At 60.1% G+C, this 57,458-nt stretch carries 53 protein-coding genes (2 of these 53 running past the window's edge); 22 read left to right on the top strand and 31 right to left on the bottom strand.

The window, feature by feature from the left end; all coding sequences use genetic code 11:
• Positions 1–655, top strand: partial view of a PAS domain-containing sensor histidine kinase gene (locus LOY70_RS14940; RefSeq protein WP_265037836.1) — the end only. It extends 1,277 nt beyond the left edge of the window; the window shows 655 of its 1,932 coding nt (coding positions 1,278–1,932); the start codon falls outside the window, past its left edge; it ends in the stop codon at positions 653–655.
• A 39-nt stretch (positions 656–694) separates the two neighbouring features.
• Here the strand turns inward: LOY70_RS14940 and LOY70_RS14935 are convergent, their stop codons facing one another.
• Positions 695–925, bottom strand: a complete 231-nt coding sequence (locus tag LOY70_RS14935; RefSeq protein WP_025213723.1) for a hypothetical protein — start codon at positions 923–925, stop codon at positions 695–697.
• 155 nt (positions 926–1,080) lie between these two features.
• Between LOY70_RS14935 and LOY70_RS14930 the strand changes: the two genes are divergently transcribed.
• Positions 1,081–1,617, top strand: coding sequence for a hypothetical protein (locus tag LOY70_RS14930; protein WP_265037834.1), 537 nt, complete (start codon positions 1,081–1,083; stop codon positions 1,615–1,617).
• A gap of 17 nt (positions 1,618–1,634) precedes the next feature.
• Here LOY70_RS14930 and LOY70_RS14925 read toward each other — a convergent pair whose 3' ends face one another.
• Positions 1,635–2,972, bottom strand: a complete 1,338-nt coding sequence (locus LOY70_RS14925; RefSeq protein ID WP_265037832.1) for a cation:proton antiporter — start codon at positions 2,970–2,972, stop codon at positions 1,635–1,637.
• Positions 2,973–3,221: 249 nt separating this feature from the next.
• On the opposite strand from LOY70_RS14925, the gene LOY70_RS14920 reads away from it, so the two are divergent.
• From LOY70_RS14920 to ligD, 4 genes are read left to right on the top strand one after another with little or no spacing between them, the layout of a single operon-like run.
• A complete protein-coding gene (locus tag LOY70_RS14920) occupies positions 3,222–4,607 on the top strand; it encodes an iron-containing redox enzyme family protein (RefSeq protein ID WP_265037830.1) in 1,386 nt (461 codons plus the stop codon).
• Between the two features lie 9 nt (positions 4,608–4,616).
• Positions 4,617–5,618, top strand: coding sequence for a class I SAM-dependent methyltransferase (locus LOY70_RS14915; protein ID WP_265037828.1), 1,002 nt, complete (start codon positions 4,617–4,619; stop codon positions 5,616–5,618).
• A complete protein-coding gene (locus tag LOY70_RS14910) occupies positions 5,590–6,753 on the top strand; it encodes a carboxylate-amine ligase (protein ID WP_265037826.1) in 1,164 nt (387 codons plus the stop codon). Before LOY70_RS14915 ends, LOY70_RS14910 begins: the two co-directional genes overlap by 29 nt.
• Positions 6,750–9,380 (top strand): DNA ligase D, encoded by a 2,631-nt coding sequence (gene ligD, locus LOY70_RS14905; RefSeq protein ID WP_265037824.1) that lies wholly within the window; start codon positions 6,750–6,752, stop codon positions 9,378–9,380. Before LOY70_RS14910 ends, ligD begins: the two co-directional genes overlap by 4 nt.
• Before the next feature lie 146 nt (positions 9,381–9,526).
• On the opposite strand, the gene LOY70_RS14900 is transcribed toward ligD, so the two are convergent.
• Entirely contained in the window at positions 9,527–10,138 is a 612-nt protein-coding gene (locus LOY70_RS14900; RefSeq protein WP_265037822.1) for a Yip1 family protein, read from the bottom strand.
• Positions 10,139–10,305: 167 nt separating this feature from the next.
• Between LOY70_RS14900 and LOY70_RS14895 the strand changes: the two genes are divergently transcribed.
• From LOY70_RS14895 to LOY70_RS14885, 3 genes are read left to right on the top strand one after another with little or no spacing between them, the layout of a single operon-like run.
• Positions 10,306–10,806: a CinA family protein gene (locus LOY70_RS14895; RefSeq protein WP_265037820.1), complete on the top strand. Its 501-nt coding sequence runs from the start codon at positions 10,306–10,308 to the stop codon at positions 10,804–10,806.
• Between the two features lie 9 nt (positions 10,807–10,815).
• A complete protein-coding gene (locus tag LOY70_RS14890; RefSeq protein ID WP_265037818.1) occupies positions 10,816–11,334 on the top strand; it encodes a hypothetical protein in 519 nt (172 codons plus the stop codon).
• Between the two features lie 8 nt (positions 11,335–11,342).
• Complete coding sequence (locus tag LOY70_RS14885) at positions 11,343–11,789, top strand: DUF421 domain-containing protein (RefSeq protein WP_265037816.1); 447 nt, start codon at positions 11,343–11,345, stop codon at positions 11,787–11,789.
• 171 nt (positions 11,790–11,960) lie between these two features.
• On the opposite strand, the gene LOY70_RS14880 is transcribed toward LOY70_RS14885, so the two are convergent.
• Positions 11,961–12,818 carry an SDR family oxidoreductase gene (locus LOY70_RS14880; RefSeq protein ID WP_265037815.1) on the bottom strand — a complete coding sequence of 286 codons (858 nt, stop codon included), beginning with the start codon at positions 12,816–12,818 and terminating at the stop codon, positions 11,961–11,963.
• Positions 12,819–13,003: 185 nt separating this feature from the next.
• Here LOY70_RS14880 and LOY70_RS14875 point away from each other — a divergent pair, with 185 nt between their 5' ends.
• Positions 13,004–13,408, top strand: coding sequence for a VOC family protein (locus LOY70_RS14875; protein ID WP_265037813.1), 405 nt, complete (start codon positions 13,004–13,006; stop codon positions 13,406–13,408).
• Positions 13,409–13,490: 82 nt separating this feature from the next.
• Here LOY70_RS14875 and LOY70_RS14870 read toward each other — a convergent pair whose 3' ends face one another.
• Entirely contained in the window at positions 13,491–14,639 is a 1,149-nt protein-coding gene (locus LOY70_RS14870; RefSeq protein ID WP_265037811.1) for a MalY/PatB family protein, read from the bottom strand.
• A gap of 523 nt (positions 14,640–15,162) precedes the next feature.
• Here LOY70_RS14870 and nosR point away from each other — a divergent pair.
• The 6 genes from nosR (at position 15,163) to LOY70_RS14840 (ending at position 22,910) form a co-directional block, all read left to right on the top strand.
• Positions 15,163–17,289, top strand: coding sequence for a transcriptional regulator NosR (gene nosR, locus LOY70_RS14865; RefSeq protein WP_413776635.1), 2,127 nt, complete (start codon positions 15,163–15,165; stop codon positions 17,287–17,289).
• A 78-nt stretch (positions 17,290–17,367) separates the two neighbouring features.
• Entirely contained in the window at positions 17,368–19,287 is a 1,920-nt protein-coding gene (gene nosZ / locus LOY70_RS14860; protein WP_265037808.1) for a TAT-dependent nitrous-oxide reductase, read from the top strand.
• Between the two features lie 85 nt (positions 19,288–19,372).
• Complete coding sequence (locus LOY70_RS14855; protein ID WP_265038073.1) at positions 19,373–20,626, top strand: nitrous oxide reductase family maturation protein NosD; 1,254 nt, start codon at positions 19,373–19,375, stop codon at positions 20,624–20,626.
• A complete protein-coding gene (locus LOY70_RS14850) occupies positions 20,623–21,546 on the top strand; it encodes an ABC transporter ATP-binding protein (protein ID WP_265037806.1) in 924 nt (307 codons plus the stop codon). Before LOY70_RS14855 ends, LOY70_RS14850 begins: the two co-directional genes overlap by 4 nt.
• Positions 21,543–22,373 (top strand): ABC transporter permease, encoded by an 831-nt coding sequence (locus tag LOY70_RS14845; protein ID WP_265037804.1) that lies wholly within the window; start codon positions 21,543–21,545, stop codon positions 22,371–22,373. The genes LOY70_RS14850 and LOY70_RS14845 overlap by 4 nt, the downstream gene beginning before the upstream one ends.
• A 24-nt stretch (positions 22,374–22,397) precedes the next feature.
• Entirely contained in the window at positions 22,398–22,910 is a 513-nt protein-coding gene (locus LOY70_RS14840; protein WP_265037803.1) for a nitrous oxide reductase accessory protein NosL, read from the top strand.
• A gap of 129 nt (positions 22,911–23,039) precedes the next feature.
• On the opposite strand, the gene LOY70_RS14835 is transcribed toward LOY70_RS14840, so the two are convergent.
• Positions 23,040–23,354: a c-type cytochrome gene (locus LOY70_RS14835; protein ID WP_025213703.1), complete on the bottom strand. Its 315-nt coding sequence runs from the start codon at positions 23,352–23,354 to the stop codon at positions 23,040–23,042.
• 674 nt (positions 23,355–24,028) lie between these two features.
• Between LOY70_RS14835 and LOY70_RS14830 the strand changes: the two genes are divergently transcribed.
• The 3 genes from LOY70_RS14830 (at position 24,029) to LOY70_RS14820 (ending at position 27,279) form a co-directional block, all read left to right on the top strand.
• Positions 24,029–25,114 carry an alpha/beta fold hydrolase gene (locus LOY70_RS14830; RefSeq protein WP_265037801.1) on the top strand — a complete coding sequence of 362 codons (1,086 nt, stop codon included), beginning with the start codon at positions 24,029–24,031 and terminating at the stop codon, positions 25,112–25,114.
• 277 nt (positions 25,115–25,391) lie between these two features.
• Complete coding sequence (locus LOY70_RS14825; protein WP_265038071.1) at positions 25,392–26,138, top strand: YkgJ family cysteine cluster protein; 747 nt, start codon at positions 25,392–25,394, stop codon at positions 26,136–26,138.
• Positions 26,139–26,370: 232 nt separating this feature from the next.
• Positions 26,371–27,279, top strand: a complete 909-nt coding sequence (locus LOY70_RS14820; RefSeq protein WP_265037799.1) for an AraC family transcriptional regulator — start codon at positions 26,371–26,373, stop codon at positions 27,277–27,279.
• A 48-nt stretch (positions 27,280–27,327) separates the two neighbouring features.
• Here LOY70_RS14820 and LOY70_RS14815 read toward each other — a convergent pair whose 3' ends face one another.
• Entirely contained in the window at positions 27,328–29,568 is a 2,241-nt protein-coding gene (locus tag LOY70_RS14815; protein WP_265037798.1) for a xanthine dehydrogenase family protein molybdopterin-binding subunit, read from the bottom strand.
• Positions 29,569–29,580: 12 nt separating this feature from the next.
• Complete coding sequence (locus tag LOY70_RS14810; protein ID WP_025213700.1) at positions 29,581–30,054, bottom strand: (2Fe-2S)-binding protein; 474 nt, start codon at positions 30,052–30,054, stop codon at positions 29,581–29,583.
• 250 nt (positions 30,055–30,304) lie between these two features.
• Between LOY70_RS14810 and LOY70_RS14805 the strand changes: the two genes are divergently transcribed.
• Complete coding sequence (locus LOY70_RS14805; protein WP_265037795.1) at positions 30,305–31,045, top strand: hypothetical protein; 741 nt, start codon at positions 30,305–30,307, stop codon at positions 31,043–31,045.
• Between the two features lie 109 nt (positions 31,046–31,154).
• Here the strand turns inward: LOY70_RS14805 and LOY70_RS14800 are convergent, their stop codons facing one another.
• The 9 genes from LOY70_RS14800 to LOY70_RS14760 form a co-directional block, all read right to left on the bottom strand.
• On the bottom strand, positions 31,155–32,474 hold the full coding sequence (locus tag LOY70_RS14800) for an OprD family porin (protein WP_265037793.1): 1,320 nt from the start codon (positions 32,472–32,474) through the stop codon (positions 31,155–31,157).
• A 188-nt stretch (positions 32,475–32,662) separates the two neighbouring features.
• Entirely contained in the window at positions 32,663–33,493 is an 831-nt protein-coding gene (locus tag LOY70_RS14795) for a phosphodiesterase (protein WP_265037791.1), read from the bottom strand.
• A 24-nt stretch (positions 33,494–33,517) separates the two neighbouring features.
• A complete protein-coding gene (locus LOY70_RS14790; protein WP_265037789.1) occupies positions 33,518–34,549 on the bottom strand; it encodes an ABC transporter ATP-binding protein in 1,032 nt (343 codons plus the stop codon).
• Complete coding sequence (locus LOY70_RS14785) at positions 34,546–35,340, bottom strand: ABC transporter permease (protein WP_265037787.1); 795 nt, start codon at positions 35,338–35,340, stop codon at positions 34,546–34,548. The genes LOY70_RS14790 and LOY70_RS14785 overlap by 4 nt, the downstream gene beginning before the upstream one ends.
• Positions 35,337–36,146 (bottom strand): ABC transporter permease, encoded by an 810-nt coding sequence (locus LOY70_RS14780; RefSeq protein ID WP_265038069.1) that lies wholly within the window; start codon positions 36,144–36,146, stop codon positions 35,337–35,339. The genes LOY70_RS14785 and LOY70_RS14780 overlap by 4 nt, the downstream gene beginning before the upstream one ends.
• A 60-nt stretch (positions 36,147–36,206) precedes the next feature.
• Positions 36,207–37,211 carry an ABC transporter substrate-binding protein gene (locus LOY70_RS14775; protein WP_265037785.1) on the bottom strand — a complete coding sequence of 335 codons (1,005 nt, stop codon included), beginning with the start codon at positions 37,209–37,211 and terminating at the stop codon, positions 36,207–36,209.
• Positions 37,195–38,214 (bottom strand): LacI family DNA-binding transcriptional regulator, encoded by a 1,020-nt coding sequence (locus LOY70_RS14770; protein WP_265037783.1) that lies wholly within the window; start codon positions 38,212–38,214, stop codon positions 37,195–37,197. The genes LOY70_RS14775 and LOY70_RS14770 overlap by 17 nt, the downstream gene beginning before the upstream one ends.
• 149 nt (positions 38,215–38,363) lie before the next feature.
• Positions 38,364–38,888, bottom strand: a complete 525-nt coding sequence (locus tag LOY70_RS14765) for a hypothetical protein (protein ID WP_265037782.1) — start codon at positions 38,886–38,888, stop codon at positions 38,364–38,366.
• Between the two features lie 67 nt (positions 38,889–38,955).
• Entirely contained in the window at positions 38,956–40,083 is a 1,128-nt protein-coding gene (locus tag LOY70_RS14760; protein ID WP_265037780.1) for a site-specific integrase, read from the bottom strand.
• A gap of 88 nt (positions 40,084–40,171) precedes the next feature.
• Here LOY70_RS14760 and LOY70_RS14755 point away from each other — a divergent pair, with 88 nt between their 5' ends.
• Positions 40,172–41,152, top strand: coding sequence for a DNA-binding protein (locus tag LOY70_RS14755; RefSeq protein WP_265037778.1), 981 nt, complete (start codon positions 40,172–40,174; stop codon positions 41,150–41,152).
• A gap of 49 nt (positions 41,153–41,201) precedes the next feature.
• Here the strand turns inward: LOY70_RS14755 and LOY70_RS14750 are convergent, their stop codons facing one another.
• The 14 genes from LOY70_RS14750 to argH form a co-directional block, all read right to left on the bottom strand.
• Positions 41,202–42,464: a TIGR02270 family protein gene (locus tag LOY70_RS14750; RefSeq protein WP_265037776.1), complete on the bottom strand. Its 1,263-nt coding sequence runs from the start codon at positions 42,462–42,464 to the stop codon at positions 41,202–41,204.
• Between the two features lie 37 nt (positions 42,465–42,501).
• A complete protein-coding gene (locus LOY70_RS14745) occupies positions 42,502–43,410 on the bottom strand; it encodes a hypothetical protein (protein ID WP_265037775.1) in 909 nt (302 codons plus the stop codon).
• A gap of 10 nt (positions 43,411–43,420) precedes the next feature.
• The gene (locus LOY70_RS14740; protein ID WP_265037773.1) at positions 43,421–44,503 is read right to left on the bottom strand and encodes a PAAR-like domain-containing protein; all 1,083 of its coding nucleotides are present in this window, start codon (positions 44,501–44,503) and stop codon (positions 43,421–43,423) included.
• Positions 44,503–45,543, bottom strand: a complete 1,041-nt coding sequence (locus LOY70_RS14735; RefSeq protein WP_265038067.1) for a hypothetical protein — start codon at positions 45,541–45,543, stop codon at positions 44,503–44,505. The genes LOY70_RS14740 and LOY70_RS14735 overlap by 1 nt, the downstream gene beginning before the upstream one ends.
• On the bottom strand, positions 45,540–46,652 hold the full coding sequence (locus tag LOY70_RS14730; RefSeq protein WP_265037771.1) for a DUF2169 domain-containing protein: 1,113 nt from the start codon (positions 46,650–46,652) through the stop codon (positions 45,540–45,542). The genes LOY70_RS14735 and LOY70_RS14730 overlap by 4 nt, the downstream gene beginning before the upstream one ends.
• Positions 46,653–46,666: 14 nt before the next feature.
• Positions 46,667–47,125 carry a DUF6484 domain-containing protein gene (locus LOY70_RS14725; RefSeq protein ID WP_265037769.1) on the bottom strand — a complete coding sequence of 153 codons (459 nt, stop codon included), beginning with the start codon at positions 47,123–47,125 and terminating at the stop codon, positions 46,667–46,669.
• A 16-nt stretch (positions 47,126–47,141) separates the two neighbouring features.
• Positions 47,142–49,367: a type VI secretion system Vgr family protein gene (locus tag LOY70_RS14720; protein WP_265037768.1), complete on the bottom strand. Its 2,226-nt coding sequence runs from the start codon at positions 49,365–49,367 to the stop codon at positions 47,142–47,144.
• Positions 49,368–49,544: 177 nt separating this feature from the next.
• A complete protein-coding gene (locus LOY70_RS14715; RefSeq protein WP_265037766.1) occupies positions 49,545–50,723 on the bottom strand; it encodes an MFS transporter in 1,179 nt (392 codons plus the stop codon).
• Positions 50,724–50,782: 59 nt separating this feature from the next.
• On the bottom strand, positions 50,783–51,670 hold the full coding sequence (locus LOY70_RS14710) for a polysaccharide deacetylase family protein (protein WP_265037764.1): 888 nt from the start codon (positions 51,668–51,670) through the stop codon (positions 50,783–50,785).
• On the bottom strand, positions 51,663–52,511 hold the full coding sequence (locus tag LOY70_RS14705) for a polysaccharide deacetylase family protein (RefSeq protein WP_265037762.1): 849 nt from the start codon (positions 52,509–52,511) through the stop codon (positions 51,663–51,665). Before LOY70_RS14705 ends, LOY70_RS14710 begins: the two co-directional genes overlap by 8 nt.
• Positions 52,512–52,629: 118 nt before the next feature.
• Positions 52,630–53,454: an ABC transporter substrate-binding protein gene (locus tag LOY70_RS14700; RefSeq protein WP_265037760.1), complete on the bottom strand. Its 825-nt coding sequence runs from the start codon at positions 53,452–53,454 to the stop codon at positions 52,630–52,632.
• Positions 53,455–53,492: 38 nt separating this feature from the next.
• Complete coding sequence (locus LOY70_RS14695; protein ID WP_265037758.1) at positions 53,493–54,257, bottom strand: amino acid ABC transporter ATP-binding protein; 765 nt, start codon at positions 54,255–54,257, stop codon at positions 53,493–53,495.
• A 10-nt stretch (positions 54,258–54,267) separates the two neighbouring features.
• Positions 54,268–55,146 (bottom strand): amino acid ABC transporter permease, encoded by an 879-nt coding sequence (locus LOY70_RS14690; RefSeq protein ID WP_265037756.1) that lies wholly within the window; start codon positions 55,144–55,146, stop codon positions 54,268–54,270.
• A gap of 68 nt (positions 55,147–55,214) precedes the next feature.
• A complete protein-coding gene (argH, locus tag LOY70_RS14685; protein ID WP_265037755.1) occupies positions 55,215–56,642 on the bottom strand; it encodes an argininosuccinate lyase in 1,428 nt (475 codons plus the stop codon).
• 316 nt (positions 56,643–56,958) lie between these two features.
• Here argH and LOY70_RS14680 point away from each other — a divergent pair, with 316 nt between their 5' ends.
• Positions 56,959–57,458: the 5' portion of a LysR family transcriptional regulator gene (locus LOY70_RS14680; protein ID WP_265037753.1), read on the top strand. It continues 466 nt past the right edge of the window; 500 of the gene's 966 nt are visible here — the first part of the coding sequence; the start codon lies at positions 56,959–56,961; its stop codon lies off the right edge, out of view.

Here is a 57,458-nt window from a genome sequence, read left to right as displayed (position 1 = left end):
AGCCGGACCGGATAAACCGATGGCGCCCGGTCGGTACGTTTGCCTGTCGATCACCGATGAAGGCGAGGGCATGGACGAGGAAACGCTGGCCTCGGCCGTGGACCCGTTTTTCACCACCAAGGGCGTCGGCAAGGGCACCGGGCTGGGATTGTCCATGGTGCATGGCTTGGCCGAGCAATTGGGCGGCCGGTTGACGCTCAAGAGCCAGAAAGGCAAGGGCACCACCGCCGAGTTGTGGTTGCCGGTGGCTGAAAATCCGGCGCTGGACAAAACGTCGATCCAGGAGCCGGCAGCGCCGCCGGTTCATGAGTTGCTGGTGCTGGTGGTCGATGATGACAGTCTGGTATTGACCTCCACCCGTTTGTTGATCGAGGACCTGGGGCACCGGGTCCTTTGCGCGCCGTCGGGGCCTCAGGCGCTGGAGCTGTACGAACGCAATCAGGACATCGACCTGGTGATCACTGACATGGCCATGCCGCAGATGGATGGTGCGCAGTTGGCGAAATTGCTGCGAAATCGGCAACCGGCCCTGCCGATCATCCTCGCCACCGGTTACGCCGAACGCCTGGAAGGCTTCGCCAGCCAATTGCCACGGCTGATCAAGCCGTTCAAGCAGGTCGACCTGGTGCAGATCATTGGGCAGACGATGAAGTAAACACCGTGACAGGGAGGTCTGCGCCACACATGGCGGTGCCTACTCGGTATTTTTCTTGAACCCGCGCAGATTCATCGCACACAGACAGAACTGCAGCACGATCAACGCGTATGCATTTGAATGCAGCCCCCAGACGACCCAGAGAATGTTGCTGGCGATGAAACAACTGAACCCCGCCACCCTGCGGCGGGGCTGGCGTGAACCAATCAACCAGGCCGCCAGCACCGTCACCACCATCGCCGGCCATTGCACCCATCCAAGATAATCCACCGGGTCCCTCCTCATGCAGTTGATGATCTACAGACACGGATGAGCGGGGAGCGTTTCGTTGAAGTGTTGTCGTGCCTTCGGTCCACTGGCTTGAACTTGCCTCGTGCCCGGTTCTTCTAATGAGTCCGACCCCTCACCGAGGCACCGCCTGCGCAATGCCCAGAATACTGACTCATCCAACCCCGGAAGAAGAACTGACTGAACACAATGCCAAGCTGTTCGGCTCCCCCAAGGAGCGATTGGATTTTTATCGGCGGGAAATCCAGTACGAAACCAGCATCCTGGCCAATCGAACCGATGCCTACCTGGCGGCCCAATCCTTCCTGGTGATCGCCTTTGCCTCATGCATGGCCAACCTGAACCCGGAGTGGGGCAAGTTGTTCACCTTGATCGTGCCGCCATTCCTGGCCTTGCTGGGTTTCTTGAGTTCGCTCAACGCCTGGCCAGGCATCCGGGCGGCCTACGACATCATTGATCACTGGCATTTCAAGCAAAGCGAACTGCTGCGCGCCGAACCGTTGATGGGCTTGGCGTACGACGATTCCCCGCTGTTCAGCGAGCGGGAATCGACCCACAAGGGCTATCGCAAGTCGCTGCTGTTTTCGCTGCGTACGCCGTGGATCTTTGCCACGTTCTGGGTGTTGCTGGGGGCGTATTCAATTCTGATCCAGGTGACTGACCCCGTAGGCTGAGGCCCCCCAAAAAGCCCTCAGTTCGATCGCTTACGACGCTCATACCAAGCCAACATAGGCTGGGTGCTCAGCCCATGGGCCAGGATGCTCAACGCCACCACCGACAACGTGAGGTTGATGCACAACCTGGCCACGTCTGGCTGCAGGTCATGATTCAAGGCGTAAAACAGATAAAACAGACTCCCGATACCGCGTATGCCAAACCAGCCGATCAACAACCGTTGCGGCCCGTCCAGCAATCGCCCCCAGGGCATCGCCAACACACTCAAGGGGCGGATCACAGCGAACAGCAGGGCGCCGATGGCCAGCGCCCGCCAATCCCAGTGAGTGGCTACCACCACCCCGAGCAGCGTCACCAGGAACACTTCCATGGCACGTTCTACCAAGCTGCCGAACGCGAGCATGTCGCCCATCATCACGCCCGCCGCCACCTGGCCGTCATCCAGGGACTCGGTATCCCCCAACATCGCTTGCTGGGGATCGACGGCTTCGTGACCGACGACGGGTTGCACCAGGTGCTCGGCCGGCGGTGAATTTTCGTCGGTGGACTGCACTTCGGCCTGACGCAGGCCCAGGCCGGCGGCGAACACCGAGAGAAAACCATAGCCTTGGACCGCCTCGGCCGCGACATAGGCCAGGGCGATCAGCGCCAGGGCCAGATAATCATTGGGTGACAAGGTGCTATCGGCATTCTTGATGCGCATCGACAAGGTCAGCCGACCAATGCCGCGCCCCATCCAGTAGCCGATCAGCAAGCCGGCCGGCACGGCCCACAGCAAACTGCGCAGGGCCCACTCACCGAGAAAACCGCTGCCGTCGTTGCGTAGCACCAGCAGCCCCAGGATCACAAAGGGAAACGCGGTGCCGTCGTTCAATCCGGCTTCGCCCGATAAACCGAAACGTACCCGGTCGTCGTCCCGGGCATCGTTGACCTGTACCAACGCCGCCAATACCGGGTCGGTAGGGGCCAGCATCGCGCCGATCAGCAACGACACGCCCCAACCGAGGCCGAACAGGTAATGCAGCGCCAGGCACAGGCCGGCGATGGTCAGGATCATCACCGGCCCGGCCAAACCATAAGCCACACGCCAGGTCCGGTCCTTGAGGGGCAAGCGCAGCTTGAGGCCGCTGACGAACAGCGAAAACACCACCGCGACTTCCGTGAGGTGCTCCATCCACACCGAAGAGTCGCCCAGATCCAGCTTCAGCAGCCCCAGCCCGGCCGGTCCGATGACCGCACCCAGCACCAGACACATCGCCGACGTCGTGACGGGCATCCAGCGCAGGTAGGACGAGGTCAGGGCCAGGGTCAACAACACGGCACCAAGCACCGCTACCCATACAGTGAAAATCATTGTTGCTCCTTGGACACTGGGAGGGGACTGGCTGACATACATCCCCTCGCCACAGGGGGGTCACTTGCCGGCGTTGGCGCGCTTGTCATCCATTCGAGGTTCGGAGCGAACCGAGGGTTCCCGCCGAAACGGCACGGCTCCGTTTATCCGGCGGCTTTTCACCCCGAGGGAATTTTTCATCGCTCACAGCGCTCTGCAAAAGTAGAGACGTGCTGACTCAGCGTCCTGCAAAGCACCCAAGAGGCCCTTATGACTGCGCTGACAACCCTCCGATCCCAGCCTGCCACCGTGCAACCTGTCACTGCCGCAGGGACCGTGCGCCAATGCTATGAACGACTGCTCCAGGGCCCCGACGATGCGGATAAGCAAGCCGCCGCCCAGGCGTTCCTCCAGCATTGCGCTGAACAAGCCGAGGCACTTCCCCAGGAGATGCCCGACGACCCCATGGCCCTGCAAGCCTGGGTCGAGCAACACAGCGCCGGCGTCGCCCGGCAGTACGCCGAGTACCTGGAACGGCGCAGAAGCGGCGGTGCGCGAGAGTTCTTCAGCAGCAAGGCCCATGCCTTGTATTTCCTGCAAGCCGTCGCGCCGACCAAGCTGGTGGACGGAGCCTGGCTCTATGGCGTGCTCAAGCATTGGCACGACCACCGTTTCGAAGGCCTGCTATGCACCTATCTGGAGGAGCTGGGGGACGGCAATCCTTCGCAAAACCATGTGGTGATCTATCGCAAACTGCTCGCCGAGCACGGGTTGCCGGACGCCCCGGACATCGATGACGAGCGTTACCTGCAAGGCGCGGTGCAACTGGCCCTGGGTTATGCGGGCGATGAGTACCTGCCCGAGGTCATCGGCTACAACCTGGGCTACGAACAACTGCCCTTGCACCTGTTGATCAGCGCTTATGAGCTGAGCGAACTGGATATCGACCCGTACTACTTCACTCTCCACGTGACCATCGACAACGCCAGCACCGGTCACGCCCATAAGGCCGTGCAATCGTTGCTGCAACTGATGCCGATGGCAGCCGACCGCGAGTCATTCTGGCGCCGGGTCACCCTGGGCTATCGCCTCAACGATCTGGGGCAGGGCAGCCGGGCAATCATCGAATCGTTCGACCTCTACCGCGAAGTACTGGACATGCTCGAGCGCAAACGCCCGTTCGGCCAGCACATGCATTCCGATTACTGCAAGTTCGAGGGCAAGACGGTCAATCAGTGGCTGTCGGCACCGGGACAGTTGGAAGGGTTTCTCGCGGCAATGCAGAACAAAGGTTGGATCAAACGTGACGAAGATCCGCAGAACAGCCGGTTCTGGACCCTGATCGAAGGCGCGGGGGCGGCCATGTTCGGGGTGTTCAGCCCTTATGAAAAGCAACTGTTGCACGACTGGATCGCAGGGGACTGGCTGGGCCAGGGCACGCGTTCGGGCCCTCGCCGCAGTCACGGGGCTGTTTCTGAGCCACAGACGCCGGTGGAAGACCCTGATGTGCAAAGCCTGCAACAAGCGCTGCAAGGCCAGGCGCCCGATGAGCAAATGCATATTTTAACGCCTTGGCTTTCGGCCCGTTGCCACAGTCACCCGGCCGGACTACTGGCAACGCGTCGGTTCATCGAACTCAAATCCGCACTGCGCTAGGAGCCCTGCATGAATCCAGAAGAACACCTGTCCGAAGCGGACTTGGCCTTGCTGCAATTAGGCCGCCGCTTGCAAGCTGACGGCTATCGTTTCATCACCCCGACGCCCCTGACCCACGAGCGGGTCAATCAACGGCCCGGCAACGAGCGCGCCAAGACACTACGGGATGTGTTTGGCTGGTCACGGCCGTTTGCCCCGGGGTTGATTAGCGCCGATGAGCAGCGGCAATTGCAGGAGGCCGAAGTACTGGAGGCGCGCAACGGCCTGTTGCACAGCCAGGTGCGCTGGTCGAGCCTGGACGGTTTGCTGTTTGCCCATTCGCAATTCCCCACCCAGGCCAATGATGCAGTGTTTTTCGGCCCGGACAGCTACCGCTTCGCCCAACTGATCCATACTCATCTACAACAGAACTTCACAGCGGTGCATCGCGCCGTAGACATCGGCTGTGGCGCCGGTGTCGGGGCCCTGGTGATTGCCCGGGCCCGGCGCGAAGCTCAAGTACATGCCTTGGATATCAACCCGCTGGCCTTGCGCCTGACTGCGGTGAATGCGGCTCTGGCCGAAGTGGCCAATGTCGAAATCGCTCGCAGCGACGTGCTACAGGACGTGGAGGGCAACTTCGACCTGATTGTCGCCAACCCGCCGTACATGGCCGATCCGTCCGAGCGTGCCTATCGCCACGGCGGCGGGGTGCTTGGTGCCGGGCTGTCGTTGCGCATCGTCGAGCAGGCCTTGCCCCGACTCACACCGGGTGGTTCGCTGGTGCTCTATACCGGCGTGGCAATGGTCGATGGCCGTGATCCGTTTCTCGAAGCGCTCGGGCCATGGCGTGACTCGGCGGAGTTTGGCTGGACCTATCGAGAATTGGACCCGGATGTATTCGGTGAGGAGCTGCTCACGCCGGGTTATCAGGACGTGGAAAGGATCGCCGTGGTGGCGTTGGTTGTAACCCGCATCGGCGCGGGTATCGGAGGGACTATCGATGAACAGGCGCATGAAGTTCGGCATTGAAGAGGAGTATTTCATCACCGACTTGCAAACCCGCTGTATGCCCGGTCACCCCCCTGCGGCGGCTGTCGCGGCGTGCCGGACCGAGCTGGGCAAGCATTTCGCACATGAAATGTTCCAGAGCCAGGTGGAGATGGCCTCGCCCATATTCCGCAGCCTGCCGGAGGCCGCCGATTACCTGACCCAGGTGCGCACGGGCCTGAACCAGCGCCTGGCGCCCTTTGGCCTGGGCCTGCTCAGTGCCGGTTCCCACCCGATGGCGACCCAGGTGCTGCAACCCACCGATGAACTGCATTTCCAGCAACTGTTCGATGATTACCAACGGGTCGCCCGGCGCAGTGTGTTGTCGGGCCTGCATGTCCACGTGGAGGTGCCTGCGAACCAGGACCGGGTGCGGGTCATGAACGAGGTCTTGCCTTGGCTGCCGATGTTTTTGGCGCTGAGCGCTTCATCGCCGTTCTGGAACGGCGCCTACAGTGGCTTCAGCAGCTATCGCCAGGTGGCCTGCGATGAATGGCCGCGCATGGGCGTCCCGGAGTTCTTCGAGGACGAGTCGGGCTTTGCCGGCTACGTCGACATGCTCATGCGTACCGGCTCGATTCACCAACCCAGCGATTGCTGGTGGGTGATACGGCCTTCGTCGCGCTACCCCACGCTGGAACTGCGCATTTGCGATGCCTGCCCACGGGTCGAAGACGTCCTGTGCCTCGTCTCGCTGTTTCGCCTGATGGTCGCCCATGCCATTGCTCAACCCCGGCCGGGTGCCAACTACAGCCTGATGTCCCACTGGATGCTCAAGGAAAACCGCTGGCGGGCCAAACGCCACGGGATTCTGGCGGAGTTCATCGCCGAAGGGCAGGAACAGCCCATGCTGATCGGTGAGTGGCTGACGCTGGCCGAGGAAACCTTTGGTGAAGCGGCCGCCGCCCTGGGGGTTCAAGACGTCTTCAAGCAAGCACGCCGTATGGTGCAGGAAGGCACCAGCGCCGATCGGCAGATCGTTGTCTACGAACAAGGTTTGCTGCTGGGGGACTCCACCGAGCAGGCCTTGAGCCGGGTCGTCGATCAATTGCTGGCGGAAACCGCCGGGATGCCGGTGGCCGATCGGGCGTTGCAGCAGGTGGCAGGTGGTCCATGACGAGCAAGACCCTGGATGACTACAACCGCATGCGCGATTTCGCCGCCACCCCGGAACCGGCGGCGAAGCGCTCGCGTAAATCGGCAAAAGCCGCCCATGCCTTGCAGTTCTGCATTCAGAAGCACGACGCCACACGACTGCATTACGACTTCCGCCTGGAGCTCGGCGGCGCGCTCAAGAGCTGGGCGGTGCCCAAGGGCCCGTCACTGGACCCCAAGGTCAAGCGTCTGGCGGTGCATGTCGAAGATCATCCGCTGGATTACGCCACCTTTGAAGGCAGTATCCCCGAAGGCCATTACGGCGCCGGTGATGTCATCGTTTGGGACCGGGGCGTGTGGATTCCCCAGGGCGACCCCTTTGAAGCCTATGAAAAAGGCCGGCTCAAGTTCGAGCTGCAAGGCGAAAAGCTCGGTGGCCTGTGGAACCTGGTGCGCACCCACATGCCCGGCAAGCAAGAGCAGTGGTTCCTGATCAAGCATCAGGACGAAGCAGCTCGCCCCGAAAGCGACTATGACGTGGTGCAGGAAGCCCCGGACAGCGTGCTCAGCGACCGCACCATCGTGCCCAAGCGTCGGGGCAAGGCTGCCACAGCCAAACCGGTAAAGTCGCCGGAAAAAGCCACCAAGGCGAAGTCGACAAAAAAAGCTTCGAAAACCAGCCTCAGCGGCGCGGTGGCCGGGCCGATTCCCGAGACGCTCAAACCGGAACTGGCGACATTGGTGGACAGCGCCCCCGACGGCGAATGGCTCTACGAGATCAAGTTCGACGGCTACCGGGTCATGGCGCGTATTGAAAACGGCGACGTCAGGCTCATCACCCGTAACGGCCATGACTGGACCCATAAACTACCGAGGCAGGCCGAAGCCCTGGCCGCGTTGGGCCTGGAGTCAGCCTGGCTGGACGGTGAGATGGTGGTCGCCAACGAACAGGGCGTGCCGGACTTCCAGGCCCTGCAGAATGCCTTCGATGCCGGCAGCAGTGGCAGGATTGCCTATTACCTGTTCGACCTGCCTTACCTCAACGGCATGGACCTGCGCAAAGTGCCGGTGGAGCAGCGGCGAACCGCACTGGCCGCCGTGTTGGAGGCTAATGAAGATCCGCTGCTGCGCTTCTCCGATGCCTTTGAAGAAACCCCTGAAGCGCTGCTCAACAGTGCTTGCCAGATGCAGATGGAGGGATTGATCGGCAAGCGTATGGGCAGTGCCTATGTGTCCCGGCGCAGCAACGATTGGATCAAGCTCAAATGCAAGAACCGCCAGGAGTTCGTGGTGGTTGGCTTCAGCGACCCCAAGGGTGCCCGCAGTGCCTTTGGCGCCTTGCTGCTGGGACTGCACGACGCCGACAGCGGTGAATTGCGCTACGCCGGCAAGGTCGGCACCGGGTTCAACGAGACCACCCTCAAGGGCATCTATCAGCAGCTGTTGCCCCTGGAAACGAAAAAGCCCGCCGTGGTCAACCCGCCCACCGGCTACGAAGCCAAGGGTGTGCACTGGCTTGAACCGACCTTGCTGGCCGAAGTGGCGTTTGCCGAGATGACCAAGGAAGGCTCGGTGCGCCATGCGGTGTTCCATGGTTTGCGCAGCGACAAACCGGCCAGGGCGATTACCCAGGAGTTGGCGAAACCGGTGAAAAAGGCCACTGAAAAGAACAAAGCCCCAGCCAAGGATGAACCTGAAGTCACGTCGGCCAAGCCCAAGGCGAAAGCCAGGAACAAAGCCAGCCAGGCGCCGGCCATGGACGGCAAGGTGCGCATCACCCATCCGGAACGGGTCATCGACGCCAGCAGCGGCACCACCAAACTGCAATTGGCCGAGTACTACGCCAGCGTTGCCGAGTTCATCCTGCCGGAACTGGCTGATCGCCCGGTGGCCTTGGTCAGGGCGCCGGATGGTATCGCCGGTGAATTGTTCTTCCAGAAAAACCCCGAGCGCCTGGCGATTCCAGGCATCACCAGCCTGGACAAGGCGTTGACGGGGCAGCCGGTGATGATCATCAACAACGCCGAGGCGCTGATCGGCGCGGTGCAGATGAGCACGGTGGAATTGCACACCTGGAACGCGACCTCGGTCGACCTGGACAAGCCGGACCGCTTCGTCCTCGATCTCGACCCGGACCCGGCGTTGCCTTGGAAAAGCATGGTGGAAGCCACACAACTGACGTTATCGGTGCTCGACGAGTTGGGGCTGAAGGCGTTTCTCAAGACCAGCGGCGGCAAGGGCATTCATGTGGTGGTGCCGCTGACGCGCAAACTGGGCTGGGACGAGGTCAAGGGCTTCAGCCACGCCATTGTCAGCCACATGGCCAAGCTGCTGCCGGACCGTTTTTCTGCGGTGTCCGGGCCCAAGAACCGGGTAGGGCGGATTTTCATCGACTACCTGCGTAACGGCCTGGGCGCCACCACCATCTGCGCCTATGCCGCGCGGACCCGGGAAGGGCTGCCGGTGTCGGTGCCGATCTTTCGCGAGGAAGTGGCCGAGCTCAAGGGGGCGAACCTGTGGAATGTGCACAACGTCCATGAGCGCCTGGTGGAAGTGGGGCACGAACCGTGGGCTGACCTGAAGAAAACCCGCCAGAGCATCACGGCGGACATGCGTCGGCGGATTGGTATGAAGAAAACGGCCAAGTAAGCCCTGTGGCTAGGACGCATCGATCGTTCCCACGCTCTGCGTGGAAATGCATCCCGTGACGCTCTGCGTCACCCTCTAGAAGCGGAACGCGGAGCGTCCCCGGCGGCATTCCCACGCAGAGCGTGGGAACGATGAATAGTCGACGTTTAGCTCGCAGGAAACCGCAGATACTCCGGCTGCAAGACGTTAAACCACAGCAGGATCATCTCCACCAGGATGGTCACCAGCACCAACAGCCCTACACCCCAGACGCTGGCCGAGTACAGCAGGCCTTGCTCTTTCTTGACGCCCATGAACTTGGGCAGGCCGACGAACAGCAAGAACGTCGAGTAGACCGAAGCCGCCGCCAACACGGCCACTGCCAGCCAACGGCTGGGATAGAGTCCGGCAATCCCGGCCAGAAAGTACGGCGTAGCGGTATAGGCTGCGAAACCGATGCACTGGTTGACCGTCGGGCGAGCCTCGAAGGTGCGGGACATCCAGCGAATGAACGTGCCCATGAGCACCACGCCGGCCACGATGGTCAGGTACAACAGCACACATAACTGAAGTGCACTGGCACTGCTGAGCCGTACCGTTTCGTTTTCGGCCAGGCTCCAGCCGGTCCAGGTGGTGCCCACGTATAGACACACGGCGGGTATCAGGGCCAACAACAGCAAATGTGCCAAGTAATGACGCGGGTGAGCCTGTTCTTGTTCGCGGATGTCCGCCCAGGCGAACTCGGGGTGGGTGAACAGTTTGACGAAAGGCGCAGACATGACGACCTCCTGATCAAGACAGCCTCTGCGTGAGGCCCTTATGAATTTGAGGTACGAGAACGGACGGGGTTTCATTTATTTGCCACGCCCGGGCAGCGGCGCGATAAAGGGAATGAATCATAACGCCGAGGGTCAACCCATCAGCACCCTGAAAGGACGTTTTTGTCATGAGCGTTGCCCACTCCATTTGCGATTATCTGCGTGACCATGAACTGCGCCTGACCACGGCCGAATCCTGCACGGCCGGCCAGATCGTCACGCTGCTGGCCGAGGTGCCGGGCAGTGGTTCGCTGATCGAAAGCGGCTACGTGGTGTACTCCCCGGAGGCAAAGCAGCGGTTGCTGGGGGTCAGTCCGCGCACCATCGAGATGTTCAACCTCACCAGCCGTGAAGTGGCCGAGGAAATGGCCCTCGGCGCGCTGCACGACGCCAACGCCAACGTGGCCGTCGCCACCACGGGCATTCTCGGCCCTGACGACATGGACGGCATTCCCGCCGGCACGGTGTGCTTTGCCTGGGCGTTCGAGGTGAACGGCCAGCGGGCGTTGTTCAGCCGCCAGGAGCGTTTTTTCGGCAGTCGCGGCCAAGTGCAATTGCGGGCCTCGGAGCATGCGCTTCTTCAATTGCGGCATTTCCATCAGCGCGCCGTCGCCGGTGAATGCCGGTAGGAGAAACACATGACCCGACCAACCGATCCCGAGGATTTTCGCAGTCGTGTGTTTCCGGTACAGGAAGACATGGCCTATCAACTCAAGGTCTGGCGGTTCGAGCGGGTGGGCTGGTACGTGTTGGTCCTGCTGGTGGCCCTGACCTTGCTTGGACTATTTTCCCGCGGCCCGTTGAGTTCCCGTGACGTGCACAGCAGCGACGGCCGGCTCGACGTCGAATATGAGATGTTTCACCGAAACGGCTCCACCAACTCCATGGTCATCCATCTCAAAGGCCAGCCCAACGCGTTGCTGGAGGTGGAGCTGGGTGGCGGGTGGCTGGAGGGCTTTGATGTGCAGACATTGCAACCCCAGCCCTTGCGTTCGGCGAGCGCAGGGCAGGGCATGCGGATTTGGGTCCAGGCCGATGCCCAAGGGCACGCCAGCCTGTATCTGTCGCTGTTGGCCGAGGGGCTGGGACTTTATAGCAGCCGCATCACCACGCCTGGTAGCACCGCGGTGAGTTTCGATCAATTCATTTTCCCATAGGGTGACGTATGGACTCGGTGTTGCGGGCCGCCGCGTTGTATATGGCATTGATGGTGTTGTTCAAGATCGCCGGACGTCGGTCCCTGGCGGAACTCACCACCTTCGACTTCGTACTGCTGATGATCATCGGCGAGGCCACCCAGCAGGCGTTGCTGGGGGATGATTTTTCCATGACCAACGCGCTGATGGTGATCGTCACGCTGATTGCCATCGATGTCGGTTTTTCGTTGCTCAAACAACGTTCCAATTGGGTTTCGCGATTGATTGACGGTGGACCGACGGTTGTTGTGGAAAACGGTCGGATCCTTGAGGCGCGCATGCGCCACGCCCGGCTGGTGGAAGCCGACATCATGGAGGCGGCGCGTTCAAGCCAGGGTATCGGGACCCTGGAGCAGATCAAATTTGCGATTATCGAGCGTAACGGCAAGATTTCGGTGATTGCCAACAATCAGTGATCCCAGCCTCCCCGAGAATGCCTTTGTTGATCGTTCCCACGCGCAGCAAAGGAATGCATCCCCTGACGCTCTGCGTCACCTTGCAGAAGCGGAACGCGGAGCGTCCCTGGCGGCGTTCCCACGCGGGAGCGTGGGAACGATCAAAATCTGCGCCACGGGATAGCGTCAGCGTCAAAGCATCGGTTTGCCCCCCGTGATCCCATACCGGGAGCCAGAAATGTAGCTGGACTCATCCGAAGCCAGCAGCACATAGATCGGCGCGACTTCCACCGGTTGACCGGGACGGCCCAGGGGCGTCTGTGAGCCGAAACTCTGCACTTCTTCCTCCGGCATGGTCGCCACGATCAGCGGTGTCCAGATCGGCCCCGGGGCCACGCTGTTGACCCGAATGCCCTTGGGGCCGAGCATCTGCGCCAGGCCGCCGGTGAAGTTGGCGATGGCGCCCTTGGTGGTGGCGTAGGCCAGCAGCGTCGGCTTGGGCATGTCGGAATTGACCGAGCTGGTGTTGATAATCGAGCCACCCGGCTTCATGTGTGGCACAGCGGCCTGGCAGATCCTGAACATGGCCGTGATGTTGATATCGAACGTGCGCACCCACTCTTCGTCAGGAATTTCTTCCAGGTTTTCGTGGGTCATCTGGAACGCGGCGTTGTTGACCAGGACATCGATACGGCCGAAGCGCGCGACGGTCTCGTCGACGATTTTGCGGCACTGGTTTTTATCGGCGAGATCGCCAGGCAGCAGCAGGCATTGGCGACCGGCCTGTTCGACCCAGCGGGCGGTTTCCTTGGCGTCTTCATGTTCGTCCAGATATGAGATCGCGACGTCGGCGCCTTCACGGGCGAATGCAATGGCGACGGCGCGGCCGATGCCGCTGTCGGCACCGGTGATCAGGGCTATCTTGTTTGCCAGCCGTCCGGAACCGGTGTAGCTCTGCTCGCCGCAGTCGGGATAAGGATCCATTTTCTGCTGCGATCCAGGGACAGGTTGGCTTTGTTTCGGAAAAGGTGGGAAAGGGTAGTCGACCATTATCGTTCTCCATGCAGGTTGCGATGGAGGGTGGACCCTGGGCTTTTGGACTGAGTTCGGTTGGATTTTCCGGCCAGTCGATGAGCGTGGTGCTGGCGTTTCGTCGGTGGATTATCGCCACCCTCGAACGTTGGACGGCGCGGTATTCTCCAATGACTGGATTGGTTTCCATAAGGAGCAGTGCAATGTTCAGCCACATACAGATCGGCGCGCGCGACCTGCCGAAGATGGTCGCTTTTTATGATGCGGTTCTTGGCTGCCTGGGGTTGGTGCGCACGGAGAGCGAAAATGACTCGGGCCCACCCGGGGAAGGCTGGCACCAGCCCGGTAAACATTGGCCACAGGTGTTCGTGCAACTGCCCTTCAACGGCTTGCCCGCCACCTGGGGCAACGGCATGCAGGTGAGCTTCGCCGCCGACTCACCCGAGACCGTGCGTGCAGCCTGGGAACAGGCCATCGCCCTGGGCGGTTTCGACGAAGGTGCGCCGGGCCTCAGGCCTCAGTACTCGGAAGGGTATTTTGGAGCCTATTGCCGTGACCCGGAGGGCAACAAGCTGTGTTTTGTCTATGCGCCGGACATGCATGAATAAACGCCTCGCACCGTGACGAGCGCTCTCTGTGGCGAGGGGATTTATCCCCTCGCCACAGGTATCGACTACTTCACCAGAACAGTCAGCTCCTGGCCTTCAAACTGCGCTCCATCCGCGCAATCCCTTCTTCCAGCAGCGCCCGCGGGCAGCCGAAGTTCAGGCGTACGAACTGCCCGGCATCATCGCCAAAATCCAGCCCGGCGCTGAGGCCGACCTTGGCTTCCTTCAGGAAGAACCCTTGCGGATCGTCCAGCCCAAGGGCGGAGCAATCCAGCCAGGCCAGGTAAGTGCTCTGGGGCACGGTCATGGTGATGCCCGGCAGGCGAGTGTTCACCGCTGCGACCAGATAATCGCGGTTGGCTTGCAGATACGCCTTCAAGGCTTCCAGCCACGGGCCGGCCTCGCTGTAGGCCGCGCGGGTCGCCTCAAGGCCCAGGGCGTTGACGCTGTCGACCATACCGGCACGGGCGTTGTTGACGCACTCGCGCACCTTGGCGTCCTGGATGATGGCAAACGAGGTTTTCAATCCGGCGATGTTGTAGGCCTTGCTGGCGGACATCAGGGTGATGGTGCGCGCGGCGATTTCCGGGCTGAGGGAGGCGGTGGGGATGTGCGTGCGGCCGTCAAAGCACAGTTCGGCATGGATCTCGTCGGAGATGATCCAGGCATCTTGCTCCAGGCAAATGTCCGCCACGGCCTTGAGTTCTTCCCGGTCAAACACCTTGCCCAACGGATTGTGGGGATTGCTCAGCAACAGTGCACCGCCGCCCTGCAAGGCATCGCGCAACGCGGCCAGCGGGGTATGGAATTGACCATCGGCCGGGTTGAAAGGCAATTCCACTTTGTTCAAGTTCCAATGACCGGGTGCGTGACGCAGTGGCGGGTAGTTGGGCACCTGCACGACAACGTTCTGCTGCGGCTCTACCAAGGCATGAAGCGCCATGTTGAAACCCGGCTCGACTCCGGGCAGGAACACGATTTGCAGGGGCTCGACGCGCCAGGCGTATTTGTTCCACAGGTCGGCGACGATGGCCGCACGCAAACTGTCCTGGGCCACGCTGTACCCCAGCATCGGATGTTCGAGGCGCTTGTGCAGCGCGTCGATGACAACGGGCGGGGCAGGGAAGTCCATATCGGCCACCCACATTGGCAATACATCGGCTGGGTAGCGGCTCCATTTGGTGCTGCCGGTACCGTGGCGCTCGAATACAGTGTCGAAATCGAAAGTCATGGTCGCGTTCCATCAGATCAGGGAGTTGAGATGGCGATCATGATAAAGCAAAGATCTTCTGTGTGGTGCGATCAGCCGCCTCGCTTCGCAACTGCCGCGAGTTTCAGGCCGGTAATTCAATAAACGGAATTTTCCCATCGGCTGTCAGGCGTTTTTTTTGAAGACCGTATAAGAAATAGATAAAACCAAGTGTTTCCAGCGCTGGAAGTCCCAAATAAAAAATAAGGTGCTTTAAACACTACGCCCTATAGTTTTACGAGTACAGGCATTTAATCTGGTTAAATGAGTACTGAGCCATGACCGCCTCGCCAGAGTAAACTTCTCGCGCCTGGAAAATGGAATACGATTGCTATGGACGTATTTAAAGAGCACTGTCTGGAGCCTATATTCTAATAAACAGGCCCTCGAGCCCAATTGTCCCGATTATTTATTCAGTGGCGGTTGAACGCTCAATGCATCGATGATTATCTTTTCCCCCTCAAAGCCCAGCAACCGGTATCCCTTTAAATACGGGCTGATGCTGATGCTGATTATGCTGTTTTGTGGGGGCAGTGGATTACAGGCAAAAGAATACGGCGGGCTCGAGCAGCAGCGTATAGAAACCATTTTCCCCAACAGCGATAACCTTTCCGAACCCGTCGGTGAGTTCAAGGTTCGCACCATCAGCACCGGAAAAAATCCGCTCGGCTATGTGTTCCAGAGTCAGGACGTGGTGGATATCCCGGCTTATTCGGGCAAACCGATCAACATGCAGGTCATCCTCGACACCCACGGTGTTATCCAGGATGCCTACGTCCTGGAACACCATGAGCCGATTCTGTTGGTCGGTATCCCCGTGGAAAAACTGCATGCCTTCGATGCCAAATACAAGGGGGTCAAGGCCGATCGGAGGGTGGTGGTAGGGCACTCCAGCGATCCAGCGGCGGTGTCGGTCGATGGGATCGCCGGGGCTACGGTGACGGTCATGGTGGTCAATGAGATCGTCATGCGAGCGGCACACAAGGTGGCCGTATCGCTCAAGTTGATCGAGGACAAAGCAGGCATTGCGCAGAAGCCTGCCACGGTGCGCGAGGACTTTTTCGAGCCTGCCACCTGGGAGCAACTGACGGGTAACGGCGCGATTCGTCGGCTGAACCTGACCCGTGGCCAGGTCGACGCGGCGTTCAAGGGCACTGAAGCCGAGGGGTTTGACAATGCCACCCTCGAGCAGGCGAATGACACGTTTATCGAACTGTACACAGCCGACCTGAACCCGCCGGCCATAGGCCGTAACCTGCTGGGCGACAATCAATACCGTTTCCTGATGCAAGACCTCAAGCCAGGCGAGCAAGCTATCGCAGTGCTGGGCCGCGGTCTCTATTCCTATAAAGGCTCGGGCTATGTGCGCGGGGGGATTTTCGATCGGGTGCAATTGCGTCAGTTTGGCAACATCATCAGCTTTCGCGACATGGACCACCAGCGACTGTCCGACGTCTTTGCCAAGGGCATGCCCGAGTTCAATGAGATGTCTATTTTCATTGTGCGCGAACCTGTCCGGTTCGATCCGGGAGCGCCTTGGTCCCTCGAGCTGCTGGTGCGACGCCAGACCGGCGCGGTAGGTGGCACGTTCAGCAGCTTTGACTTGTCCTACCAGTTGCCCGAGCAGTACCTCTTGCGTCCACCGCCTACTGCTCAAGAGCTGGAGGCCGTCAAAGTTGCCAACAGGCCGACATGGGTCAATATCTGGTATCAGAAAGCTTTTCAGATCGGGATTCTGTGTACAGCCCTTGCTGTACTGATGGTGATTCTGTTCCTGCAGGACACTTTCACCAAGTACCCACGTTTTCTCCATTGGTTGCGGCGGGTTTACCTGGTGTTCACCGTAGTGTTCATCGGCTGGTATGCCCTGGGGCAGATTTCAGTGGTCAATGTCCTGACCTTCGCCCATGCACTGTTTGAGAATTTTCGCTGGGAACTGTTTCTCACCGACCCGATCGTTTTCATTCTCTGGACCTTCACCGCCGCCAGCATTCTGCTGTGGGGCCGAGGGGTGTTCTGCGGTTGGTTGTGTCCCTTCGGCGCATTGCAGGAATTGATCAACGAAGCCTCGCGCAAGTTGAAGATTCCGCAATATGAGTTGCCTTTTGCGTTGCATGAACGCTTGTGGGCCGTGAAGTACATCATCCTGCTGGTACTGTTTGGCATCTCGCTGGAGTCGATGAGCACCGCCGAGCAATTTGCCGAAGTGGAACCGTTCAAGACCGCCATCACCCTGAAATTCGATCGCCAGTGGTGGTTTGTGGCCTACGCCGTGGCGCTGCTGGTCATCAATATTTTTACCCGTAAAGTCTATTGCCGCTACGTCTGCCCGTTGGGTGCCGCGCTGGCCATTCCCAGTAAGCTGCGTCTGTTCGACTGGCTTAAACGACGCAAAGAGTGTGGCGCTCCCTGCCAGCTGTGCGCCAAGGAATGTGAAATCCAGGCGATTCACCCGGATGGCCATATCAACGCCAACGAGTGTCACTACTGCCTCGATTGCCAGATGACTTACCACAACGAAAACAAATGCCCGCCGTTGGTGCTCAAGAACAAGCGCAAAACGCGGGACAAACCGGCGCCCGTGTCAGAGCACGCCGAGTTGATTCCGGTGGTGCAAGTGTTCAAGCCCTGACCCAGCCTCGCCGCAAGTGAGGGAACAAGAACCGATTGACAAGCCTTATTGATATCCGCCCCCAATGGAGCAAGCCCCGTGAGCGATAAAAAATCGAAAAAAGATCATGCATCTGTCAATGACGCGGTCCTCAACCGACGCGGATTCCTCGGTGCCTCAGCCCTGACCGGCGTCGCGCTGGCAGGCAGCACTGCCCTTGGCAGCGTGGTATTCACCCGCGAATCCTGGGCGGCAGCGGCCAAGGATGCACAGTCGAAAATTCACGTGGCGCCGGGCGAGTTGGACCAGTACTACGGATTCTGGAGCGGCGGCCATCAGGGCGAAGTGCGGATCATGGGTATTCCGTCGATGCGCGAGCTATTGCGTATCCCGGTGTTCAACGTCGATTCGGCCACGGGCTGGGGCTTGACCAACGAAAGCAAGCGAATACTGGGCGACAGCGCAAGATTCCAGAATGGCGACTGCCACCATCCGCACTTGTCCATGACCGACGGTAAATACGACGGCAAATACCTGTTTATCAATGACAAGGCCAACTCCCGGATTGCACGGATTCGCCTGGACATCATGAAGTGCGACAAGATGCTCACGGTGCCCAATGTGCAAGCCATCCATGGCCTGCGCCTGCAAAAGATGCCGCACACCAAGTACGTGTTTGCCAATGCCGAGTTCGTGATCCCGCACCCTAACGACGGCCATACCTTCGACCTGCAAGACAAGAACAGCTTCACGATGTTCAACGCCATCGATGCCGAGAAGATGGAAATGGCGTTCCAGGTGATCGTCGACGGCAACCTGGACAACACCGATGCCGACTACACCGGCAAGTATGCCGCGAGCACCTGCTACAACTCCGAGAAGGCCTATGACCTGGGCGGCATGATGCGCAACGAGCGCGACTGGGTGGTGGTGTTCAACATTCCACGCATCGAAGCGGCGATCAAGGCCGGTAAGTTCATCACCCTGGACGGTTCCAAGGTACCGGTGGTGGATGGTCGTAAAACCGAAGGCAAGGATTCCGAATTCACCCGCTACATTCCGGTGCCGAAGAACCCCCATGGGCTCAATACCTCGCCCGATGGCAAGTACTTCATTGCCGCCGGCAAACTCTCGCCCACCTGCACCATTATCGCCACCGCCAAACTGGACGATCTGTTCAACGACAAACTCAAAGACCCGCGCGACGTGGTAGTTGGTGAGCCTGAACTGGGCCTGGGGCCGTTGCACACCACCTATGATGGCCGGGGAAATGCCTATACCACCTTGTTCATCGACAGCCAGGTGGTGAAGTGGAACGTGGAAGAAGCTATCCGCGCCTACAAGGGCGAGAAGGTCAATTACATCAAGCAGAAGCTCGACGTGCAGTACCAACCCGGGCACAACCATGCCTCGCTGACCGAAACCAGTGAGGCCGACGGCCAGTGGCTGGTGGTGCTCAGCAAGTTTTCCAAAGACCGCTTCCTGTCGACCGGTCCGCTGCATCCGGAAAACGACCAGTTGATCGATATTTCCGGCGAAGAGATGAAGCTGGTGCACGACGGCCCGGCATTTGCCGAACCACACGACTGCGTCATGGCCCGTCGAGACCAGATCAGAACCAAGAAAATCTGGGATCGCAACGACCCGTTCTTCGCTGAAACCGTGGCGATCGCCGCCAGAGACGGGATCAAGCTGGAGAGCGACAACAAAGTCATTCATGACGGCAAGAAAGTGCGGGTGTACATGACGTCGATGGCCCCGGTTTATGGGGTCACTGAGTTCACCGTCAAACAAGGTGACGAGGTGACGGTGACCATCACCAACATCGATAAAGTGGAAGATGTCAGCCACGGGTTCGTCATGACCAACCACGGGGTGAGCATGGAGATCAGCCCACAGCAGACCTCGTCCATCACCTTCATTGCCGACAAGCCTGGCTTGCACTGGTATTACTGCAGTTGGTTCTGCCATGCGTTGCACATGGAAATGGTCGGCCGGATGCTGGTCGAGCGAGCTTGAGCGGCGTGGCGCATCCAGGCCGCGAAAAAGGGTAGGCGCCGTGTTCAGAGCCTTGGTTAACAGTCCATTACCCGGCACGGCGCTCTTGCTGTTGGTGTTTGTATCGGCGCTCGCCCAGGCGGCGCCACGTCCCATCACGGAACTGCCCTTGGTACCCGACGGCGACCACCACTGGATTCTGCCAGCGGGTGACTACCAAGGGCAGTTCAGTGTCGATCAGTCAATGCAGATCGATTGCGCAAAAGGCGCGGTGATCCACGCGGGAGGGCAGGGCAACGCGCTGCTCATCAGCGCGCCCGATGTACGCATCGAGGGGTGCACATTGCTCGATTGGGGGCACGACATGACGGCAATGAACTCGGCTGTTTTCATCGGCCCCAAGGCCCAGCGCGCGGTGATACGTCATAACCGCATGATTGGCCCCGGCTTCGGCATCTGGGTGGACAGCACCCACGATGTCAGCCTGATCGACAACGACATCGAAGGTGACCCGAGCATTCGCTCACAGGATCGCGGCAACGGGATTCACCTGTATGCGGTGCGCGGCGCACGGGTGGTGGGTAATCACGTGCGAATGACCCGAGACGGGATTTACATCGACACCTCAAATGGCAACTTGTTGCAGGGCAATACCTTGGAAGACCTTCGCTATGGTGTGCATTACATGTATGCCAACGACAACCAGTTGCTGGGCAATACCACCCGCCGCACGCGTACCGGCTACGCATTGATGCAGAGCCGCAAGCTGACGGTGATCGGCAATCGCTCCGAGCAGGACGAGGGCTACGGCATTCTCATGAACTACATCACCTATTCCGAACTGCGCGACAACTTCATCAGCGACGTGCGCAGCGGGTCCGCCGATGGCGGTATGGTCAGCGGTGCCGAGGGCAAGGCGCTGTTCATCTACAACTCGCTGTTCAATGTCATCGAACACAACCATTTCGAGCGCAGCGCCGTGGGCATCCACCTCACCGCCGGCTCCGAAGACAACCGTATTGCCGACAACGCCTTCGTCGGCAATCAGCAGCAGGTCAAATACGTCGCCAGCCGCACGCAGGAGTGGTCGGCCGATGGTCACGGCAATTACTGGAGTGACTACCTGGGCTGGGATCGCGATAACAATGGGATTGGCGACGTGGTCTATGAACCCAATGACAACGTTGACCGTCTGCTCTGGCTGTACCCGCAGGTTCGCTTGTTGATGAACAGCCCGAGCATCCAATTACTGCGCTGGGTACAGCAAAGCTTCCCGGTGACGAAATCACCGGGGGTCAAGGACAGTTATCCGTTGATAAATCTTCCGACTCTGCCCCAAACACAGCAGCCAGCCCTATGAACGCGGTCGATATTGAAGGAGTCAGCCAGCGTTACGGCAGCATGACCGTGTTGCGTGACTTGACCTTGAGCTTGGGGGAAGGCGAGGTGCTAGGGTTGTTCGGCCACAATGGGGCGGGCAAGACCACGGTGATGAAGCTGATCCTGGGATTGCTCAAGGCCAGTGCCGGTCAAGTGCATGTACTCGGTTGCCGCCCAGCACAAACCGAGGTGCGTCGCCAGCTCGGTTACCTACCGGAAAACGTCACGTTCTATCCGCAACTCAGCGGTCGCGAAACGCTGCGCTATTTTGCTCGCCTCAAGGGGGCGGCGCTGACGCAAGTGGACGATCTGCTCGAACAGGTAGGACTTGCCGGCGCCGCAGACCGGCGTGTGAAAACCTACTCAAAAGGCATGCGCCAGCGTCTGGGGTTGGCTCAGGCAGTGCTAGGTGAACCACGCCTGCTGTTGTTGGACGAGCCCACGGTCGGTCTCGACCCAATCGCCACCCAAGAGCTTTACCTGTTGATCGACCGTCTGCGCCAACAAGGCGCCAGCATCATTCTGTGTTCCCATGTGTTGGCGGGAGTCGAAGTGCATATCAACCGTGCGGCCATCCTGGCCAATGGCTGCTTGCGGGCGATCGGTAGCCTGTCGAGCCTGCGCGAAGAGGCCGACTTGCCGGCGCGCATTCGGGTCAGCGGACTGTCCCAACGCGAGCAGTGGTTGCAGCGTTGGAATGCGGCTGGACACAACGCCACGGCGTTGGGAGGCAACGGGATTGAGGTGATGGCGGTCAATGGCCACAAAGTCGATCTGTTGCGTCAGTTGTTTCACGAGGATCGACCGCAGGATATCGAGATTCAGCAACCCTCCCTTGAAGACCTTTATGGCTACTACATGAGCCATGCGGTCACCGACCCTGAAGGCATTCATTCATGACGCAGATCTGGAATATCGCCGCCAAGGAATTCAGCGACGGTCTACGTAACCGCTGGCTGCTGGCAATCAGTCTGTTGTTCGCCGTTCTGGCAATAGGGATCGCGTGGCTTGGTGCGGCGGCCTCCGGGCAAGTGGGCTTTACCTCGATTCCAGCAACCATCGCCAGCCTCGCCAGCCTGGCGACGTTCCTGATGCCGCTGATTGCCCTGTTGCTGGCCTACGATGCCATTGTCGGGGAGGAGGAGGGTGGCACACTGATGCTATTGCTGACCTACCCCCTGGGTCGCGGACAAATTCTGTTGGGCAAATTTGTCGGTCACGGCCTGATTCTGGCATTGGCCACCTTGATCGGGTTTGGCTGCGCCGCCGTGGCCATAGTCCTGCTGGTCGACGACGTCGAGTTGGGGCTGTTGCTTTGGGCGTTCGGTCGTTTCATGGTGTCTTCCACGCTACTGGGGTGGGTATTTCTCGCACTGGCTTATGTCTTGAGCTGCAAGGCCAGCGAAAAATCCAGCGCTGCCGGGATGGCGCTGGGTGTGTGGTTCCTCTTCGTATTGGTGTTCGATCTGGCGCTCTTGGCGTTGCTGGTGCTCAGCAAAGGCCGGTTCAACCCGGATCTCTTGCCGTGGTTACTGTTGCTTAACCCGACCGACATTTATCGCCTGATCAACCTTTCGGGTTTCGAGGGCAGCGCAAATGCCATCGGCCTCATGGCATTGAGCAGTGATTTACCGGTGTCGGCTTCAATGCTCTGGCTCTGCCTGCTGCTCTGGGTCGGTGTTTCGCTGCTGCTGGCTCATTGGCTGTTTCGCCATCGGCTGACTTGATTCATTCCCCAGGGGACAAATGCGATGAACACTCTGTATCTGACCGGGGCCCGTGCCCTGGTCGTTATCATGATCGGTTGGGGATTGGCGGCTTGTAATGATCGCGCGGAAGACAAACCAACCCTTGCGCCAGTCGCCTTCCATCAGAGTGACGAATGTCATGTCTGCGGCATGGTCATCGCCGACTTTCCGGGGCCAAAAGGCGAGATCGTGGGAAAAGGCACGGTCAAGAAGTTCTGTTCCACCGCAGAAATGCTCGGGTGGTGGCTCCAGCCTGAAAATCACCTCACTGAGGCGAAATTGTATGTGCACGACATGGGTAAAAGTGCCTGGGAGAAACCCGACGACCATCATCTAATGGATGCCCGCACAGCCTACTATGTGGTTGGAACACGGCTCAAAGGTTCCATGGGCGTTGTCCTGGCCTCATTTTCCGAGGAGGCGGCGGCACACAAACTGGCCAGCGAGCAGGGCGGCAGGGTCCTGCGGTTTGAGGACATCGATCTGACGCTTTTACAGCAAACTCCGGCGATGTAATCCAAACCATCGGGTCAAAGTAAGCCAGCCTCTGGAAATGAATGAGCCGTTTCGCAGAAGAGAGCCGGGCTCACTTCTGCGGTTTATTGACTTTCTTGAGGACCTACAGCGCGCGTCTCTGGGGCGAGCTTACTTCAACGTCAGGATCCAGTCGGCCAAAGTCTTTGCTTCTTCGTCGGTCACCTGGTTGGCCGGCATTGCAATGGGCCCCCATTTACCTGTGCTACCTTCCTTGATGCTTTTGGTCAGGGTCGCTGAAGCGTCAGCTTGCCCGGCATATTTAGCCGCTACTTCCTTGTAACCGGGACCCACCATTCGAGCATCGACCATGTGGCAGCCAACGCAGGGTTTGCTCTTGAAGAGTGCTTCGCCATCAACGGCATGCGCCGCTTGTACGGTCAGGGCAGCACCCAGGGCCAGCAGGGGAATAAATATACTTTTCATCAGTGTTTCCTCGGACAAGAACGCAGACTCGAAACGGCCTGCTTTCGGTTTATTCAACAGACATTGTGTTGAATATTATGAATTTCCAACGGACTACCAGACCGACACGTACTGCGTTGGCCGAAGTCATGTTGATAGGCTTGCATTTATGTGAAAGGCCGCATTGTTACTTTTACTAGATATGCAGCGATGGGTGAGCGTTCATTTATTTGATGATCGGATGACTTTACGCCAATGATCAAAATTTAACCCTGGTTTGTTATTTGTTGATTGGGTCGTATTCAGTAATTCATACCCCTCATATTGCACAGTCGATTGAATTGCATGGGTTTAAAGCAGCAGGCGACTGCGTGACGCTCGACAATTTAATTGATTAATTGCAAGTCTGCGTCCAATCCACGGAAGTCAGAGGCTCACCGCTCTAAGTTCGGCTGACTTCTGCCGGGAGCCCACCCGGCATTCGCCGAATGGACCTCACTCCTCGGTTGCTCAGCACGTCAAGCCCTCCAGATACAAGTGTATCTCTCTGTATCCAGGCCTCCTGTCGATACGAACTGCTTCTTTTGAGGCCGGTCGGTGACACATACAAGATACCTGCCCGGCGTCAAATGGCCCCCATCGAGACAGCACAAGCCGTCTCACCAGCTCATCCGCCGTTCGCAAGGAGATCCACCATGGGCACCACACAGTTGAACCACAAACCCGCATCCCGGCATCGGCGTCTGGTCGCACCCTCCATCCTGGCGTTCGCTTTGATGCAGTTGGGGGCGCTGGGGTTTTCCTCGTCCCAGGCCAGCGCTGGCGAGGTGGCTGCGAGTGTGCCGGCCAGCACGGTGGGCGCCATTACTCCCGGCAGTCACACTTCGTTCGGCCCGCTCAAGCACGTCAAGGCTGGCCTGCTGGACGTTGCCTACGCCGAAGTCGGGCCTGCCGACGGGCCGGTAGTGATCCTGTTGCACGGTTGGCCCTACGACATCCATAGCTACGCCGACGTCGCCCCAGCACTGGCTGAGAAAGGCTATCGGGTGTTGATTCCCTACGCCCGCGGTTATGGCGATACACGCTTCCTGTCGGCCAAGACCCTGCGCAACGGCCAGCCTTCGGCGCTGGCCAGCGACCTCATCGACTTCATGGACGCCCTGAACATCAAGCAAGCCGTGCTCGGCGGTTATGACTGGGGCGCACGCACCGCCGACATTGTCGCGGCCCTTTGGCCGGAACGGGTGAAAGCGCTGGTGGCGGTAAGCGGTTACCTGATCGGCAGCCAGGAGGTGGGCAAGGCGCCGTTGCCGCCTGCCGCGGAGTTGCAGTGGTGGTATCAGTTCTACTTCGCCACAGAGCGCGGCCGGCTGGGCTACGAGAAGAACACTCACGACTTCGCCAAGCTGATCTGGAAACTCGCATCGCCGAAGTGGAATTTCGATGACGCGACCTACGACCGAAGCGCCGTCGCCTTGCAGAACCCTGACCACGTCGCCGTTAGCATCTTCAACTATCGCTGGCGCCTGGGGCTGGTCAAGGGCGAGGCCAAATACGCCGCGCTGGAGAAAAAACTGGCGGCGTTCCCGGCCATCGGCGTACCGACCATCACCCTGGAAGGCGATGCCAACGGCGCTCCGCACCCACCGGCAGAAGCCTACGCCAAGCGTTTCACCGGCCGCTACGAGCATCGCCTGATCGACGGCGGTATCGGCCACAATCTGCCGCAAGAGGCACCGCAGGCCTTCGCTCAGGCAGTGATCGACGCCGATCACCTTTGACAGCGGCCCAAAGGGGGGCTTCCCACATGGCGATGGCTTCAAATCCAGAACCAGTTGCCCGGTTGATTGAAACAGCGGCTGCTGCGAAGAGATGCTCAAACCCGTGAACGCTGCGTACGCCTGAAATCAGCTTGGATCGGGCAAGCATATCGGCGAATCCGGCAAACGGATCCGTTCGTCGCTTCACATACTTTCGCGCCCCCGAGGCTCTGCCAACGATGTATTCGCGTGAGGGCACATCGGGGGTCGGTTGAAAAAAAACATGTGTGAGCTTGGTATGGAAAACAGCGCTATCCGATTTGCCTGCAACGGTTGCGGGATTTGCTGCAAGGGCCGTCTGATTCCACTGACACTGGACGAGGTAAGGCAGTGGCTCCAGCGGGGGCATGAAGTGGCGGTCATACTGGAGGCGTTCGATGAAACGACCTGGGCTTCTGCGCCCGGGCAGTTCGCCCATAGCGCGCAACGAGCGGTGGAGGTGACCAGTGGCGATGCGCAGATTCGGATCGTTGCGGTATTGGCCGGCAATGCCCTGACGCAATGTCAGAACCTGGGCGATGACGGCCGTTGCGGCATCTATGAAGAGCGGCCGCTGGTATGTCGAATTTACCCGATGGAAATCAATCCGTTCATCGCCCTGCGCCCAGCCGACAAAATTTGCCCTCCCGAGGTCTGGGAGACGGGTGAGGTGCTCTTCACAGACCGAGTCGTCGATCCGGTCCTGGCCGATCAGATCGAACGCTCACGCCAGGCCGACAGGGATGATGCCCAGGCGAAAATCCAGGTCTGTGAAGCCCTGGGAATGAGTGTCGCGGCGTGGAAGAACGATGCATTGGTGGTATACCTGCCGGATCGAACGCAGCTGTCTGAGGCGATCGATCGTTACGACGAGGGGGCAATGGCTCCGGGCCGGGCGGACTGGAAAGTCCGGGTCGACACGCCAGCTTTGCGCCAGCGGTTGGGTCAAGCAGGTGTTGCGTTGGACAATCAACCGTCCTCCCGCTATATCTTTCATACGCTTTAGGTTCCAGGCGAAATCGTCGCTTTGGGCAGTCTGATTTCATGAAACATCTTGTTATATATGGATATCATGGGCCGCGGCCCTTGATGGCTCGTTGGATCGTGCAAGAAATTGCGCCAATCAGGCAAGCGAGCCGAACCGCTGGCCCAGCATACTCCGCCATGGGAGGACGTGCGATCAGGGCGAACCTTGTTCGCTGTAAGCCGTCCAGGCCTGATGTTTCCAGGAGTCGAATGTGCCAACCGTTTTTACAAGCGCCCACACCATCAGCGACATAGAGCGCCTGGCCCATTCGGTCAGTCAACTGCTGCCCAGCGAGGGCGACCAGATCACCGCCGTACCCGGCCTGAGCCTGCATCGGCGTAAAGCGGTCACCGCGCCCATGCACTGCATCTATGGCCTGGGTATCGGCGTCACCTTGCAAGGTCGTAAGCAAGCCATGGTCGGCGAGGACATACTGACCTATTCACCCGGTCAGTCCATGGTGACCAGCGTCGACCTGCCCGTCATTTCACATATCTGCCAAGCCAGTGTCGCCAAACCTTTCCTGGGCATGATGCTGAGATTCGACAGCAACACGGTGATGCAAGTGGCCGAGCGCATGCAGTTGTCGCAACGCATGAGAGACGAGGTGTTTAAACCCATTACCGTGCAGGCTTTGGATGCTGGTGTACTGGATGCCTTGAAACGCCTGGTCGACCTGTTGAAGGAGCCGCCACTGCTTGAGACTGTGGCCCCGCTGATCAAGGAAGAGATCATCGCTCGTCTATTAAGCGGTGCCCATGCGCCGCAGCTGCTGCATGTCGTGGCTGCCGGCTCGCCGAGCCAACATATCGCCAAGACAGTCGCCTGGCTGAAGCTCAATTTTCGCCAGGCGCTGCGCATGGACGATCTGGCGGCACAAGCGCACATGAGTCCTTCTACCTTTCGTCTGCACTTTCGCGCCGTGACCGGAATGAGTCCGTTGCAATATCAGAAACAGCTGAGGCTACAAGCCGCTCGGCATTTGATGCTGACTCAGAATGTCGACGCGAGCAGTGCAGGGGGGCAGGTTGGCTATGAAAGTGCTTCGCAGTTCAGCCGCGAGTACAGCCGCCTGTTTGGAGAACCGCCACAACGGGATATCAAGCGGATTCGCTTGTAATAAGAAGCACGTCTGGCCGTGCAAATGCCAGACGGCTTCACGTTCCTGTCACGCCATCTTGAAAGGCAACTGCCGCATCGGCTTACCCGTCAGACTCGCGATGGCATTCGCAAAAGCCGGGGCCAGCGCTGGCAGGCCGGGCTCGCCCATCCCGGTAGGCGGCTCGGCACTGGGCACGAGGTGGACGGCAAATTCCGGCATGTCGGTAATGCGCGGCACGCTGAAGTCGGCAAAGTTGCTTTGTTGCACGACACCGTCTTTCAGGGTGATGGCGCCACCCGGCAGGCACATGGACAAGCCCATCAGGGCCGCGCCTTGCACCTGGGCTTCCACGCTGCGCGGGTTGACGGCCAGGTTGCAGTGAACGCCAGCGGTGGCACGGTGCAGTACCGGGCGACCGTCCTGTACCGAGGCTTCCACGACGTAAGCCACCACGGAACTGAACGACTCATGTACCGCCACGCCCCAGGCGCGGCCGGCAGGGAGCTGACGCTTGCCATATTCGCTTTTGTCCACGGCCAGTTGCAGGGCCGCGCGATGGCGAGGGCTTTGATCGCCAAACAGTTTCATCCGGTAGGCCACCGGATCTTGCTTGGTTGTCCGGGCGATCTCATCGATCAGCGTCTCCATGACAAAGGCCGTATGAGTAGAGCCTACGCTGCGCCACCAGAGTACGGGTACGTTGAGTTTTGGATGATGGACTGTCAGGCGCATCGGTATCGGGTAAGGATTGCGCAGGCCTTCGGTCGCGGTAGGGTCGATGCCGTTTTTCACCCGCCCGCCGAACACGGTGCCGGTGATGATCGATTGCCCGACCAGGGCATGGTCCCAGGCCAGGACCTTGCCGGTGTCATCAAAACCGATCCGTGCGCGGTGCAAGTGCATGGGCCGGTAGTAGCCACCCTTGATGTCATCTTCCCGGCTCCAGAGGGTGCGGATCGGTGCATTCAGCCCAGCGGTGCGCGCGGCCTTGGCCACTTCACATGCCAGCACGGCGAAATCGTTGGTGGGCACGCCACGTCGACCAAAGCCGCCGCCCGCGGTCTGCACGTTCACCTGGATCTGTTCGGGCTTGAGACCCAGCACCTTGGCGGCCGCGGCACCATCGCCACCGGGAAACTGTGTGCCGATCCACAATTGGGCGCTATCCTCGGCAAGCTGCACGGTGCAGTTCAGCGGCTCCATGGGGGCGTGGGCGAGGTAGGGGAAGATGAACTCCGCTTCCAGCTGATGCGGTGCGGTGGCAAGGGGCCTCATGTCAGCATCGAAATGGAGTGGGCCGGGTTGACCGGCCAGGTCCCGGTACTGAGCCAATTGGGTTTCACTGTCCACTTTTTCTACCGCGGCCGTGTTCCATTCCACCTTCAGCGCATCGCGTGCCTGCTTGGCCTGCCAGTAACCGTCCGCCACCACTGCGACGCCTTCCGCGCCGCCGTCCAACGGCACGCGCAACACCGCTTTCACGCCCTTCGTGGCACGCGCCGCGCTGTCATCCAAAGAGGCGATTTTGGCACCGAACACCGGTGGACGGGCGACCACGGCAGTCAGCTGCCCGGGCAGGTGCATGTCGATACCGAAGTCCTGCTGGCCACTGCTCTTGGCCTTGGCATCGATGCGCGTGGTGGCCTGACCGATGATACGAAAGTCCTTGGGATCCTTGAGCGTAACCTTCTCGGGCACAGGCATCGCCATCGCGGCTTCGGCCAGTTCACCGTAGCTCGCCTTACGGCCCGCCGGACCGAGCACCGAGCCGGCTTGGGTGCTCAGGCTCGCCACGTCCACGTTCCAGCGCGCGGCGGCTGCGGCCAGCAACATGGCGCGGGCGCGGGCGCCGAGTTCGCGGTACTGGATATAGCTGTTCTTGATCGAATTGGAACCGCCGGTGAGGTGTATGCCGAAATTCGGGTCCATGTAGGCGGCGTCGTTGCTCCCGTTGCGACTGCGCACCAGGCTCCAGTCAGCATCCAGCTCTTCGGCAAGAATCATTGGCAGGCCGGTCTGCACACCCTGGCCGAACTCCAGCCGGTTGATGGTCACCGTGACCTCGCCGTTGGGCGCGATCTGCACGAAGGCGGAGGGTTGCTGAGTCGGCTTGAGCGCTTGAGCGCCGGCAGCGTTGGCGTCTTGCGCCAGGGCCAGGTGTGGAAACGCACCCAAGGCAAGACCACCGATACCGACAATTTTGAGAAAGCTGCGGCGGGGAAGGGTGGTGGGGCTGTCGCCATCATCGCGCTCAAACATGTGCTGTAAGGCGCGCGGAGCCTCATCGGAAAAAATGTCGTTCAACATGGCGAGCTCCGATCAGGCAAGGGCTTTGGCGGCATCAGCCACCGCGGCGCGAATACGGGCGTAGGTGCCACAGCGGCAGATATTGCCGGCCATGGCCGAATCGATTTCAGCCACGGTAGGCTGCTTGCCCTTGGGCTGGGCCTTGAGGAACGCGGTCGCGCTCATGATCTGGCCGCTCTGGCAGTAGCCGCATTGCGCCACATCGTGCTTGACCCAGGCCTCGTGCACAGCGCTGCCGACCGGGTCACTGCCATTGGTGGCCGCCTCGATGGTGGTGATCTGCTTGCCTTCGGCGGCGGCAATCGGCGTCACGCAGGAGCGAATGGCTTGGCCATCCAGGTGCACGGTGCAGGCGCCACACAGTGCCGCACCGCAGCCGAACTTGGTGCCGGTCATGCCCAGCGTGTCGCGCAGAGTCCAGAGGATGGGGGTTCCAGGGTCTATGTCAACCGTGTATTCACGGCCGTTGATGTTGAGGACGCTCATAGGGGGACCAGCTCCAGATGGTTTGGCTCTGGTTAACTATAGGAAGCAATCCATGGGGCTGATTGCACAATCCGGGCGGATGATTGCCTGATCTTGCGAGTTGGGCGGTCGGACATGCCAGTTCGAGTTGCTGTTTTGAAATACCGGCGTTCTCTAAATTGACGGTAACGTGAGCGTATGACTTAATGATGGCCACTATATTGGCATCATTCTTGAGAGCGCGACATGACGACTGGGAGCTTTTCAAACAATGGACAGTAATTTCATTTTTACAGGTGATTACCCCGCCCCCCTTAAGCAATGGATCCGCGATGAAGTAAATCAAGCGTTCCAAAAATGTCGCACTCAATTTGACATCGCCCCGGATCGCCTTGAGATACCCAGGGTAAGAATCGCATCAGGCTACGGTGGTACCGCACGCTTCGACTCGTTGCAGCTTTTCATTTCCCCAAGCCTTGAGATCAATCCGAACAACGAAGGGGAAAGCAAGGCCTTGGAAGATGTTCAGCGACTCATTCACCATGAAATGGTGCACATTTTCCAACATCAGTTGCTTGGCCAAGACAAAATGTATGCTCTACCTACGTGGTTCTCTGAGGGAATGGCGGTCGCATTTTCCGGGCAATCGATCATCTGGAAACCAAGTGACTTCAAACAGGAACTCAAGGCGTTCAATTCCGTCCCCAATGCGGCGTTTTATTTGCTGATGAACCAACACATGCCGTTCGATATGAATAGCGCGCCATTCAACTCGCTCTATGACATCTGGGGGATTGCCTTTATATATTCGATAGCCGAGGGTGAATGCATGCATCCCGACTACAAGAACACTGACGGCCCCCATCTAAGCTCAAAGGAATTGCTGCGCGCCGTGGCTATAGTTCGCGACACTCCCGCTCTAGGCTTTCCTAGCGCGCTGCAAAAGCATAGCAGCAAGCAAAGTCTGACTTTCTCCAATCTGAGCGAGGCGATCTGCGCTTTCATTGCTTAGAGCGTTGTAGCTATCGTAGCCCGCCCCGACTGCCTTGGAACAGGTGAACTCAGGGCCAGGAAGTCTCACGTATGAGCTTTATGTCCTGGCCCTGAATACCGCTGATCACTTACATCAACGGAATGCTATAGCTCACAATCAACCGATTCTGATCCTGGTCGCGGGCAATATCGCTTCGCGACATGCCGTTGCGCCAGCCGAAACCGACGTTCTTCAAGGCGCCACTCTGAATCACATAGTCCAGGGAGATATCGCGTTCCCATTCACTGGCGTCCTGGCCGCTGGCCGTCTGGATATTGTCACCCTTGAGGTACATCACCGACGCCTTCAGCCCCGGTACGCCAAGCGCTGCGAAATCATAGGCATATTGCGCGAATGCCGTGCGCTCGCCGGCTTGGATGAATGTCTGGATGGTGCGGTCGGTGTAGAGATAAAGACTCGCGCCACCTTCGCCTTTACCCACCAGGCCGCCCTGGTTGAGTTGGGTAAAGTTGCTGTCTTCGGAAACGCTTTGATAGCCCGCGGTAATGGCATGGCCACCCAGCGAGTAAATAAACGCCGCGCTCCAGGTATCGTTGTCGATTTCACCGCTACCGTCTTTGGTATAGCCGCCGAGTTTGTAGCCGCTGGCGCGACCGGCCGAGCTGCTGTTCTTGCCATCGGAGGTGGTCTTGAAGTAACGCAAGTCGGTTTTCAATGAGCCGTATTCACCCAGCGGTAAAACATGCACCAGCCCGGCGAAGTGCTGCTGGTAATAATCCTCAAGATTGGCGTAGTAATACTGGGCGGTCAGATCCTTGGTCAGTTTGTAATCGCCACCGGCGAAAGTGAATTTATTGCTTTCCTGGCTGCCGCCCGCTACGGCCAGGCCAGCTCTGTCGCTGGAAGCACGACCGGTGGCGTGTTCCAGTTGCCCGGCAGTGAAGGTCAGATTGTCGATTTCATTGCTGGTGACTTGCCCACCCTCGAAGGTTTGCGGCAGCAGGCGGCCATCGTTGGAAACCAGGATCGGCAATTTTGGTTGCAAGGTGCCATAACGCAGTTCGGTCTTGGAGACACGCATCTTCGCCGTTGCACCGAGACGGGCCCATTGGTCAGCCGCCTTATCGCCATCGTTGGGGAACATCGAGCTACCGACATGACGACCCGTGCCGCTGTCGAGCTTCAACCCCAGCAATCCGACAGCGTCCAGACCGAACCCCACGGTGCCGTCGGTAAACCCGGACTGATAATTGAGCATGAAGGCCTGGCCCCACTCTTCGGTTTTCGAAGGTGCGGCGGCTCCGTCGCGGTTATCGTTGTTGAAGTAGAAGTTGCGCAAGTTCAAGTTGGCTTTGCTGTCGTTGATAAAATCAGCAGACGCCAACGGGCTCATGACAACACTCATGCCGCCGGTCAATAAACTCAATACTTGCAATAGGGCTTTCATCAGGACGCGCTCCACCGCGGAATCTCTGTTCCGGGCATTTGAAAAGGCAGCAGGACGCCGTCGACCGATCAGGTGATGGCCGCGGGGTTGAATAAAACGTTAGGAAATCTTCAATCGATAGAGGGGACTGTGGTTAAAACCTCCGAGGAGCGCCTTCAAAAAACAACACCGTAAAAGTCCCTGGGTTGTCAGTCGATCAATCCATGAGCGTCATAAAACGGATACGGACCGGGATACTCGCCAAACACGCCGTTATGGCTCAGCAATCCCTGCCCATGCCAGTGGTGCAACAGGTATCCGGCGGGTTCCAGGTTGAAATGCGCGGGAGCGCTTGGCTGGAGATCCAGGACAATTTGATGTGAGGTACCGGGACACACGCAACTCAGGCTGCCGCCGAAGCGTCGCTGCATCGGCCGGTGCAAATGTCCGCACAGCAAGCGCTCCACCTGCCGATGACGGGCGATGACCTGCTCCAGTGCCGAGGCGTTGATGAACGGTTCGCGGTCCATGTGGCCAATGCCGCTGATAAACGGTGGGTGGTGCAGGACCAATAGCGTTGGCACATCGGGACGACTGGTCAGTTGTTCATCGAGCCAGCGCAGCTGGCTGTCCAGCAACTGACCGCCATGGCCGCCGGGAATGGTGCTGTCCAGGCCGATCAGGCGCAGCGGATATTCCTCAACCACCCAATCCAGGGGCGCACCGACCACGCTCGGCAGGTAGTCATGATCGGCAAATGCTGCCCGCAGGTGTTCGCGATTGTCATGGTTACCGGGCACCAGATAGCAAGGCATGTGCAGGCGCGCCAGTTCGGGGCGCAACACGGCATATTCATCAGGCCGACCGAAGTCCACCAGATCGCCACTGATCACCACGATGTCGGGACGTGGAACATGGGCGTTCAAATGGTCGACCGCACGACGCAACGCGGCGAGGGTATCAACGACGCCATAGGTCAGTTTCCCCCCGGCTTTAAGGTGCAGATCACTGATCTGCGCAATGAGAAACGGATGATTCAAAATAAGTCCTCTAAAGAACACACGTCACGATGACAGGGTGAACAGCGCCTGGGGTTCGATGGCCAAGGCGAGCAGGGTGCCAGGGGTATGGAGGGTGCTGTCGGGGCTGTCCACCAGCAGTGGCTGGGCGGCGCCGATGTCCACCAGCAGTCGGTTTTGAGCACCTTGGAAAAACTGACCGACCAGACATCCACGCAGGTGTCCTTCGCCCTCCATCACCCGCAAATGCTCCGGGCGGCAATAGACCGTGGCAGGCAGGCCGCGCCCGCGCCAAGGCAACTCTCCCCCATGGACTTTCAAGCCTCGGAACGTGTGCTCGAGCACCGCGAAAGCATTGAGGTTGCCGACAAAACTGGCGACAAATGCGTTGGCGGGTTGCTGATAGATTTCCCGCGGGCTGGCCAACTGCGCGACGCGGCCCTGCGCCATGACCAGGATTCGACTGCCCAGGGCCATGGCTTCGCCCTGATCGTGGGTGACGAACACGGCGGTAATGCCCAAATGGCGTAGCAGCTGATCCAACTCGCTGCGCAAGCGCTCACGCAACTGCGCATCCAACGCCGCCAAGGGTTCATCAAGCAGCAATACCCGGGGCTTGGGCGCCAGGGCGCGGGCGAGGGCGACTCGCTGGCGCTGACCGCCGGACAATTCATGGATGCTGCGCTTGCCGTGGTCCTGCAGGCCGACCAGTTCCAGCAACTCCGAGCAACGCTTGTTGCGCTCAGCGGGTGACACACCGCGAACTTTCAACCCATAAACGACGTTGCCGGCCACATCCAGGTTGGGAAACAGCGCATAGTTCTGGAACACCATGCCCACGTCACGACGTTCGATGGGCAAATGGGTGACCTCGCTATCGCCAAAAAATACCTGCCCCACATCCGGGCGCTCAAGCCCGGCAATCAGGCGCAACGTGGTGGTTTTACCGCAACCGGACGGGCCGAGGATCGCCAGGGTTTCCCCGGCTTCAATCGTCAAGTCCAGGTCATGTACGGCGACGGTGCCGTCAGAGAATGCCTTGCGGCAACCCGCCAGGCGAATGGTGGTTCCGCTCATCGTTTTTCTCCACGGGAAAGGCGGGCGCTGATGGCCTGCAACGCAATCAGCAGCGGCACGATCATCAGCAGGAATATGAGGGTGTAGGCACTGGCAACTTCCAGCCTGGCCGAGGCATAGCTGTCAGCCAGGCCCACCGGCAGCGTCTTGGTCATCGGCGTATGAAGCATCCAGGTCAGGTTGAACTCGCCCAGTGACAGGGTGACGACCATTAATACCCCGGCGAGAATCCCCGCCCTGCAGTTGGGTACCACCACACTGAAGAATCGCCGCAGCGGCCCGGCGCCAAGGCTGGCCGCGGCTTCTTCCAGGACAGGCAGTTGCTGGCGTTGCATCACGGCCATGACCGGACGCACCAGAAACGGCAGGGTGAACAGCACATGACCGACGAGAATGAATAGCCAACTGCTGCGAAACCCGCCGTACTGCCCATAGGTCAGCAGCAACGCCAAGGCGCTGGCCAGGCCTGGCATTGCCACTGGCAGCACCATCAACTCCTCGAACGCGCGGCTGAAGCGATTGTTCATCCGCACCAGCGCATAAGCTGCCGGCACACCCACCACACAGACGCACAACGCGCAGGCCAGGGCCAACTGCAGGGACAGCCAGACCGTGGGCGAATAGGCCTGCCAGACTTGCACCAGCCAATCGAACGTCAGCCCGCTGGAAACACCCTGGAAATAATTGCGCGTCAGCCCGGCCAGCAGCGACATCAGGACCGGCACCAACATGAAGGCGCAGACCAGCAAGGTGAACAGCAATTGCCCGACAAACCACGTTGAGCGTTTCACAAGACTGTCCTCGAATTTTTCGCCAGGCGCCTGGCCAGTAGCAGCACCGCCCAGGTCAGCGCCCCCAGCACCACCGACAGTGCGGCAGCCACGGCGAAATTGGCGTAGTTGGTGAACACGTTGTAGATCGCCACCGGTGTCACGTTGAGCCGGGTACCCAAGGTGAAAGCCGTACCGAACGCCCCCATGGACGTCGCAAAGCAGATCGCCCCGCACGACACCAGTGCTGGCGCCAGCCCCGGAACGATGACGTCACAGATTACCCGCCAAGGGCCGGCCCCCAGTGATTGAGCCGCCTCCTCCAGGCTGCGATCCAGGCTTTCGCACGCGGCCATCACCGTGAGGATCACCCGCGGGATCGAGAAGTACAGGTAACCGACGCACAGTCCCATCAGCGAGTAGGCAAAAATCCAGCGTTCACCCGCCAGCTCCATGCCGAGGCTGGCAAACAAGCCTTGGCGGCCGGCCAGCAGAATCACCAGGAACCCGACGACCACACCGGGGAATGCCAGTGGGAAGGTCAACAAGGCGACCAGGAGCGAACGAGCGAAGAAACGCTGGCGACTGAGAAAAAAGCCGCTGATGCCGCCCACCAGCAGCGCCGCAAGGGTCGTCGCCAGGGCCAGCAGGCAGGTCTGCGCCAGGCTGCCCAGGTATTGCGCGCTGCTCAGCACCTGCCAATAGCCGCTCGCGCTGCCATCACGACTTTGCCCACCCAACACGATCAAGTGCGCCAACGGCAACAGCCAGAACGCGAACAACACCGCTGCGGCAGGCGCCAGGGCCCAGGCCGCAGTCAGCTGCAAACGCGGCGCCGTGGCCCGGCCCGAGCGGACTTCCTGGGTTTTTATTACCGAGGCGGTCACTTACTTGACCTCTCGCAGGTAACGTGCGGAAAAGGCTTCCTGCGCCGCCGCCATTTGCTCGTAGTTGACCACGCCGGCCCGGGCGTAATCGCTGTCGGGCAGGAACTGCGCGGCGATATCGGTAGGCATCTTCATCTCCCGCACCGGCCTCAGGTACGCCTTGGCCCAGAGCGCCTGGCCTTGTTCGGACAGGACGAAATCCAAGACCTTCTCGGCGTTGGCCCGATGGGGGGCGTTGCCGACGATGCTCATCACGTAAGGCACGCTGATGCTGCCTTCCTTGGGAATCACGAAGGCAACGTTGGCCTTGTCCTTGTAACGGGCCCGATAGGCGTTGAAATCGTAATCCACCAGAATCGGCAACTCGCCGGACAGCACCCGCGCGTAGGCCGTCTGCTTAGGCACAATGGGCGAGTTTTTCGCCAGTTTCTGGAAGTAATCGATCGCCGGAGCGAAGTTGTCCAGGCTCCCACCCATCGCCTGGTTGATCGCGACGGCAGAGACGTAGCCGACGAACGCGCTGGACGGATCCAGGTAGCCAACCATGCCTTTGTATTCAGGCTTGAGCAGATCGCCCCAGCTTTGCGGCACGGGCAGGCCACCCAGTGCATCGACGTTGATCATGATGCCCAAGGTGCCGGAATGAATGGCAAACCAATGTCCCTGCGGGTCCTTCAAACCTGCCGGTATCTGCTCCCAGCCCTTGGGTTTATAAGTGCCTACCACCCCGGCCTTTTGCGCCTGCAAACCAAACGTCACACCGTAATACACCACATCAGCCACCGGTGCGGCCTGTTCGGCGACCAGTTGTGCCAACGCCTGCCCGGAGTTCTTGTTGTCCAGGGGCACCTGCACCCCTGTGGTATCGGCAATCGCCTTGAGCTGCGTACCCCAGTCGGCCCACTCCGGCGGACAGTTGTAGCAAATCGCCGTCTCGGCGGCCTGGGCCAGGCTCGCAACGCCGCAAAGCAGTAACGTCGCCAGGGTTTTACTGAAGCGGATCATCAAGCGTCTCCTCGTAGGGTTGAGTACTTTCGCCCGGTCGGATATGGCAGGGCAGGCAATGGGAAACCGGTGTGGCGCCAGCGATCTGCGCCAGCAGTTGATCGATCACGGTGCAGGCCAGCGTCTCGATGGGCTGGACGACACTGCACAGCGTCGGGTGCATCTGGGTGCCGAGGGCGATGCCATCAAAGCCGATGACGGAGATTTGCCTGGGCACGTGCCAACCGTTGCGCCGCAACTGCGCAATCAGGCTGATCGCCAATAAATCGTTGGAGCAGACCAACGCACTGAGCGCCTGTGGGCCTTGCAGCAGTGGCTCGATGGCCGCGAAGTCGGCCTGGGTATGGGCCGGCATTTCAATCACCGGCAGGCTGTCGAGGCCGACCTCACGCATCGCGTCGCAATAACCGGCATACCGCTGGCGAGCGCGGTCGGACTGCAGGGCGGGGCCGGCAATCATGCCAATGCGCCTATGACCGGCTTCCAGCAGATAACGAGTGGCGAGGGCCATGCCGGCGCGATTGTCCACGGACACAGCGCTGTAGTCCGGATTGCCCGGCTGGTGATAGGCCAGGACAAAAGGTGTGTCCTCGTTGTCCAGGTTTTGCAGCACGCGATTACTCTCAGCGTCGGTCACCGTGAGAACGAGGCCATCGACGCGCTGTCGCAACAACTCCTCGACCACCACGCTTTCGCGCTCGCTGCTGTAGTCGGTCGTGGCCAGGAGCAGGTTGTAACCGCGCAGACGCGCCGCGCGCTCCATCGCCTGGAATTGTTCGGCGAAGACAGGGTTGAGCAGGTTGGGCACCACCACGCCGATCAGCTTGGTCACTTGCAGGCGTAGTTGGCGGCCGAGACGATTAGGCCGGAAACCCAGCTGGCGCGCGGCGGCGAAGACCTGCTCACGGGTGGCTGGACGTACTACTTCAGGAGAAGCGAAGGTGCGCGCCGCAGTCGCCCGCGACACCCCCGCCAACCGTGCCACTTCTTTTAAATCAGTCATTGTCACTCGCTTGAGATCGATCTCATTGGCGAGGACAGTACTCAGGGGATATGGCGTTTCAGGGATGGATTAATGACAATTTGATGTCAGTCGCAATGCGCAGGATAGCCGTCCCGGCCCAGTCGCAGGGGGACGGGCAGGATTTTTATCTAGGGGTAAATCTGCTTTTTGCTGTCCCGATCAAGCACGTAAGAAGTCACGCTAATCTGCATCTGCTCGTACCCAGAGACGCCTTTAATGGCTGTCGATGACGACCACGTTGCCAAGTAGCGCTTGCCGGCTTCGAGCTGGATGTCGGGGGCACTGAAACCGCACTTGCCTCCACCAGTCCCCAGCTTATTCATCGAAACCCAGCACCATTCCAAAGAGTGTTGCCCGGGCGTCAACCGAATGGCTTGGTAGCCGAAGTAATCCAGGATCGAATATTTTCCTGCATACGGCAGGGGCTTTCCGTCGACCTGGATGGCGAGGAGCAGGCGATGGAACGGTATGCCAAGATCCCGATATTGCACCGTGTCGAAGTAGATCACTGGCGCATCTGCCATGCCATCGGAGAGGTCCAGAACCCGTAAGGCAGGATCATCCACGCTCCCTGCAAACGATTTGTATTGATAGTTGGAGCATGCGGCGCACAGCAAAAAGGCTGCAGCCACTCCCATCAGGCGAAAAGTCATCGAGCCCATCCATGGATGTAAATTTAGAGGGCGCGAAGTCTAGCGGCTTTCGGCTGTGGGGTGGAAGTCAGTTTTTGGCTGGATGATGATCCTGGTTGCCGGGCTGCTGCGGCGAATCCAGGTCGGGTTTGAGCAGGTCTCCGGCGCGACTGTTCAGCAATTCACCGGCTTGAAAGTAGCTCATCACGGTACTTACGCTGCGGTGTTCAGTCATTGCCATCACCTCACCCAAGGGAACGCCCTGGCGGCCGGCTTCCGTGACAAAGCCGGAACGCAGGCTGTGGGCCGCCCAGTCTCCGTCCAAACCGGCCAGTTGCGCACGGCGCTTGACGATGCGGGCGACCTGGTCGCCGGACAATCCTGACGTACCCACCTTGCCGCCCTTGTACAGACGACGAAACAGCGGTCCAGTGCAGGACGGTGCCGCCGCCAGCCAAGCGTTCAGCGCTTGCGCCGCCACGCCACGGAGCGGTTTTTCCCGGCGCACCCCACCGGTATCGGTCTTGGTCGCACCGAGCGCATAGAGCCAGGTATCGGTGTCGAGCCGACGCAGGTCCTCGATCTGCAAGCCAATCACTTCCGAGCGGCGCCGACCTCCGCCACTCCAGGCTAACAGCAGCAGGGCGCGGTCGCGTAGCCCGCGCACGCCGTCAGTACAGGTGGCAAGCATCGCCTGCAGCGGTTCAAGAACCACGGCGGTCTTCTTGCGCAGGGTGACGCCCTGGCGCGCCTGGGCCTTATGCGCCTCGCGCAGCAGGGTCTTGACCGCCGCGACTTCGCAGGGGTTATCCCACTCGTTTAAACGGTGCCATTTGGCCAATACCGCCAGGCGGTGGCTGACGGTGCTGAATGCCAGCACCCCAGGCTTGCTTTTGACACCGGCGGCGATCAGTGCCGCATCGACGTTGGCTGGCAGCAAGTGCGTCCAGCCGCCAGCGCCGTCCGGACGAGCAAGATGATCGACGATGAACTGCACCACTACGGAAGGCGGAAGGGCGCCATCACCGAGCGCACGCCTGTACCGCAGCTGCAACCAGGCCGCCCAGTAGGCGAAGGCGCTGCGGTAGCTGCGCACCGTGTTGGCCGCGGTGCCGGCGGCGATGAACGCTTCGGCGGCGGCGCGGGTGTTTTCGGCCAGTCCATGCAGTTCCAGCGGTCCTTCTAATATCACTCGCGGAGCATCTGTATTATTCATTACGTTCAACGTATTATAAATTTGGTTACAAGATTATAGAGTCGGATAACAATCTCTTATCAGACCTAATATAGCGGAGGACACGACAATGGCGGTAGGCGTACCGGAAACGGAGGTATTCGAAGCGGCGGATGCTGTGTTGGCGCGGGGCGAGCGGCCCACGGTCGAACGTGTACGCCTGGAGCTGGGCCGCGGGAGCCCGGCACGGGTCGGCGCCTTGCTCGATCAATGGTGGGAACGACTGGCGGGGCGGCTGCGCGGCGAAACGCGGCTGCCCGAGTTACCAATGGAGGTCGCGCAGGCCTTCGTGGGTATCTGGCAGCAGGCGACCACATTGGCCCAAGGCGTGGTCGAGCAAGGGCTAAGCATCCAGCGCCAGGTGCTCGACAGCGAGCGTGAACAGCTGGCGATGGCACAAGAGCTGATCCGCCAGGACGCTGCCCGCGCTCGCCAGCAGGCCATGGAGGCCACCGCGGCTCGGCAAGCCATCGAAGTGCGCCTGAATGACCTGGAGCGGTTACTCGAACAGCGCCAGGCGCAGATCGATGACTTGCAGCACCAGCGCGGCGAATTGCAACAGTCGCGCAGCGAAATGCAGCTGCAGGTGCATAACCTGCAGCAGGAACTGCAAGACGCACAGCGCCAGGCTGAACAGGAGCGGCTCGCCCAGGATACCTATGTGCGGGGCGTGGAAGAGCGGGCCCACCGTGAAGTCGACCGTGCACGCGAAGAGAGTAAGGCTCGCCTGGTGGAGTGCCGCGGGCTGCGGCGCCAGTTCGATGAACTGCAACACCGATTTGAGCAAACCCGCAGCCAGCTCGTCGAAACGCAACGCCAGGCAGCGGAGCTACAAACGCGCGCCGAGCTGGCAGCAGAACAGGGCGAGCAGCAGCGGCATTCGCTCGAAACACGTCTGAAAGAGGCCCAACTCGCCCTCGACGAGGTGCGTTACACGATGGTCGCCCAGCAGGCCCGAGCCGACACCTTGGAGGGGCAACTGGACCAACTGCGCACCACCCTGCAGCGCAAGAGCCGCACCAGGAAGGGCGCAGCCGACAAGACCCCGTAGGATGCAGCTCGCAGGTTTGACGATTTAATCATTGCTGCACGTGTACGGATCATCGCCCAAATTCCGCCGGTTTCCCCAGCAGTCTCTTTTGCCGCCGGGCCGGTGCGCTGGTGGGGAAAAGCACTTCATTCGGCCGATAGCGTGCAACGCCACAAGCGGCGGCAATGCGCTGGCGTTGCTGGCCCCGGACAAGGGCCTGCCGAAAGCTGCTTTCGCTCTGCGCCAACCCCAGCACATAACCAGTACCCACCTGGAAATCGCCACCATGAGCCTGCCACCAGACTTCGATTGCCTGCGGATCGGGCCAAGGCAGGTCCTCATCGGGGTCCATGGCGACATTGGGGTCTTGAGGGTCGTCGTTCGGGCCCGTATCGAAGTCAGGCGAGTCCTTCAACTCCAGATCGAGCAGCGCCAGGTCGGCGCCGGTCATCAGGCTGAACGCCTCCCCGGCGACGCGGGCATAAGGCAGGTCGCTCATCTGCTGGATCAGCCACGGTACGCTGACCGAATCGCCCAGCAACCCGAGGGCCTGGATGCCGATGCGCCGCTGCGCGGGATTCTGTACCAACTGGCGTATCCAGGCGATGCTGGGTTCGCGCTTCTGCCAGGCCAGCAATACACAGCATGCGCGATACTGGAACTCGCCCGGTTGCTCGGCAAACTCGCGCAGGGGTTCCAAAGCTTGCTCATCGCCCATTTGCGCAGTGGCCCAGTTGGCCCAGAAACGCGTGGCTGGATCCTGGTGTAGGCGGTGGGCCCGAATCGTCTGCAGCAAGTCACGTCGACGCAGTTCACCGGCAGTGCGGGCGGCGCGTGCCACCACGCTGGGGTCGGCATCGGAAAGTCCGGTCAGCAGGGCAGGACCGGGGTCGTGGCGATGCATGCCACAGGCGGCCAGGCCGAGGCGACGGAACAGCGGGGCAGGGGCGGCGAGCATGCGCTCGATCCAGGGCGCTATTCGCTCCCAGTCGAGCCACCCCAGGGCCATCAGATACCCGCGCTCCGTTTCCAAGGCACTTCGCAAGTGCTCGCTGAGCCGCGACAACACCTGCGCGTTACCTGCCTCGAAAGCCAGCACCACACTGGCGAACATCTCGCCGATGGCGTGTGGGCCGAGTTGGGACAGCAGCGTTTCAAGACCCGTTTGCCCGGCGATTCGCAAGCCGTCGAGGTGGGCGTCGAGGCGGTTATCGAGGTTGTCGAGGTGCTCGATGTCGTAGTGCGGTGCGCGCAGCGCATAGTCGCGTAGGGTGGCAAGGAAGCCGACTTCTTCTGCGTGTTGCTCGACCACCAGGGATAGCGAGTTATTCATGAGCAATGCATCGGAATTACCGATTCAGTGGCCAAACTCAAGTGTTGTGTGGGCATATCAACCGCTCCCACTGATTGCCATCAAACTTGAGTATGTCGTCAACACCAAAGGAGTAAAGCAGTCCATCACGGGCATCAAGTTTATGGGCGCCGGGAGGAGGGTCGATGCCCGTGTCGATATCGAAGAAATTCTGTCCGTCATATCGAACGAGGCCGTGCACATGGGAAAGGTACAGATGCCCGTTGTACAGCGCCATGTCCCAGAAATTCATGGTTCTCTCGGTGTCAATGACATCCCACTGATCGCGGTTGCCCATGAGCAGCAGACCGTCATTGCCACAGGCATAAACCTCATTCTCACTCTTGCACAGTACCCGTGACAGTGGGCGATTGGTTGGGGAATCCAGCGTGCTCCAGCGCGCGCCGTCATAGTGCAGGATGTGGCCCTTTTCACCCACGGCATAAATATCGTTATGCAACAGGCCATCCAGGCTTTCCAGAGTCGGGGAGCCCACTTTCACGCCTGGCGGGCTCATGTTCGCCCAGGCACCGTGTGAGTAACGATAAACCTGGGATGACTGACCGCAGATGTATAACTCGTTTTGGATTTCCCTTATGCAAAGTAACTCGCCAAGCCGGCCCGTCTCGATGCGATCGTTTTCAAACTTTCCTCGGATATTGTCCAAGGTGAAGTCCGCCGAGCCCGAGGTTACATGACGAAGGTTGCCATTGCGTCCAAGCATCCAGAGGCTGTTGTCCTTGCGTCTGAAGCAGGCTGCCCCTATGACGTCGTTATCCACATCGTTGTAGACCCAGTTTCCATCGAAGCAGAAGGCGACCCTGGACATTTGTTCGTCCGGCAGGGAGTTGTACTGCGCGGGAATAACGATTGTGCCCGCCTTTACAATCAGGCCACAGGTAAAAAACAGGGAGTCTTCATTACTCATGATGGCTTCTCTATATCAAGGGGGCCGGATTTTTCGGCTTTTTTTCAAGGGCGGGTGCACGCACTTCTCCCCTGCGCATACCTGACTCCGGACCAACGCCCAGGTCTTCGTGTCCTTTGTCAATCTGAGCCTTCAGGCATTTTTTATCGCAGCCCGTCTCATCGGCGACCGCTTGTGCCGAGAGGTCACTGATTTCCGCGTAGGTGAAGTCATTACGACCGTTCAACATCGCATCGCGTTTTACCACGTAGCCCCTACCGATACGTCCATGCTGCATAAGCTTTTCTGTCGGGCCTTGACGAGAGTTGTGGTCAGCGCCTTCTACGCATATGCAGGGAGCCTTGTTGTGATCGTATGTCGGGACGAAAGCATCACCACGGACTTTCAGCTTCCCGGTTTTCGGGTTTATGGGGCGGGGCGTCGATAAATCCGCTACCGGAACCGGGTGGTGCGGCGTCTTTCCCCCACATTTTGAACAACGTGTTTTTGGCGAGTTGGGTACGAGCATGCACTTACGGGCTTCACAACACCCAGGGCTTGTATTGTCGGCCGGGCCGGGTATCGCACCACGTGACAATGACTTGGCTGGCGGTGGGCAGGCCGCCTTTATTTTTTCCACGTCCCCTGACTTGACACAAGGGTTTTGGGGGTCTGCCATCGCCACCGCATCCAGATAGGGCCATGCCAGTGTGTTGGACGTTGAGCCATGGTTATGGGTGGTCAGGTCCATATTTCGGACGACGTTTTCAGCTTCAAACTTCACATTCATCGACCACGCCGTGAAATACACCTTTCCTTTAATCTTGCTGGTGATGATCCCCTTTTTCGGAGCATTTCCAGCCTCATCCCCATAGCTGGTCTTGAAATAGCTCTTATCCTTGAGCATGACCTCCTTGCGACTGATCTTTACCGTTCGCGTGCCTTGGGTGGTGTCCTTGGCCATGCCAGTATTAGGGTAGGGGATTGGAACACCCATCGGGGTGGGCGGGGCCTGGGGCGGGGTGAAGCAGACATCCGGAAAGCAGGCAATCGACTTGCCGTCGGCCGCCTTGCAGGAAACCTCCATATTGTTGGCGAAGACTTCGTTGGCCATCAGGCGGCCCTCACGATCTGATAACTGAGCAATGCGACGGCACGTTCGCCGGCGTCGTTGCCGAGGTGGTAGAAGATATTCGGCCCTTCACCGTAGCCCTTGCGACTGGCGGCCAACGCCACGGCAAGCATGGCCGGGCCGATGGCGGCACCGACTTCTCCGATACAGTCGGCCGGGTGCCAGAGATGGAAGGACTCCTTACGCACGCGCAGGGTGCGGCTCAGTGCCAGGGAGGCTTCCTTGAAGTAGTACTGCTCGCCGGAGATGTCGGTGAGCCGATAATCCATTTGCTCCAACCCACAGCCGGCTTCGCTAAGGGCTGCCCGTACCGCTTGAGTCAGGCCTTCGGCGCGTAGGGGAATGTCTTCGGCCTCCACTGTGGCCTTCTCCATGCCGAACCCCAGGCCGATGCAGGCCAATTGTGGCTCTTCGCTGGCGACTGGGGCGGCCAGGACCACGGCGGCGGCACCTTCGCCGGGGATAAAACCGTTGGAGTTCTGGCTGGTGAGCAGGCGCTCGCGCTCTTCAAAAGCGGCCAGCGTCTGTCCGCTCAGGAACGAGTCGACACCGGCAATGAGCACGTGTCGGTGGCCGTCCTGGTAGATCAGCGTACGCGCATTGAGCAGGGCCACGGCAGCGCTGACCCGTCCACGGGCGATGACGTTGGAACTGGGATGAAAGCGCAGGCCCAGCTCGGCTTCGATAGCGTGCAGCAGCCCCTTATCGAGCCCTTCAAGGCGGCCGGGGCGCTCGACTTCCGCTACCCCCAGCAGCAGCGGAGTCTTTTCCGGGTCGACGTTGGGGGTGCTTTGCAGCGCCTCGGCGACGGCACGGGCGGCCATCTTGATCAGCTTGGTGCGGCCGCGCCAGGGCTGTTCCAGAGGAACGCTGGCTGCAATCAGCCATTCGCCACCTTGGTCGATGAAACGGGTGTCCTGGAAATTGTCGATGGCGCAGCGGATCGCCGCGCAGCTCGCGGGTGCGCTGAGGCCGACCGCGCTGACCATGCCGGAGCCGATGATGCAAAGCGCGGTCATCAGTTCGCCTCCTCGGCAGTCGGCTTGCCTTTCACCAGTGAGGAGAGCGACGGGTAGTAATCCTTGCCCAGTTCACGGGCGCGCCACCAGCCCGTAGACAGGGTGCCGACCAGTACCTGGGCGATCTCGAACATATTGCGGCGTAGCGTACGGGAAACACGCCAGGTCAGTTGCACCTGGCGCGCATCCGTGTCGATCAACAGGGTGTCGATCACCGCCTGCACAGTCTCATGACCGCCTTTTTTCAGGAAGAAAGTCACCGGCACAGCCATTTCGGGAATGCGAAAGCCTGCACGCTCCTGGGGCGTGAGGTTGAGCAGCTGTACGTTCTCGCCGCCGCGCAGGTAAGGAACCTGCTGGTCGTCAGGGGCTGCCTGGAAGTAGCGATTGTCGAAATCCCCTGGCAGAAACGGAAAGCAGTCGGCCAACCAGGCATCGTCGTAAGTACCGGCGAAGCGGGCGCGTTGCGGCCAGCTACGACCGAGGGGGCCGAGGGCCATGGGGCGAAAGTCGCCAGAGGGGCTGTCGATTGGCTTGCCCAATTCCTCGGTGTTCGGCATTGGCATGCCCAGGACGTCAGCACTACCCAGACGGTGCGGATACCAGCCGCAACCGGTTGGATTGGCTGGGTAGCAGTGACGCATGTCGGGCTCGTTCGCCATCGGATGGCTGCCTCCAAAGGCTTGGGCATACGAGATGTCCTGCTCGGTGAAGGGCTGGGGTAAGCCAGGAGACGCGCCCAATAGTCCTGGTTGCCATTGCCGGGGGCCAAGGACGGAAAAGGCTTTGGTCATCTGACCAACCCGAATGCCCGCGGTCAACTGCGTCACGGGCCGGCCGCCTGGCGCATAGGCTTTGCCACACACCAGCACATCGCAAAATGGCTTGACCGGGGCGAAGTCCATTTCCTGCCGAGGGGCGCTGAGGCCCGGTTCGCCAAGAAACGTGTCGGCCATCAGCAGCGGTTGCTGGATGTCAGCGAGGGTCGCGGCGCGGCCATCCAACGGCAGATCGAAAGTACCCTTGGCCACCACGACCAGGGATTCGCGGCCGTCGCTTGCCATGCCCATGGTGTAGGCAGCCACCAGTTTGCTGGCGTTGAGCAGTTCCATGGATCGCCTACCTTCTAATTAATCTGCACCGAACCGCCCTTGATGCGGTTCACGCCGGATGATCGACTCGACAGGTAGGCCCCTCGGATGAGTATCTTGCCTTCACGCGTGAGGGTGATGCTGGCCTTGCCGCAACGCAGGACGATTTCCCGCTCGGCGGTAAACTCCAAGCGCTCGCCATCCAGGTGGGCGACGGCAGGCGTCACGGTTTCCGGCAAGCGCTGGATGCGCCCGATCACCAGCGGTCGGGTCACGTCGCCGGCCTCGAACATCAGGGCGACCTGAGCGCCGATGTCGTCGCGGCTGAGGGGGGTGGTGGTGCGTGCGGCAAGGCCTGTGTCAACGGGGCAGCCGGGGAAGGCCACCACCGGCGCGTCCGCCTTGGGCACGTCCAGCAACACGCCAATCACGACGCCGTCCACGCGCGCTGGCGTGGCGGTGGAGAAGGCGGGGAGGTGGTATTCAACGGTCATAGCGCCTGCTCCGTGGCTAGTTCTGCAGAATCTTCTGGCCTTTGACGACCACATTCTTGTTGGCCTTGATGTTGATCGCGCCAGAGCCGTCAATGGTGATGTTCTTGCCGCTGATCATGATCGTGCCGTCCTTCTTCATGGTGATGCTGGCCGCGCCCGTGGTCAGGGTGATGGAGTCGCCGGCCGTGAGGGAAAAATGCTTGCCGACGTCCAGGCTGTCGTTTTGCTTGATGCCGGTGGTGCGGTTCTGGGCGACGTCGCGGGATTCGTTCTGGCCGATCTGGGTGCTCTGGTTGCCGTTGATCTCGATGCCTTCGTTGCCCTGGACCGTTTCGTTACGGTTGCCGCTGATGCCGATGGTCTCGTTGCCGCCTACGTCCTCAGTCCGGTTGCTGGCAATGCTGATTTTTTCATTGGCGCCGACCTTTTCCGTGCGGTCCGCACCGATGGTGATCGTCTCGTTGCTACCCACGTTTTCGGTGCGATTGGCGCCGATGGTGATTTTCTCGTTGCTGCCCACATCCTCGGTACGGTCCACGCCGATGGAGATGGTTTCGTTGTTGCCGACCTTTTCCTTGCGATCCACACCGATGGTGATGGTTTCGTTGTTATCGACGGTTTCGGTGCGGTCGTGTTTGACGTGCACGGTTTCGTCGTTGTCGATGGTCTTGCGGCGGTCATGGCCGACCCAGTGGGTCTCGTCGTTCTCGACTTCGATGTCCTGGTTCTTTTCGGCATGGATAAACAGTTGCTCGGCGCCTTTCTTGTCCTCCATGCGGATTTCATTGAAGTTGGCCGGTGAGCCGCCCTTGCTTGAGCGGCTCTTCACCCCACTCTGGGTGGCATTGGCGGGCAACGCGTAGGGCACGGTCTGTTCGGCGTTGTAGACGCGGCCGGTGATGATCGGCCGATCCGGATCGCCTTCAAGGAAGCTGACGATCACTTCCTGACCGATCCGCGGGAGCTGCACGGATCCCCAGTTCTTGCCGGCCCAGGCCTGGGACACGCGAATCCAGCAGGAACTGTTTTCGTTGGACTGGTCATGGCGGTCCCAGTGGAAGTGCACTTTGACCCGGCCGTACTGGTCGGTCCAGATCTCCTCGCCACTGGGGCCCACCACCACGGCGGTCTGCGGCCCACGGACAATGGGCATGGGGGTCAGCGGGAGAGGGCGGAAGGCCTGGTTGGCATCCATGCAGTCCAACTCGCTGATGAACTGTTCGTCCAGGTCCGGCTGCCCGCTTTCATAGGGCTCCTGGCGGATTTGATAGCGTGCGACCACCACCAGGTATTCACGATTCTGGTCCGCACGGTCGTAGCCCGTCAGATTGAATAAATGGCCACACCCCAGCCCTCGGGCACGGCCGCGCAACTGCACGCGCTCGAATTGGCTGTGAATGGCTTCGATGCGGGTACGCGCGTAGTGCTCGCCATCGTTGCTCTGTACGTATTCACCGGGGTAGTCGTAGAGTGGATGGTCGCTGTTGCTGTGGTTGCGCAGTACATTGGAGCGCACCTCAAGGCTGGCGCGGGGACGCAGGAAGTCATAGTCGTTCAACGCCAGCGAGCCGGATTGCACTTCCCGCGCCAGTTGCCAATCGTAGAAATGATCGCGCTCGCGCATCTGGCGATCGGGTGGGTAGAAGGGCACCGAGTCGTAGCCTGGCGCCGTGGAGTGAGCGCCATAGGCATCGGCCAACACCAACACATGCCGCGCCTCTTCATGGCGAAAGTAGTAATAGATGCCTTCCTGCTCCATCAACCGACTGACGAAGTCGAAGCTGGTTTCGCGGTACTGCACGCAGTACTCCCACTCGCGATAGCTGGCGCTCAGGCTGTCCTCGAAATCGGAAAACCCGAGATCGCGGAACACCTGCTTGATGATGTCCGGCACGGTCTTGTTCTGGAAAATACGGCAGTCGGAGGTACGCGTAAGCAGCCAGAACCAGGGGCGCAGACTGACGCGATAACCGGCGAATTGGCCGTGGCCAGTCAGTTGCCGGCAGCTGCAGACAATGCCGTGGAAGTAGCGCTTGCCGCCGTCGTACAGCTCCAGGGTCAGGCCCATCGGCTTGCCCAGCAACTGGTCGAAGGTGATCGCCCGGTCTTCGGAGGTCAGGTCCAGTTCGTAGTGGAACAACCGCCCCAACTCTTCACTGCCTTCCAGGCTCTTCAGCACCAGGACATCGCCGCCGAGGGGGCTGTCGACCTGCACCAGGCGGTTGTTTTGGGTGATCTCCATATCGCCTCGTAATTTGCACTCGGTCAGCGCGGACGCAGGCTGAATCCGTAAGTGACAGCTCCGACGTGGGATCAAAATAGGTGAAACGAGGCGCTTTATCAATTTCTTTAATTATGTGGCTATTCGGAACGGGAATAGCCAGCCACGATCAGCAGGGGCTCAGGGCTTGATCAACACCTATGCCTGCCCCAGCGCCACACGCCGTCCTGCAATGAAACACAGTGTCCCCCCCAGCGCCGTCAGGATGCAGAGGGCATAGAACATCGTGGGTGCGGGGGTGTGTATGAGCAGGAAACCGCAGATCACCGGGCTCAACGCGCCGCCGAGTGCCGCGAGGTTTTGCGCGCCGTAGTAGCTGCCGCGCAGGTCTTCCGGGGCCAGGGTATCGATGAACAGGAACTCCGCGGGGTAGATGATCATTTCACCCAGGGTGAAAATGAACATCGCCACGCACCAGCCCAACAGGCCGTTGGCCAAGCTGAAACCAACCAACCCCAGGATGAACAGCGTGGTGCCGCCGGCAATCCAGTAGCGCAACTGTTCACGTTTGAGGAAGCGGCCGATCTGGTATTGCAGCAGGATCACGCTGATGGCATTGCAGGCGAGGAGGGCGGCCAAGGTTTGCAGGGCACGCTCGGAATCATGCGTCACCAGCAGGTATTGCGACAGGTACAGCGTGAATCGTCCATGGACCACCGTGCTGAACAGGCAGCCGCAGGTGAACATGATCAGGGTGCGGTCGTTCTTGAGGGTGGTCAGGGTCTTCAGGAAACTCGATGGCTGGCCTATGACAGGGACCCGGGCGGCGTCTTTGGGGATGGCACTCATCAGGAAAATGCTCAAGAACGCGATGCCGCCTGCGATGAGAAAGGGCGCCGTCGGGTAGACCCCGGCGATCAGCACGCCAAGCATCGGGCCAGTGGCGTAGCCGATGTTAGTCAAGGTGTAGCGCAGGGAAAACGCCTTGGCCCGTTGACCCACCGGCAGTTGCTCGCTGAGGATGGCCTTGGAACCGATCAGGAACAACGCCGAGGCGGTTTCAGTGACGATCAGGATCGCGGTGGTCAGGTAGAGGTTTTCGGCGAAGGTCAGCAGGACGAAGCCGATGGCGCTGGAGAGCATCGCCAGGATCAGCAGTTGGCGCTTGTCCAGTCGGTCGATGACATAGCCGCCGTATAGCGCCAGCAGTGTCGCGATGAAAACGGCGATGCCCAGCAGCAGACCGACATCCTGTTGGTTGAGGCCGAGCTTGTTGCTCAGGAACAGCGTCAGCAGAGGACTGGTGATGGCGCGGCTGACCACAATGGTCAGCGAGCAGATCATCAATCGGCGGATCACGAGGGAGTAGGTGGCCACGTGGGGCAAATGTCCTTATTCAGATTCTGTAGCGCTTGAGGGCGGACGCTTTTTGGTGGTCATGCGCCGTGACTCCGATAATGGCGCTCATACACCGCCGCAGGATGGTCATCCGACACGGCAACCGCCGAAGCCGCCCACCACTGCGCGACATCACCCGCCGTGGCGAGCCAGACGTCCGAATGCCGCCGGATGTCTTCCAGCAACTCTCGCAGCAGACCGATACGCCCCGGCGTGGCGATGATCTCCGGGTGCAACCGCAGCACATAGCAGAGGCCAAATCGGTGGAACCCGGCGAAGTCCATCTGCAGGTTGCCCAGGGTGTGTGCGTAGGAGGCGATCCGCGACTGTCCCGGCGGTACCGCGGGGCTGAGGTTAAAGGCAAAGTAGGGTTCGTCTTCGAGTTCGTAGTGCAGGGGCAATTCGATCACGCCGGGCGCTGTCGGGTGTGCGAACGGCAGGTCATCGCCACGCCATGACGAAGACCAGCGTATGCCCTGATCGTGCAGCGCCTGGACGAATCCCGGCGCGCCATTGCCGGCAGGAATCCGGAAACCTGCCGGACGCGTGCCGGTGAGTTCGGCCAGGGCTTCGCAGCCCCTGGCGATGTCGGCGCGTTGCTCGGCGAGCGTCAGGTGGTCGTAATCCTGATGGCGATAACCAGCGCAGGCGATCTCGTGTCCGCCGGCCTGGATCGCCCGGATGTGTCCGGGATTTTCTTCACCGACGATGCCGGGAACGCACCAGGTACTGGGAGTCCCAAGCTCGGCAAACAGATCGAGCAGTCGTTCGACACCCCGTTGACTGCCGTAGCGCCAGACCGACAAGGTCTTGTCCCGTCCGGCCACTTCCGGCGCCTGGGTGAGGATGCCGTGGATATCGTTGTAGTCGACAGTCACGACCACCGCGCAACGATAGCCTTCGGGCCAGAGGCGAGTATCAGCCATGGTGATGCTCCTTGAGCCACCAATGGGCGACGTCGCGGCACGTGGCGAACCACACGTCATCACGCTGGCGCATGTGTTCGAAAAGTTTTTCCAGCAACAGGATGCGGCCTGGTTTGCCAGTGATCTTGGGGTGGAACAGGGTGGTCAGGCACAGGCCTTCGTTCATGGCACCGTCGTATTCGCGGCACCAGTTGTCCAGCGTCAATTCGTAGCTGGCGGTACGGTCCAGCCCCGAAGGGAAGTCCGGGTTGCGTGTGTACGCGAGGGAGGCGTAGTCGTCCATTTCCCAGCGGCCGGGGATTTCCACCAGGGGCGTGTCCAGGCCTGGGACGTTGACCAGATAGGGACGGTCGTCGCCTCGCATGCTACTGGAATAGATCACCCCGGCCTCAGCCAGCATGGCCGGGGTCTCGGCGCGCCAGTCGCCGGACGGTGTGCGAAAGCCTTCGGCGGTGATATTCAGGTGCTTGCTGAACACCTCGCGAGACTGGCTCATCACGGCCTTCTGCTCGTCTAGCGTCAAGGCATAAAAGGATTCGTGCTTGTAGCCGTGGTACGCCACCTCATGCCCGCGCTCGACAATTGCCTGGCATTGCCTGGGCCAGTTTTCCACAACCCAGGCCGGAATGAAGAACGTCGTCGGGATCTGGAAGGCATCGAGCAAGTCCAGAAGGCGCGGTAGCGCGCGATAGGGGCCATAGCCACCGAAGCCGAAGTACTCGGGCTTGTGCCAGATCGAGCCGTTGAGCATCGCATCGCCAGTCGGGCCATCAAGGTCGAAGGCCAGGGCCAGGCAGGCTTTATGACCGTCGGGCCAGGTGGGTTGAGACAAGGAGGACATCGTCGCGCTCCAACAATTGATGTATAGCCACTGCCCATCGGATGGGGGGGAGCGAGCCTGCACGCAACGGCATCGTTTGGCAGGCAAGCCCGCTCCCTGGCCAGGTTCCAGCGGCCGGTTACTTGCCGGCGTTGATGGTCACCGTCTTGATCGCACCCAGTTCCAATTCCCACTTCTTCAAGATAGCCAGGTAGCTGCCGTCATCGATCATGCTTTGCAACGCGACCTTGACCGCCTCGCTCAGCTCGGGCTTTTTCTTGCTCACCCCCAGGCCGGTAAGCTGCACGGTAATCGGCTGGCCGACTGTCTTGTACATGTCCTTTTCCTGGGTCTTGAGATAGGACAAGGTCTCGCTGCCCTGCATCGCAGCGTCGATACGGCTCTGCCGCAGTTGCGCACGGGCGTCCGCCGAGCCTTCGGTGCCGATCACCACGATGGCCGGTTTGCCGCTCGCTTCACAGTTGGCCTTGCTGAACTCGGCGATCTCCGCCGGGAAGGTGGTACGGCGACTGGTGCCGACTTTCCTGCCGCACAGGTCGGTGGCTTCGTTGATGTCCTTGTTTTTCTGCAGGGTGTAGAACTGCGGGCCGCTGGTGAAGTAATCGATGAAGGTCACACTGGCCTGACGCTCGGCAGTGTCAGTCATGCCCGACAGCACCATGTCCACGCGGTCGGTGGTCAGCGCGTTGATCATCTGTTCGAAGCCGGTTTCCTGCCACTTGATCTTCACGCCCAGACGCTCGGCCAGGGCATTGCCAAGGTCATAATCCAGGCCGGTGAGGGTGTTGGTGGCCGGGTCCTTGAAATCCATCGGCGGGTAGTTCGGCATGATCGCGACGACGATCTCGCCCTTGTCCTTGATGCTCGCGGGCAACTGGGCGGCGAAACTGACGCTGGAAGCCATCAGGCCGGCGAGTACTGCTGGAATTACGAAGTTCTTCATGGTCGTTCTCTTATGGATGTTGTGACGCCAAGTGGCGTTTAGGTTCGAACGGCAGAAATGAAGCTTTGAGTGCGTGGGTTTTGTGGACTTATTAGTATTTCTTCGGGGCTTCCAGCCTCCACGATCTGCCCGCCATCCATGAACACCATGCGGTTGGATACCTCGCGAGCGAAGCCCAGTTCATGGGTGACGACGATCATGGTCATGCCGGTCTGCGCCAGATCGCGCATCACCGACAGCACCTCACCGACCAGTTCCGGGTCGAGTGCCGAAGTGGGTTCATCGAACAGCATCAGCTTGGGTCGCATCGCCAGGGCGCGGGCAATCGCCACCCGTTGCTGCTGGCCGCCCGACAGCTCGATCGGGTAGCTGTTGCGTTTGTCGGCCAGGCCGACCCGGGCCAGCAATTCCAGCGCTTCCTCGTGCGCCTCCTTGGGCGAACGCTTGAGCACCTGACAGGGGCCTTCGATGATGTTTTGCAGCACAGTCATGTGCGGGAAAAGATTGAAGCGCTGGAACACCATGCCGGTGGCCAGGCGTTGCCGGGCGATTTGCGACTCGTTGAGCTCATGGAGCTTGTTGCCGACAATGCGGTAGCCCACCAGCTCGCCGTCGACCCAGAGCCCGCCCTTGTCGATTTTTTCCAGCTGGTTGACGCAGCGCAGCAAGGTGCTCTTGCCCGAGCCGGACGGGCCGATGATGCACAGGACTTCGCCTTGCTCGACTTCGATGTCGATGTCCTTGAGCGCGTGGAACTGGTCGTAATACTTGTTCAGGCTCACGGCCTTGACGATGCTTCTCATGTCGCTTCCCTCAAGAACGCTTGCCGGCACCGCGGGCGAAACGACGCTCCAGGCGGCTTTGACCAAAGGACAGGACCGTGACCGTGGCCAGGTACCAGATACCCGCGACGATCAGCAACTCCATGACCCGAGCGTTGGCGTAATAGATGTTCTGGGCGTTGTAGAGCAGCTCCGAGTACTGGATGACGCTCGCCAGGGACGTCATTTTCACCATGCCGATGAATTCGTTTCCCACCGGCGGAATGATGATCCGCATGGCCTGCGGCAGGATGATCCGGCGCAACGCTTGCAGGCGCGGCATGCCGATGGACTTGGCCGCTTCGTACTGGCCGGTGTCCACGGACAACAGGCCGGCGCGCACCACTTCGGCGGTATAGGCGCCTTGGTTGATGCTCAAGCCGAGCAGCGCGGCCACGAACGGGGTCATCAGGCTCACGGTGTCCATTTCGAACAGGCCGGGGATGCCAATGGTTGGGAAAATCAGCGCCAGGTTGAACCACAACAGCAATTGCAGGATCAGCGGCGTGCCGCGGAACAGCCAGGTGTAGGTCAACGCCACGTAGCGCAGGATCGGGTTGGCCGACATGCGCATGATCGCGGTGATCACCCCGAACACAATCCCCAGGGCCATCGCCAGCACCGCCATGACGATGGTGTTTAACAAGCCCCACAGAATGGCTTGGGACGTGAGGAATTGGCCGATGTACGACCATTCGATCTTGCCTTCAGCGAAGGCCCGCACCAGGCCCAGCAGGGCGATGACGATCACGGAGGCGAAGAAGATCCGCCCGTAATAGCGCCGAGGGACGTGTTGGTACTGGGTGATATCGAACTGGTTTTCCGCCCGTTTGCGTTCCGCCTGGAGTTGTTCTGCCTGAGTCTGGCTCATGTTGGTGCTCCTTAAACTGGTCTTTGCGGTGAGGCACGATCGCTGTGGGAGAACGCTCCCACTTGGGATCAGAGGCGGAAACCCTGATAGTCCTCGGTCCACGCTTGCTGCGCGGCGAGGGCGGTCTTCAAACGGTCGATCTGCTCACGCACTTGCTGCGGCGCGGTACCGCCCCGGCCACTGCGGGCAGCAATGGCTGCTTCCAGGGTCAGGCAGTCGCGCACCTCTGGCGTCAGGCGCGGATCGATCTCGGCCAGCAGTGCCGGGGACGCATCCCATAACTCAATGTCGTGTTTCTCACACGCCTGGACCAGCGCACCGGTGATTTCGTGGGCTTGCTTGAAGGGCACTCCGCGCATGGCCAGCCAATCGGCGACTTCGGTGGCCAGGGTGAAGCCCAGGGGCGCCTGGCGCCGCAGTTCGTCAATGTTGACCTGCATGGTCGCAACCATCCCGGCCATGGCCGGCAACACCAACAGAAGCGTGTCGACGCTGTCGAGTACGCCGTGCTTGTCTTCGCTCAAGTCGCGGTTGTAGGACAGCGGCAGGGATTTGAGGGTGGACAGCAGGCCGGTCAGGTTGCCAATCAAGCGACCCGCCTTGCCCCGGGCCAGTTCGGCAATGTCTGGATTCTTTTTCTGCGGCATGATCGAGCTGCCCGTGGCGTAGGCATCGTCCAGGGTGACCCAGCGAAATTGCCGGGACGACCACAGGCAGAACTCTTCAGCCAGGCGGGAAATGTTGATACCGAGCATGCTGGCGATGAACAGGAATTCCGCGACGTGGTCCCGGCTGGCCACGGCGTCAATGGAGTTTTCGCAAACACCGCTGTAGCCCATTTCCCTGGCCGATTGCTCGGGTAGGCGAGCAATGGCGGAACCGGCCATGGCCGCCGCGCCTAGCGGCGACAGCGAGGTGCGCGCATCCCAATCAACCAGCCGTTGCACGTCGCGCAGCATCGCTTGGGCGTGGGCCAGCAAGTGATGAGCGAAGACAATCGGCTGCGCCTGCTGCAGGTGAGTGAAGCCGGGGCAGATACTGCCGACATGTTGTTCGGCCTGGGCCACCAGCGCCTGTTGCAAGGCCAGCACTTCGACGGCCAGGGTGCGGACGTGATCGCGCAGGAACAGGCGCAGGTCGTTGGCGGTCTGGTCGTTGCGCGAGCGGCCGGCACGCAGCTTGCCGCCCAAGGCGCCGAGGCGCTCGGTCAGCAGGCGCTCAATGAACGTATGGACATCTTCGTCATCCAGGGTCGGGGCGATGCTACCGGCGCGGAAGTCGGTGCCGATCTGGTCCAGGGCGGCAAGCATGGCCTGGGTTTCTTCTGCGCTCAGCAGACCGGCGCGTTGCAGCTCCCCGGCATGGGCCTTGGACCCGGCGAGGTCGTAGGGGGTAAGGCGAAAATAGGGTAAGGGGCAACGCGACAGGGCCGCCAGTGCATCAGATGGGCCGCTCTTGAAACGCGCACCCCAGAGACGGTCAGTGGTTTGGGACATTGATGTTTTCCTCATCGGTAAAGCGAACTTGAAGCGTTCTGCCTGGCCCGGAACATTCGCCTTGGACGATGGAAACCCTCCAGGCGTGGCTCGGCTTAATTGTTCATCGAGGGCAGGGGACAAGCGCAGTGACGAAGCGGAAAGGGCTGATCAAGTTGTCAGCTTTTAATGGCGAAAAATCAGTAACTTGGCCTTTGGATAGGAAAATTATTAGCGGTTGCCAAGCTTGGTTTTCTGTGGTCATTATTATTAGCCAGCGTTGTTTTTGTTGTTGGACAGAGAGTGTTGAATAAGGCGCCAGAGGTAAATAAGCATTATGGAAACCCCACTTTCCAATTCCGGAAACCCTGCGCCTAAACCGCCGCATCGTGCGCCGTTGGCGCTCAGCGGGCTGGACTTCAAACTGCTCAAAGTATTCAAGGCCGTGGTCGAGGCGGGCGGTTTCAGCGCCGCCCAAAATGAACTCAACGTGGGTCTGGCAGCGATCAGCAAACAAATCTCTGACCTTGAGATTCGCATTGGCATGCGCCTGTGTACCCGAGGCCGGGAGGGCTTTCACCTGACCGAAGAAGGCAAGTTGGTGTATCAGGCCTCGATCGATCTTTTTGCCTCTGTCGATAACTTTCGGGATCGGCTTAGTTCAGCGCAGAACGAACTTGTCGGCGACTTGGCCGTAGGGGTGATTGACAATACGATAACCGACCCTCATTCGCCGCTAGTTGCAGCGCTTAAAAAGATCAACGAAGAGTCTCCAAAAGTAAGACTGCAACTTCAAGCGGCCCAGCTGGATGAAGTGGAGAGGGGGGTTGTAGAAGG

This window comes from Pseudomonas sp. B21-054 (genome assembly GCF_026016345.1).
GTDB lineage: Bacteria > Pseudomonadota > Gammaproteobacteria > Pseudomonadales > Pseudomonadaceae > Aquipseudomonas.
The sequence above is the reverse complement of the archived record's forward strand: the minus strand, read 5'-3'. Positions and strand labels throughout refer to the sequence as shown.

Excerpts from the sequence above, each read along its gene's own strand:
- LOY70_RS14810 (WP_025213700.1), bottom strand. The coding sequence starts at position 30,054 with ATGAGCGTCCTCAACATCAACGGCCGTGAATACACGGTTGACATAGAC.
- LOY70_RS14760 (WP_265037780.1), bottom strand. The coding sequence starts at position 40,083 with ATGAATAATACAGATGCTCCGCGAGTGATATTAGAAGGACCGCTGGAA.
- LOY70_RS14730 (WP_265037771.1), bottom strand. The coding sequence starts at position 46,652 with ATGGAACTGCTCAACGCCAGCAAACTGGTGGCTGCCTACACCATGGGC.
- LOY70_RS14875 (WP_265037813.1), top strand. The coding sequence starts at position 13,004 with ATGTTCAGCCACATACAGATCGGCGCGCGCGACCTGCCGAAGATGGTC.
- LOY70_RS14830 (WP_265037801.1), top strand. The coding sequence starts at position 24,029 with ATGGGCACCACACAGTTGAACCACAAACCCGCATCCCGGCATCGGCGT.
- LOY70_RS14720 (WP_265037768.1), bottom strand. The coding sequence starts at position 49,367 with ATGGAGATCACCCAAAACAACCGCCTGGTGCAGGTCGACAGCCCCCTC.
- LOY70_RS14740 (WP_265037773.1), bottom strand. The coding sequence starts at position 44,503 with ATGGCCAACGAAGTCTTCGCCAACAATATGGAGGTTTCCTGCAAGGCG.
- LOY70_RS14755 (WP_265037778.1), top strand. The coding sequence starts at position 40,172 with ATGGCGGTAGGCGTACCGGAAACGGAGGTATTCGAAGCGGCGGATGCT.
- LOY70_RS14745 (WP_265037775.1), bottom strand. The coding sequence starts at position 43,410 with ATGAGTAATGAAGACTCCCTGTTTTTTACCTGTGGCCTGATTGTAAAG.
- LOY70_RS14845 (WP_265037804.1), top strand. The coding sequence starts at position 21,543 with ATGACGCAGATCTGGAATATCGCCGCCAAGGAATTCAGCGACGGTCTA.
- LOY70_RS14930 (WP_265037834.1), top strand. The coding sequence starts at position 1,081 with ATGCCCAGAATACTGACTCATCCAACCCCGGAAGAAGAACTGACTGAA.
- LOY70_RS14825 (WP_265038071.1), top strand. The coding sequence starts at position 25,392 with ATGGAAAACAGCGCTATCCGATTTGCCTGCAACGGTTGCGGGATTTGC.
- LOY70_RS14800 (WP_265037793.1), bottom strand. The coding sequence starts at position 32,474 with ATGAAAGCCCTATTGCAAGTATTGAGTTTATTGACCGGCGGCATGAGT.
- nosR (WP_413776635.1), top strand. The coding sequence starts at position 15,163 with ATGCTGATTATGCTGTTTTGTGGGGGCAGTGGATTACAGGCAAAAGAA.
- LOY70_RS14770 (WP_265037783.1), bottom strand. The coding sequence starts at position 38,214 with ATGACTGATTTAAAAGAAGTGGCACGGTTGGCGGGGGTGTCGCGGGCG.
- LOY70_RS14705 (WP_265037762.1), bottom strand. The coding sequence starts at position 52,511 with ATGTCCTCCTTGTCTCAACCCACCTGGCCCGACGGTCATAAAGCCTGC.
- LOY70_RS14710 (WP_265037764.1), bottom strand. The coding sequence starts at position 51,670 with ATGGCTGATACTCGCCTCTGGCCCGAAGGCTATCGTTGCGCGGTGGTC.
- LOY70_RS14725 (WP_265037769.1), bottom strand. The coding sequence starts at position 47,125 with ATGACCGTTGAATACCACCTCCCCGCCTTCTCCACCGCCACGCCAGCG.
- LOY70_RS14880 (WP_265037815.1), bottom strand. The coding sequence starts at position 12,818 with ATGGTCGACTACCCTTTCCCACCTTTTCCGAAACAAAGCCAACCTGTC.
- LOY70_RS14700 (WP_265037760.1), bottom strand. The coding sequence starts at position 53,454 with ATGAAGAACTTCGTAATTCCAGCAGTACTCGCCGGCCTGATGGCTTCC.
- LOY70_RS14695 (WP_265037758.1), bottom strand. The coding sequence starts at position 54,257 with ATGAGAAGCATCGTCAAGGCCGTGAGCCTGAACAAGTATTACGACCAG.
- LOY70_RS14925 (WP_265037832.1), bottom strand. The coding sequence starts at position 2,972 with ATGATTTTCACTGTATGGGTAGCGGTGCTTGGTGCCGTGTTGTTGACC.
- LOY70_RS14835 (WP_025213703.1), bottom strand. The coding sequence starts at position 23,354 with ATGAAAAGTATATTTATTCCCCTGCTGGCCCTGGGTGCTGCCCTGACC.
- LOY70_RS14870 (WP_265037811.1), bottom strand. The coding sequence starts at position 14,639 with ATGACTTTCGATTTCGACACTGTATTCGAGCGCCACGGTACCGGCAGC.
- argH (WP_265037755.1), bottom strand. The coding sequence starts at position 56,642 with ATGTCCCAAACCACTGACCGTCTCTGGGGTGCGCGTTTCAAGAGCGGC.
- LOY70_RS14775 (WP_265037785.1), bottom strand. The coding sequence starts at position 37,211 with ATGATCCGCTTCAGTAAAACCCTGGCGACGTTACTGCTTTGCGGCGTT.
- LOY70_RS14915 (WP_265037828.1), top strand. The coding sequence starts at position 4,617 with ATGAATCCAGAAGAACACCTGTCCGAAGCGGACTTGGCCTTGCTGCAA.
- LOY70_RS14750 (WP_265037776.1), bottom strand. The coding sequence starts at position 42,464 with ATGAATAACTCGCTATCCCTGGTGGTCGAGCAACACGCAGAAGAAGTC.
- LOY70_RS14805 (WP_265037795.1), top strand. The coding sequence starts at position 30,305 with ATGGACAGTAATTTCATTTTTACAGGTGATTACCCCGCCCCCCTTAAG.
- LOY70_RS14850 (WP_265037806.1), top strand. The coding sequence starts at position 20,623 with ATGAACGCGGTCGATATTGAAGGAGTCAGCCAGCGTTACGGCAGCATG.
- LOY70_RS14900 (WP_265037822.1), bottom strand. The coding sequence starts at position 10,138 with ATGTCTGCGCCTTTCGTCAAACTGTTCACCCACCCCGAGTTCGCCTGG.
- LOY70_RS14840 (WP_265037803.1), top strand. The coding sequence starts at position 22,398 with ATGAACACTCTGTATCTGACCGGGGCCCGTGCCCTGGTCGTTATCATG.
- LOY70_RS14885 (WP_265037816.1), top strand. The coding sequence starts at position 11,343 with ATGGACTCGGTGTTGCGGGCCGCCGCGTTGTATATGGCATTGATGGTG.
- ligD (WP_265037824.1), top strand. The coding sequence starts at position 6,750 with ATGACGAGCAAGACCCTGGATGACTACAACCGCATGCGCGATTTCGCC.
- LOY70_RS14815 (WP_265037798.1), bottom strand. The coding sequence starts at position 29,568 with ATGTTGAACGACATTTTTTCCGATGAGGCTCCGCGCGCCTTACAGCAC.
- LOY70_RS14690 (WP_265037756.1), bottom strand. The coding sequence starts at position 55,146 with ATGAGCCAGACTCAGGCAGAACAACTCCAGGCGGAACGCAAACGGGCG.
- LOY70_RS14790 (WP_265037789.1), bottom strand. The coding sequence starts at position 34,549 with ATGAGCGGAACCACCATTCGCCTGGCGGGTTGCCGCAAGGCATTCTCT.
- LOY70_RS14895 (WP_265037820.1), top strand. The coding sequence starts at position 10,306 with ATGAGCGTTGCCCACTCCATTTGCGATTATCTGCGTGACCATGAACTG.
- LOY70_RS14910 (WP_265037826.1), top strand. The coding sequence starts at position 5,590 with ATGAACAGGCGCATGAAGTTCGGCATTGAAGAGGAGTATTTCATCACC.
- LOY70_RS14890 (WP_265037818.1), top strand. The coding sequence starts at position 10,816 with ATGACCCGACCAACCGATCCCGAGGATTTTCGCAGTCGTGTGTTTCCG.
- LOY70_RS14920 (WP_265037830.1), top strand. The coding sequence starts at position 3,222 with ATGACTGCGCTGACAACCCTCCGATCCCAGCCTGCCACCGTGCAACCT.
- LOY70_RS14765 (WP_265037782.1), bottom strand. The coding sequence starts at position 38,888 with ATGACTTTTCGCCTGATGGGAGTGGCTGCAGCCTTTTTGCTGTGCGCC.